Below are 57,671 nucleotides of genomic sequence, written 5' to 3' on the forward strand. Positions count from 1 at the left end.
GATCGACTGAATGAGGGGGGTCAATTTTGGACGCCGATCCTCCCTGCTAAGGGGTCAAAATTGCACGCCGATTCACACGAAGTTTCTCGCGACCAGTTCAATCTTGGAATATGCGCCGGCTTGAGCCGCGTTGACGGCCGTCGCGGTCTGGCCCTGTAGAGCGTTGAGATCGAGCGCCATCGTGTTTTTGGAAACGCCTGTGCGCTTCTCGATCACCTCGTCCATGTACGCCAAGCCGGTCAGAGCTTCCTTCGCTACGAATGGAACGAATGAGGTTGTAACGGCTGCGTTCGGATCGCCAGTTGTGCGGATGACGTTGCCAATCTGACGGTCATAGACGGAATCCATGTTGACGATGGAATCTTCGTTCACGACCCTGTCAGGGATATTGGACGCATAGAGGTTGTCCAGCAGCTGACGGGTGAGAGTGGTTTTGACGCGTTGCACGTCTTCCACTTCATTGAAGATCGAATTGCCCAACCAGCGGTGTGGAACACGTTCCGCTACGAAATCGGTGAATGGGTAATCCTCTTCCCACTCTTCCCAATCCAATACGTCTGATGAACCGGAACCACCCATCACCACCTTGAGTGTTTCGGCGATCCCGTCACCATTGTAGTCACAGCGAATGTAGCATTCGATGGTCTCCACGATGTCCATGGACTCATCCAAACCGGATGAGGTGTAGACGGAACCAATCTGTTCCCTTCTCGCGACCTGAACGCGGTCAAATGACATTGTTCCGCCAAACGCTGGCAGCTTGGCTACCAAGTCAGGGTCATATCCTTCTTCAATGAGTGATGAGCGAGTGTTTAGTGCTCTATGACCGCAGAAGGATGAGGTGCGAATTGATGTCGCTTTCGCGTCAATCAAGAATTCTTCTGGTGGAACTGCGCAAATTTTGACGCGGCCAAGCTTCTCGGTTCTCTTGATTTTGACATCATGAACCGCAACCACCATCGGTGGCATCATTGGCAATTGACCACCGCCAAGTGGGTTTTCGGGAGTTTGAGGCTGCTCGACAAGCTCTCTGGTTTGGTGCTCCAGAACATCAATGTCAGGTTCGCTCAGAAGGAGCGCCAATTGGCCTTCGGTGAGGTTATGGAAGACGCTGACCGAGGTTCTTTCGTATGGCTCCCACCAGTGCTTCACCACTCCGTTGGCGTGGAGCAGAGCGTCCTGGAACACGTCCCAAAAGACTTCGTATGCGTCCAACTCATTGAGAATGAAATTGATGTAGTCGGTAGCCTGTTCGGCGGTTTGCTCGTCCTCCGGTCCAACCGGCTCGTAACAGACGATATTGTCCCCGGAGAAAAACACCCTCATCAAGCCGGGCATCATGAATGAGATCGTATCGGACACGTCACGTGACGTTACGGATGATCTCCCTTCCTCGGCTGGAAGGTCGCGGACTTCACCGCGCATATACTCAATCGCGCGAACACGGTCCTTGCGGAACTCGGATCGGTCGTAGTCAATGCTTCTTGCGATTTCGGCTTGGCACAGTGCTCCTATTTCACTTTCCGAAAGTCTAATTCCCTTTGCCATCTATTTCCTTTGATTATTATTTTTTGAAAAGCGTTCATCAAAAGCTCCATTGTAAACATTCTCGCTTGGTTGGATTTCGTTCTGACTCATTATTTATTTAACAGTGCTAGCTTAGCCAAACTTCTGGAAAGCTCCTTCTCCGCTGCCTCTTTGGTGTAGAACATACCTAAGTGCGCGCGAACCTCGTTCACCTTTATGAATGCAACATATTTGTTTGCTGCCTCATCCTTGTACACGTCACCATATTTGAAACCGCCATCTAGCTTCAGATTGCTCCATCTGTTGTCGGTCACATCACCGTTGAGATGGATGACTTTGTTAACGGCTGGGTATCGGCCTGTCTGATAGTAGAAGGCCAATTTATCAGGCTCGAAAACAAGGCTGTTGACCTCGATCACCTTCTTGCCGAGTGCCGATCTAACTGGCTTGGATTCGACCCACTTCATTTCCGGTTCGGTTAGTTCGTTCGTGACCTGTCGCCACTCATAGAACTTCCCTGTTTCCGGCACATATTTGATTAGCTGTTTTAGAACGTCGTATTCGATCAATTCGTACTCCTTTCACGCGGACCATCACATTGATTTAGCTCTCCGTTTTATGGCATGTTCATGTTTTGTTCTTAGACCAATCCAGACACAAATCGCTTGGTGTATTCCTTCTGCTTCGGTCTCTCATCCATACCGATGATCATGTAGCGGAAGGAGTCAGCCGAGTTTGATGTCCAGTCGTGGAGTGGCTTGCGTTTCAAAATCTGGTTCTTGTGGTCGTATTCGGCTTTGTAGTTTCTGAGACAATCAACCCCACGTGCGCAGCTGGTGGCGTCAAACCAGAACCTGTTGAACTTGGAGCGAACGAGATCGATGTCGCCCATAAGGTCATTGGTTCGTGGAAGCACTCGACATTTGAAACCGCGTTCTCTCAGGAATTGCGCTCTGCTCTTTCCGGTCTGGAGTTCGCGAGCGTCAGCGTCATGGGGAAGGATAAGCTGGTGGATCGGATAGCTTCTGGACTTCAGCCAATCGACATAGTGACCCAAATCCTCGCCTGAGTTTTCGTAGTGGTCGATGAAGTGGAACTCTCTTCCGACCAGCTGACCGACCCAGATCGCGGTGGAGTCATTGATACCAAGGTCCATTGACGCAAAGACATCGGCGCTGCGGTCATATGGGACGCTGGTGAGGTGGTTGCCTTGCTCAAGCTCCTCGATGCCCTTCGCGTAGAAGGCACCCATTATCCCGGCTGTGAAGCTACATTCGAACTCCTGCTGGTACTGCTCCTTACTCATCGCTCGCTTAGCGTCAGCGAGTTCGCTGTAGTCGATTAGAGCGGTCTCAGAGGCTTTCAGGATGAGTGAGAACCAAGCAGGATCGGTCAGCGAGTTCTGGTAGATGTCGTAGAACTGGTTCTTGCCCTTCGGTGTCCCGATGAAGACAGCCCAGCCTTTGCGGTCGGACAGAGCGGGACGGATGACCTCGGACCAGGCTCTTGGATCTTGGTCCCCTGCCTCGTCGATGATGCAGCCATCCAGATAGATGCCTCTCATACGGTCGTAGTTGTCGGAACCGTAGAGACGGATACGTGCGTTGTTATGGGGAAAGGTGACCGAGAGTTCGGCCTCTTTGACAACCACACCGGGAATGGTGGCCGTCATGTCTTTGAGGTAGCTCCAGACGACGTCCTTCGCTTGGGCGTATGTTGGAGCAATGTACGCGAAGCGAGGGTTCTTTTTGGTTTCCCTCAGTGCCCAATCAACTAGGTCAGCGATGCAAGCGACTGTCTTGCCGGCACGTCTATGGGCAACTACGCATGCCCATCTTTGTTTTCGTGTATGAAATCCTAGAAATTGCGCTCTTGGTTGATAGTCAATATGTACGTCCATTAAGTTGTAGTTCTTTCAGTTCCTTGTTCTCCTTCTCATGGCAAATGATTCAATGTTTCAGTCGTCTGCTGGTTAATGATTACTGCGTTTCGCGTATTCCTGTCCGTCCATCATTATGTTGAGGCATATGATGGCCATTTCAGCGGCCCGATCAAAGGATTCGAATAGTTCCACCATCTCCTCATCCCAGACTCCATTCTCATACATCTTCACGGAGAACTTTCCGTTCTCAACCTTCTGAACGTGGTAGTAGATATCCTCGTCCAGTTCATCGCATGAGATAGATGTGATACCGCACCCAAGGTCCTCTATTGTGATATCGTATTGATTGCTCATCCTTATTCCTCCAGCAGCCTATCGATCTCATCGTCGGTGGTGTCCTTGATGATTCGATTGGTTATGTCATGCATTGGCTGATATTCCAGCTGTTCAGCCGCCCTAGGAACGCCAGTGAAGACATTCAGGCTCATGCTGCCCTGCACCGTACTCTCGATTTGTGCGTGAGCTAGGTCAGGCAATACCTTCTTCAGCAATATGTTAGCTGCCTCAACCTGCGTCTTTGTCATCTCTCGTTTGCCTTCAACGAAATCGATGAGGTTGTTGAGAATGCGAGAGTTAGCAATTTTCTCTCTGTGCTCAGCACTCAGTTTGGTTTTGTATTTTGAACCGTTTGTTGACATTCCGCTTCCTCTAGTTCGCCCCCGGTGAAGGTAGTATCTTTTCCAACATCGCGATATGCTCATCCACCTGCTGCGCCGTTATATTAACTTTTCCCTTCACGAACTCAGTTAGCTCAACGAACCTTCTGTACATGTCCGCAGCTAGCTCTGGTGTATCGAACACACCTATTGTCTTGAATGAACCGTTCACGTGGATTCTGGCCTTCCACTGGTCACGACCGTACTTCGTCACTCCCTTGTAAGGACGCTTGTTGCGTGGACTCATTCGTCTCTTTTCAGAGATCGTCACCAGCTTGAGGTTGGACCATCTGTCGTCAGCTGAATCCGCGTTGATGTGGACGACCTCATATCCTTCGGGCAAAACACCCGTCATCCAGTACCAAATGGCTCTAGAGCGGGGGATTTGCTTGCTATCCCCTGTTGAGACATACCAGCGATTGAGATGAGGATTGTAATAGCCAGCTGGCTTTCCGTTTAGCTCTGACTCCTTGGACTTCACCCAAATGAATTCGCCAGTCTCCGGATTGTAGTCATACTTCTGTATAAATTTGTCGTGCGCAATCATGGATAGTTCTTCTTCTCATTAGCTCCTTTATGATCACGTGAACATTCGTGGATGATGCAATCACTTGACCGATTACAGCTATTTAGTTGTTTTCGGTTTTGGACATAAAAAAGGGCTGACCACGTGAGGAGAAGTGGTCAGCCCGAGGAGTTTGTAGTTTGAAGGCCAATTAGAGGGAGGGAACTGGCCTTTTAGTGGTCAAATGTCATCACGACTTTCAACATAGTTATTTATTCTTTCATCAACGTCCTTCTGTCGCATTCTTCGTTCATGTGCAGTCCAAATTGCTGACGACACTATGTCCTCAAGACGATCGATGGTATGGCGTAATCTGTCCAACTCATCAAATGTCTCCATGTCGGGTGGCGACTCCATTTTGGTGATGAGTTGCTCTGCTCTCTTAATGAAGAAGGGATCAGCAGAGAACTGAAACTCATCCTCTAGAATCCCCACTGCTTCTTCCATTAGCCCTTCGAAATTGTCACCCTTTCGGTATGTGTCTATTCCGAGTTCACCAAAAAGTTGGAACTCTTTTTGATATACCAACTCTCTGAATCCAATTATTTTGTTAAATGACACCATTTCACCTCCTTTTGTTTCGATGCAGCTATTTAGTTATTTTGTATCGGCAGGAGCGTGTGGAGGAGGAACGGGTTGGGAGAGGCTATCGAACAGCCGAAAACTACCCGCTGAGAGGCTGAAAACCGGGCGTTTTACGTGCGTTTTGAAAATTGCCGTGGAAAATCAATGCTCAGCAGTTAACGCCCGTTTAACCACGGGATTTCGCGAGGCTATGTTCCCCTATGACACGAAGAATGAGAGAGCGGCTTCACGACGATTGCGACCGGCGAAGAGAGAAACGTCGCCATCGCAAACAATGGCCGGAACACCCGATCAGCGATGCCCATTGGAGGGGTCTCTTCAGCGCAGCTGCCGGGAAGCCATACCGAAACCGATATCCACCCGGAGTTCGCCACGACGCCTATGATAGAGCTTACCGGCTGGAGCAAAAGAAACGTGCTTCAGGCGCGTTGCCAGTTCGTTCCCCTCCCCTTCCCCTTACGGAAACCAAATAACCGAAACAGGAGGGTGACCGGCCGATCTCGACCACGATCAACATCATGGACCAGGACGAGCATCGACACGTGTATGGCAACGCATTTTACGGCAAGATTGGAGGATTTCAGGGGAATGGCGAGGGAGCGGACGATTTCCGGGATTCAGCTGCGGAGTGGCGAGGGATTCAGATTTGCGCGAACTCTGGAGGACACAGGCCGGATCGGGTATCATCGGGAGGTCAGCGAGTTTCCCTAACGTAAGCACCTGATGCCATTATCGTCCCCATGAGCAAAATTCTGGAGACGAGGGTTCAGGCTCGAAATCCGTGAAGACCCGTGAAAAACGGAATTTCAGATTTCCGTCACTATTAGTAGTGGTTTTCAGACCACAATCTTGAGGTTCAGGCACTAGCTGTAGTGGGTCATTCAGCTTGTGTAGGAATACCTATAGAAAACGCGTGAAATCCGGAATTCATGGACATCGTATGTAGGGGAGAATTGTCACCCTATGGATATCCTGAATGACAGGAGTTTGCGGAGCTTCGCGATGCGGAATGAGCGAATGCGAATGACGCGAGCGAATCCACGTATGCTGATAGAGATATTGTAGTAGCACTGTCAACAATTGGTGAATAACAAATTTGCTATATCTCTTCATAGTATGGATGCGGAGCAATTCACGAGCGTCAGCGAGTGAATCCAACTCTGGGTAAATTCCAGTACTCATGAATCTGGTACAAACCGACTTAGTTGACACCGTCAACTTTTGTTAACGATCAGAGAGTGAGCGATAGCGAACAGCTACTCTGTTAAAGAGAGACTTCTAGACTTAGAAGTATAAGGCTTTTTCTCCTCCTGGCACGCGGTTATTTCAACCCTGTTCCGAGCGGTTTCACGCGTACTGATTTCACGCTGAAACCCTTGATTTCATTAGTGTTCAGCTGAAATCGAACAAGCCGGTTGACTTGTTGGGAGAGCAAGCCGGCTGACTTGTTGGAGCCTAGCGAAATCGATCAATCGAACAAGCCGGCTGACTTGTTCGCGAAGGCAGATTTTTCCGTTTTTCTTGCCTTCATCAGCCGTTTTCATGGGAGAGCGCGTATAAATAAAAGCGAATTTAAAAAGGAGAGCACAATGATTCACTTTAAAGAACTCGATGGTCACTATGACACAAAGCAATCAGCGGAAAAGTTGGGAGTGCATGTAGCGCGATTGCCACAGCTGGTGAAGGAAGGAAGGCTACCATCACCAACAAAGGTGAAGGGCAGCTCATTCTATCCGGTTGATGCGGTCGAAAGGCTAATTGAACACAGAAAGCAGGTTCAAGCGTTGATCGACAATTTTCAGGCTTCTACAGCTAACGAATCAACAAAATAAAAAAGGCTCCACCTACTGCTAATAGATGAAGCCTTTGGTTCCGTCCTAACGGGAACTAACAATCATAAGAAAAATGGGAATACTCTAATGACTGATAACCATATTTATACTCCGTTCGATGACCAGCCAATTTGGCTTACCCACATGACCAAAGCGCAAGCTGCGGATTTCCTCGGGATTCACATCAACAACCTAACGAAGATGACGGATAAGGGGATTATCCCTCCTCCTGTCACCTACAAGGGACGCTCCTATTATTCCTGCGAGGAGATGCAGGCTTCTTCGGACAAAATCGCGGCGGACCTTAAGAACGAGCTTGAGGAGAAGCTTCGCATCATTCGTACCCGTACCAAGCCAGCTTCCATTACCTCGGTCAGACAGATCGTTCTCAAGGCCCATGGCTACAAGTGCGATAAGTGCGGGCAGAAGCACAATGAGCCTTCAGTTCGTTCCGAGAGCGGGAAGACCGCTTATCTCCAGATTCACTGGCCTGATTATCTCCGTCCGCTGATCACAGCGAAGAAGCTTCCATATGGCTGGGATAGCAGCATCAACATGGTGGAGGACGTTGGTCTATTTTGCACCAGCTGCGCACCTTACACCAGAGCGCCACGAAAGGAGTCAGCGAAGGTCGAACCAGCTGTAGAGGTCAATCAGCCTCAGAAAGAATTTTGCGAAGAATTTGAGGCGGAAGAGGTCACAGCTATAACGGTTGATATCCCACACATAGAGGAACTTCCAGTGACCATTGATGACAAAGAACTTTTAGCTGACCACGGCTATGGCGAGTTGATCGAGAAAATTCAGGAACAGGAAGCTGTCCTTCCCGATGCCAACCGCTCATTCAAAGACAAATATGGATTGGGCATTCGTCAGGAAGCGATAATCCGCACATGGATGAGAGACCTTCGCATGACGGAGGAACAGGCGGTTCGCAAATTCCGAAGCGAGAATAGCTAATGTCTACACGCGACCGACCGCTGTTCGTTCTCTCAACGTTCTACCTTCGATCTACGTATTTTACTGTAGGGAAGCTTTCGGAGATTCTGGGAGAGCGGTCCAAGTCGTAGCCTTTGCCGGTTCGGCTAGTACCACCCTCCCAGTCTCGTGCGCTGAGACAGAGTTATCACGCCATAATCCTGCCTCATTTGCTTTGAGCCAAATCAAATCCTTCTGCTCTTGGATTCCTTCTCACCCCTCCCCAACTGACTCAGCGTGAGTCCGCGTCTCGAGTTCATCCCGCCGTTGAAGCCCTGCCCTCTGTCATCACCACCAGAGGGTGACGATTGGATTCGCGAGATCAAATGGGATGGCTACCGAACCCAGCTAATCGTCCAGGACGGCAAAGCGAGGCTCCACACCAGCAGTGGTCTCGACTGGACGGACAAATACCGATCTCTCGCAACGGCTGCGGAAAAGCTGAACGTCAAGTCAGCCATCATCGATGGCGAGGTGATCCTTTGCGACGATGAGGGAAAGCCGGACTTCAAACGCCTCAAGTCCGCGATCCACTCCAAATCCGATTGCCTCCTCTTCATGGCGTTCGATCTCCTCCACCTCAATGGCAAAGACGTTCGCCGGCTCCCCATCGAAGAACGCCGAAAGCTTCTTCAAGACCTCATAGGACCAGAGAACGATCCAATCCGCTTCAGCGAGAGCTTCGAAGAGGACGCGAAGACCGTCTTCGCAGCGATCGATCGTCTTGGGCTTGAGGGGATGGTCTCTAAGCGAAAGGGAAGCCGCTATCGCAGCGGGGACTCACGCGATTGGGTCAAGACGAAGTGCTATGCCGAGGCGACACTCAATATAATTGGCGTCCAGCGGGAGAAGGGGAAACCGGCGATGGTCCTTTGTGCGGATCGTTCTGGTGCTTACGTTGGCGCAGCGGTCGTAACTTTTCCTAAGCTGATCCGCGAACGCCTCTGGGAGCGAGTCCAAGCCCGAAAGACAGCGCGTCCACCAAAGGGCATGGCGAAAGAGAACGCCGAATGGATCAAGCCCGGTCTCATTGGCCGAGTGCGTTTTCTGAAAGGTGAAGAGAAGCTTCGCCACGCCACGCTGAAGGACTTCGAAGAGCAATAGCTGGACCAGTGATACTTTCTGCTGTGGCCTTATGATTTCGGCCCCACTTGGGTTATAAACTAGGTCTGTCTTGATCTGGCGGTCACGAAACTGAGTTCGCCCCGCCAGGGATGACAGCTTCCGACATCTGAAAATGACGGTCGCCGAGCGATTTTCGCTCGACCGCTGGGCGTTTGTTTTTCGTCAACCGAGTGCTTGTCGCTCGGCCGCCGATCTATTGCCGCTCGACGATTTTTGAAACAAAAATCTTTAAGGAGAAACCATATGCCAATCGTTAACGCATCGCCAGCCGAAGAAGGCCATTCCCTACCAGAGTACAGCGAAGAACGCGGTCAAGGTCAGTATCTGCGCTACCGGAACCTGAGCTTCAACACCATCGACGCGAAGCAGCTGTTTCGGCGCATAGATGAGTCTATCTTCAGGTACTGGAATACGACCCTGTTCCTTTATCCGGGGGATATCGATCTTGACGAGCCTCTGCTTACCTTCAGTTTGAAGATGCTGACGGCGTTTAAGAAAATTTATCCTGAGTACAACATCGCCCTTCATTTTCCCGAGCGCGACAAGGAAATGCTTGGGGACAGATATGTTGAGCTGACGCAGGCGTTGACGGAGGAGGTCCGTAATCCCGATGCCAAAGATTCGTGTGGTAACGTGATGCTCACCGTGAAAACGTCGGAGTATGCAGACGCAGACCGAGCCGATTACGACATCATGATTGCCGGTGATTGGCCCTTCCACTTTCCTACCCAAGGATATTTTTGCCTAGTTCCGCTGGGTGAGGAAGCCGAAGAAATCGAAGAGGACGTAGAAGCCGGAGAGCACAGCAAACGCGAGATCGTTTGGACCGACTGCCGGAGCGGCACGGTCACTTACGAAGCCGTATAAGCGAGCCTGAGCGAAGCCGCATAAGCGGACCAGGTAAAAATCATTGGGCACTAAATACCTGAAACAAGGGAAGGAGTGCCCAATGAAAGATTTTCAAATTCTTATCAGACTTTACGGACCAGACATTATCATGGGCTCGCTGATGTTCGCGGGCGTCATCTGGGTTCTCGGCCAGTTTCTCGGCTGACCATCGGCTAATCAGGAATAGTTCAATCGGCAGAACGCAGCCCTCTGAAGGCTGATGTTGGAGGTTCGACCCCTCCTTCCTGATCCATTTACGCTAAGTCCTTGTTTTTCAAGGATTTCGTTTTAGAAAATAACAAAATTAGTTTATTGATTTGACGGGGAACTCACGTTTCCCGTCCACACGCATTTGGGAGTTTCGTATGAGTGGTAACATAGAGAAAATTAGTGGCCATGGCCTACAATATCGGAAGCGAAAGGACTCTTGGTCCGTCTATTGGGTAGCACCGGCTGGGAGCAATTTTCGGCCTCGTACCGTCAACCTCACAAAGTATATTGAGTTCCCCGAGGATCTACTGAAGAAGGCCAAGGAACTAGCAAACCTCGCCAAAAAGCAGAAACTCGGCCTTGGCGTCGATCACGACTACGGAAAGGTCTCATATATCCTGAGACGCTATGAGTTGGACGAGGAATCCCCGTTCCACGAATTGAGCGACGGAAGCCGCCACGTCTACCTCGTCTACCTTCAACGCCTCTGGAAAGACGCGGGCGCAACGAGCCTCAACTCGATCACCTCCAAGGAATTGATCCGGTGGTTCAACGATTGGAGCGGAGACCGAACCAAGCTCGGTGCGGGCAAGACCTGTTTGGCCGTTCTGAAGTCGGCGGTCACTTACGGTGTCTCCTGCCGCGTTGATGGGTGCGCCGAACTCTCCGAGGTTATCAGAGCCACCTCAAGACGGTTCCCCTCCCTCAAGAAGCGTTCGCAATATATTACGGCTGAGGAAGTCGTGGCCTTACGGAAGGCGGCTCATGCGGATGGCCGACCGTATATGGCGCTGACTTACGCTCTTGTTTTCGAGACGTTTCTCAGGCTGTATGACGTGCATCAGGGGTTGGATTGGAGCCACATCGATAGTGACCTGATCCTTCGCTACGTGCCGACGAAAACCGCGCGACGAACTGGCCTGAAAGTGACGTTCGACCTCAAACACGCTCCGATGGTGATGGAGGAATTGGAGGCTATCCTGAAGGATGGGCAGCCACTCTCCGGTCCTGTCATTAAGCATGATCGGCATGATCGCCGTTACCTTGAGCGTGAATTTACCGAAACTTTCCGGCGCGACAAAAGTGCAGCTGGTCTGCCCAAAGATGTATGGGCAAGAGACTTGCGTGCGTCAGGTATTACTGAGGCGAGACTCCACGGTTCTGATATCTCAGACCTTGGAAAAATGGCCGGTCACTCGACTGTAGTCACGACTTCGACAGTATATGACCGAGCGACACTTGCAGCAGCTGAGCGCGTTGCTAAGAATCGCGCCGCGAACCGTCTTATCAATACTTGACTATACTTAGAACGCCATAAACGTTTCTCTGAAAAATCAGCTGCTTAGCGTTAACGGGTTATTTACCACACCGGGCGAAATGTGCGCGTGTCGGGCTCTCGTGATTATCCTGTAGCGAATTCTTCACGAACTTCGAGGCGGGCGGGTCGCCGGAGAGGATCTCCAAGGCTCGCCGGAACGATCGCCTCGATCCCGCAGGAGAGTGAGCAGCCGGCTCGACCGGTACAGGCGGATAGGCGGTTCGATGAACAACAGACGTTCGTATCTCGACACCCTCAACGCAGGGCGGCAACGCAGGCCCAGCGCCACGCTCGAACAGATCACCCAGTCGCTGCAGAACCTCGAGAGCCGGCTTGACCGCTCCCGCGGCTCGCTCGACGACTTCGGAGGGCGCGGCCGTGAAGGCGCGTCGTGGGATCGGGCCCAGCCGGACAGGCGACCGGCCACGAACCTGGCCTCGGCACGGCCCCAAACGCCTCCGACGGGCCGGGCGTGGGAACCCGACCGCTCCTACCACACACTCGCCCGCGATCTCGATCAGGTCCGCGGACAGGAGGAAGGCGTCGCCTCGGTCAGCCGAATCGCCGGCGAACTCAAGGCCCTGCGCGACGAACTGCGCCAGCAGATGACGACCGATATCCGCCAGGAATTTGAAGAACTGCGCAGGGAGGTCACACGAATCGCCGCTGCCGAACACGTTCCCGGAATCGATCGCGGGCTGGCCGCCGAGATCGAGCGCGTCTCGCGCTCCATCCAGGAGCTTTCCGAACGCACCGATGAAGGCACCATGAACGCGCTGCGCAGGGACATCGAGCAGGTGAAGGGCGAACTCGCCAAGCTCGCGCGCGAGGAAACGGTCCGTTCGTCGGAGCGTCATTGGGACGAATTTGACCGGCGCTGGACGGCCCTGGAGGATCGCCAGAAGGCGATCGATCCCGAGATCTCGGCCCTTTCCGAACGGCTTGAAATGATCAGCGAAGCGGTCGGCAATCTGCCCGAATCGCTGTCGCTGCGTTCGCTCGAAGAGAAGGTGCGCATGCTCGCCGGCGCAGTCGACCATTTCCTGCGCCAGCAGGAACGGCAGGCGCCGGAGATCGCACGTCTGATCGAGGAGCGCCTCGACGAGATCTCGCGCGCCATTGCGGCCTCGAGTCTTGGCGCCCAGGGTCCGAGCCTCGACCCGGAGCCCCTCCATCGCATCGAGGCGCGGATCGCCGCACTGGCCAAGCAGATCGACGAGGTGATCGAAGACAGGCCGACTGCCGAGGTGATCGAACGGCTGAATGCCCTGACGCATCGAGTCGACCAACTCGCCGCGCATGGAAGCCTTCCGGAAGAGGCAATCGAACGCCTTTCGCAACACGTGCTCGCCGTTGCAGCAAGAATAGAGCAGACGCCTTCGGAAGCGGACCGGCGGTCGCTCCTGGACAGCATAGACCAGCGCTTCGATATGCTCGCGGCATTGATCGAGCGCCGGCAGGGCGACGCCATCGAGCGGGGCGACATGATGTTCCGCGAGCTCGAGCGTCGCCTCGATGAAGTCGCGGAGCGGATCGATCTGCGTGGGTCGGAGACGCTCGACACCGCGCAAGTCATGCAGGCGCTGGACGCGCACTTCGGCCATCTGGCCCAGCAGCTTGCTGCTACACCCGCGATGGACGCTGCCTCGCCGGCCATCCGCGGCATTGAGCAGCGGCTCGAGAGCATTTCAGCGCGGCTCGACGAGTCGGCGGCGAAGGTCGCAAGCATCGACCCCGATCTCATCCGCAATCTGGAAAGCCAGGTGGCTGCGCTGTCGGAGCATCTCAGCCGGCCGGCTGCGCCCTTGCCAGAGCTCGAGGATATCGGGCCGAGGCTGGATCATCTGGAGAGGGCGATCGCCGAAAGCCGGGAGTCGTTGCTGGAAGCCGCCCGCCAGGCAGCCGAGCACGCCATGCGCGATCTCACTGGGTCCGATGTCCACACCAGCGCCGTGAGCGGGCTGGGTGAGGACCTTCGCGCCCTGGAGAACCTCACGCGGCGCTCCGACGAGCGCAATGCGAGGACGTTCGAGGCCATCCACGACACGCTGATCAAGATCGTCGACCGGCTGGGCACGATCGAAACCGGAGAGGCAGCGCTTTCCCACCCCGACACCCAGCAGCCGGACCTCGATCCCGACCCACTCGCGAAGAGGTTCAACGCCAGCAAGATCGATATCGACAGCACTCCTCCCCTGCATTCCGAGCACGTGGAGGACAGTCTTCCCTCCCGGCCACAGAGCTCGGCTCCGGAACTGCCCGACGAAAATCCGCGCAGCCCGGCCGAGGCAGCCGCGGAAGCGGCCCTGGCTGCTCTGGGTTCAGAGGTGGTGGAGCCGCGGGCGACGGCGCCCAAGGCTAAGTCGCTGCTCAGCGGCCTCTCGCGCGTGCTGGGCAGGAAGGAGAGCTCCAGCAATTCGGCGAAGGTCGCCGATGGCGAAGAACTCGACGGGCCCTCGCCTTCTGTTGCAGCGAAAGCAGAATTGGCGCCGGAGGCCGGGCTGGACGAGCCACTCGACCCGACGATCGCCGACCGCCCGCTCGAACCCGGATCGGGTGCGCCGGACCTGAATGCGATCATGAAGCGGGTTCGCGAGGAGCGCGGACAAACCGCCAAGGCCGGGCCGACGGACGCCGCGAAGGCGGATTTCATCGCCGCAGCCCGCCGTGCGGCACAGGCAGCGGCAGCTGAAGCCGGAACCAGTGGGCGCGGCAACTCGCGCCTTCCCGGTCCGAAGCGCGCAGGCGTTGGCGACATCTTCAGGAAGCGTCGCAAGGCCATGTTGATGGGCGCCACTGCCGTGCTCGTCGTACTGGCGGGCGCTCAGTTGGTGAACGGCTTCATCGGTGATGATCGCGTGCCGGCACCTCTCGTTGCCGACCAGGCCGATCAGCCGGCCGACACCTTGGGGGTCGACGCTACCGGAGAAACTGCGACGGACGAGGTGGTCGCTGAGGCCGCTTCCAACGCCCGGGCTGCAACTCCCGTCAGGCAAGAACCTGCCGCTGCGGAGGCCGAGACTCCGGAAGCTGCCCAGCCAGCAGTCAAGACTGCTCCGGCCCAGGCGACGACAGTTGATGCGAATCCGGTCGCAGTTGCGAGCGCCGCGGCGTCTGTCGTGGACTCCGACGCCCAGGACCTGGCAGAAGCGTCCGACGGCGCTGCGCCAGCGGCCCAAGCGGCCGGTACCGCCGAGGTCCACTCCGATTCGCCTGCGACTGCGTCGGCCGCAGCGGCGCCAGCCCAACAGCCCACTGCCCACCCCATCAGCATTCCGGTCGAGGCGGGTCCCGTGGGGCTGCGCGAAGCAGCCGAAGCCGGCGATGCCAAGGCGCTATTCGAGGTCGGTGCCCGCTATGCCGATGGCCGCGGCGTCAAGGCGGACATGAAACAGGCCGCGCACTGGTACGAGAAGTCGGCGGAACTCGGCTTTGCGCCGGCACAGTACCGCATCGGCAATCTTTACGAGAAGGCGCTGGGTATCCAACGCGATGTGGAGAAGGCCAAGACCTGGTACCAGCTCGCAGCTCAGCAGGGCAACGTCAGCGCGATGCACAACCTTGCCGTGCTGTACGCGATGGGGGCGGATGGGACCGCCGACAACGAGTCGGCAGCGCGGTGGTTCAAGCGTGCGGCCGATCTCGGCGTGAAGGACAGCCAGTTCAACCTCGGCATCCTCGCGGCAAAAGGCGTCGGCATGCCTCAGAACCTGGAAGACTCCTACAAGTGGTTCGCCCTTGCCGCCAATGCCGGTGACCGCGACGCCGCGGCAAAGCGCGACGAGATCGCAAATTCGCTCCGCCCCGAGCAACTCGAACGGGCGCGCGGCCAGGTCGATCTCTGGAAGTCTCAGCCGATCGAGGCCGAAGCCAACTCCGTCGAAATACCGGAATCCTGGCAGGAAAGCCCCGGCACGACGGCCTCAATCGACATGACGAAGGCCATCGGCAACATCCAGAATATCCTCAACAAGAACGGCTACGACGCCGGCGCCGCCGATGGCGTCATGGGCCAGAAGACGAAGAACGCCATCATGGCCTTCCAGAAGGACAACCAGATGGAGCCGACCGGCGGGATCGACGAGAAGCTGGTGCGCGCGCTGCTCGCCCGAAAGTGAGGGGGCGGCAGTTCGCTCGCGGTAAGTAAACCGTTGAGATGTTTTTTGTTTCGGCTTTCCAGCGAAGTTTGACTTCGCCGCAATGTCGGCGCATGAGCTTCCTACAGCAAATCGCGTTTCGACGCCTTTAACGCTTCAGCACTTGCAGTCGAGAGTGACGGGTGGGCATCTATCTCCCGATCGCGGAAATGTCGGTCAATGTCCTGGTCCTGCTCGCCATGGGCGCGGCAGTCGGATTTCTGTCGGGCATGTTCGGCGTGGGTGGCGGCTTCCTGATCACGCCGCTGCTGATCTTCTACAACATCCCGCCCGGGATCGCGGTGGCGACCGGCGCGAACCAGGTCATCGCATCGTCCTTTTCCGGAGCATTGGCGCACTTCAAGCGCGGCACGATTGATTTCAAGCTGGGCACCGTCCTGCTGATTGGCGGCGTGGCCGGCTCCACGGTCGGCATCTTCCTGTTCTCGCTACTGAGAAGCATCGGACAACTCGATCTGATCATCTCGCTGATGTACGTGGTTTTCCTCGGAGCGGTGGGCGGTCTCATGCTGGTCGAGAGCGTCAATGCTCTCAGGCGCAACAAGGAGGGCGTGCCGCAGTCGCTGAAGAAGCCCGGCCAACACGGCTGGATCCATCGCCTGCCACTTAAGATGCGCTTCCGCGCGTCGAAGCTCTACGTCAGCGTGATCCCCGTGCTTGGCCTTGGGGCAGGCATCGGCCTGCTTTCGTCGATCATGGGCGTCGGCGGCGGCTTCATCATGGTGCCCGCCTTGATCTACCTGCTCAAGGTGCCGACCAACGTCGTCGTCGGCACGTCGCTCTTCCAGATCATCTTCGTGGCGGCCTACACCACGATCGTGCATGCCGAAGCCAATCAGACCGTCGACGTGGTGCTCGCCTTCATCCTCATGGTGGGCGGGGTCGCGGGAGCGCAGTACGGCGCCAAGGCCGGACAGAGGCTGCGTGGCGAGCAGTTGCGGGCGCTGCTCGGGCTGCTGGTGGTCGCGGTGGCGATCAGGCTTGCCTTCGATCTGTTCCTGCCTCCGCCGGCGATCTATTCCCTTACGCCGGGACTGTGATCGATGAGTTGGAGGCGCCGCACCGTCGCACTCACCTTCGCCGCGGCGCTCCTTCCGTGCTCCTTGCTTGCCCAGGAACCCGCGCCGGAGAGGATCCAGATCGGCCTCTCCACAGACGTGATCCGGATCGGCGCAGATTTCGGCGGCGCCGACCTGACCATCTTCGGCTCCATCGAGAACATCGATCCCACGGTGGTGCGGCAGGGGCGCTACGATGTGATCGTGGTGCTCGAAGGACCCGCCCGCCCGATCACGGTAAGGCGCAAGGACCGGGTACTGGGCATCTGGATGAACACGGACTCCGAATCCTTCGTCAATGTACCGGAGTCATACTCCATCGCCACCACGCGCCCTCTGCAGGACATCACCGGCCAGAACAGTTACCGACGGCTCGCGCTCGGCATCGACTACGTCCATACGGAGCCGTACGAAGAAGATGTAAGTCCCGCCACACTGCAGGAATTCAGGGCGGCGCTGCGCGACCGGAAGAAGGCGAACGGCCTCTACAACCAGCGCATTGGAGGCGTTCAGTTCCTCTCGTCGAACCTGTTCCGCGCGACCGTCACGCTGGCGCCCGACGTTCCCGTCGGAACCCATAAGGCGCGCGCTTTCCTTTTTCGCAACGGCGTCTTCATCGACGAAACATATGCGAACCTCGCCATCCTCAAATCCGGCTTCGAGCAGATGCTGTTCCGGCTCTCCCGCAACCACAGCCTGTTCTACGGATTTGTGGCAGTCGGACTGGCGATGGTCACCGGCTGGGTCGGCCGGCTCGTATTCAAGCGGGACTGATCAGCCCGGCCGGAGCATCGTGCCGGCGATGGGATAAGTCCGGTCGGTGCCGAGCATATGGGCGATCAGGCCATCGCTCCGGAAAAGCCCGGCGAAGGCGCGATCCAGGACATTCAAGCTCCCTGTATAGCTGCCGAAGGCCGGCATGATCATGCGGCTGCCGTCGGTGGCGAAGCAGCGGCGCCGGATCGAGCGGCCGCGCTGGACGATCCGGGCGCCGGGATGAAGATGACCGGCGATCTCGCCTTTAGCCTCGCTCTTGGACGGCTCGTGACGGAACCGGATCGACCCCAACGAGATCTCGCGAACACTTTCCCCGCCTACTCCCTCGGGAGGGTCGGGATCATGGTTGCCGCTCACCCAGAACCAGTCGCGGCCGGCCATCATTGCCGCGAGCGCAGCGCGGAAAAGCTCGGGCATCCGCGCCGAGGCCTGTCCGTCATGGAAACTGTCGCCGAGACTGACCACGACCTTCGGGGAAAAATCGTCGAGCACGGAGCGCAGGCAGGAGAGCGTCACGGCCGTGTCGTAGGGCGGCAGCATCGAGCCGCGCCGTGCGGCCGACGAACCTTTTTCGAGGTGCAGGTCCGAGACGGCGAGCAGGCTCAGTTCGGGGAAGAACAGGGCTCCCCGGCGATCACATATTGCGGCTTCGCCGGCGATCTCGATCACGCCGTCCAAGCCACCTGTCCTGTTGGTCCGACTAGTCCGAGCGGTGGTCACTCGCTGCCCATTGCCTCTTCAACGAGAGACGCTTCCTCCAGAAGCGTCTCGTTGGCTTCTCCTGCCACTCTTTCCCTGCCGATCTCAAGCATGATCGGCACAGCCAGCGGCGATATGTGGTCGAGGTGCTTATGCACGATTCGGCCGCGGATCCGGGAGAGCATGTCGGCAACCCTGCTGACATCGAGCAGCCCAGCCGCGGCATCGGCGCGGGTCGCCTGGAGCAGCAGATGGTCGGGCTCGTGCGTGCGCAATACGTCGTAAATGAGGTCGGCCGAGACGGTGACCTGCCGGCCGGTCTTCTCCTGTCCCGGATGACGTTTTTCGATCAGCCCTGAAATCAGCGCGCAGTTGCGGAAGGTGCGCTTCAAGAGCCAGCTCTCGGCCATCCAGGCCTCGAGATCGTCGCCCAGCATGTCCTCATCGAACAGCTTCGATAGAGGCAGTTCGCCGCCCTCGAACATCGCGCCCATGTCGTCTAGCGCCCACACCGCGATCGAATAATCGGTGGCGACATAGCCGAGCGGTCGTGCGCCGGCACGGTCGAGCCGCCTTGTCAGCAGCATTCCCAGGGTCTGGTGGGCGAGCCGGCCCTCGAAGGGATAGCAGACCATGTAGTGACGGTTCCCGCGCGGAAACGTCTCCACCAAAAGGTCCTCGCTATGCGGTAGCACCGACTTGTCCGCCTGGATGCGCAGCCAGTCCGCGACCTGATCGGGCAGCGCCTTCCACCGCTCCGGGTCGGCCAGCATGGCGCGGACTTCGCTCGCGAGATAGGTCGAGAGCGGGAACTTGCCGCCATTGTATACGGGTATACGCGGATCGTTGCCGGCGGCGTTGGAGACGAATGCCTCCATCTCGCGGATGCCCTCGAGCCGCAGCACCTTGCCTGCAAACAGGAAGGTGTCGCCCGGCGAGATGGTCTCCATGAAGCTTTCTTCTATCTTGCCTAGGACCGGCCCGCCTCTCGTGGCGAGGCCTTTGCCCGAGCGCGCATAGCGTAGCGTCAGGTACGGCGCTTCGACGATCGTACCGACGTTGAGCCGATACTGCTGCGCGAAGCGCGGATGCGACACGCGCCACCTGCCGTCCTTCGTCCTCCTGATCTTGGCGTAGCGCTCATAAGTCCTCAGCGCATAGCCGCCGGTCGCGACGAAATCGATGGCGCGGTCGAAGATCTCGCGAGGCAGGCTCGCATAGGGCGCGGCGCTCCTCACCTCCTGATAAAGATCGTCCGCATCGAAGGGCTCGGCGCAAGCCATGCCGAGGATGTGTTGAGCAAGCACGTCGAGCCCGCCATTCACCAGCGGCGGCGTGTCCTGCGCGCCCAGATAGTTCGCTTCCAGTGCCGCCTCGCATTCGAGCACTTCGAAGCGGTTGGCAGGGATCAGGATCGCCTTACTCGGCTCGTCGAGCCGGTGGTTCGCACGGCCGATGCGCTGGGCAAGCCGGCTGGCGCCCTTTGGCGCGCCGACATGCACGACCAGGTCGACGTCGCCCCAGTCGATGCCGAGATCGAGCGTCGAGGTGGCGACGATCGCGCGCAGGCTGCCGGTCTCCATCGCCTTCTCCACGCGCCGGCGCTGACTGACGTCGAGCGAACCGTGATGAAGCGCGATCGGCAGCGTGTCATCGTTCACCCGCCAGAGCTCCTGGAACAGCATCTCGGCCTGGCTGCGCGTGTTGACGAAGAGCAGCGTGGTTTGATGCTCTCTGATCGCCTCGTAGATTTCGGGAATGGCATAACGCGAGGAATGCCCGGCCCAGGGCACCCGCTCCTCGGAGTCGAGGATGGTGATCTCGGGCTTGGCTCCGCCCGTCACGGTGATGATGTCGGCCAGGGGAGAGTTACCCTCCCCCCCTAAGGGGGAGGTGCCGCCGAAGGCGGCGGTGGGGGTCATAACGACCGCGCTCGACATGCTGGCAGAGCCTTCGGAGACTACTCCCTCTGGCCGCTGCGCGGCCATCTCCCCCTCAAGGGAGAAGAAACCGCCCTGCGGCACGAGCCAGCGGCGCAGTTCGTCGGGCTGCGCGACGGTCGCCGAGAGCCCGATCGCCTGAAGCGACGGCACGTAACGGCGCAGACGCGCCAGCCCAAGCGCGAGCAGGTGTCCGCGCTTCGACGTCACCAGCGAATGTAGTTCGTCCAGGACCACATAGCGCAGGCCGGAGAAGAACCGCTTTGCGTCGGGCGAGGCGATCAGCAGCGCGAGTTGCTCCGGCGTGGTGAGCAGTATGTCCGGCGGCGCGTGCTTCTGGCGCTGGCGCTTGTGGGCCGGCGTGTCGCCCGTGCGCGTCTCCAGCGTGATCGGCAGGCCCATCTCGTCGACCGGCTTGCCGAGATTGCGCTCGATATCGACCGCCAGTGCCTTCAGCGGCGAGATGTAGAGCGTGTGGATGCCGCGCTGCGGCTCGCCGGGCTTGCGCTTGGGGCGGCTTGCCAGATCGACCAACGACGGCAGGAAGCCGGCGAGCGTCTTGCCGGCGCCCGTCGGCGCGATCAGCAGCACCGAGCGCCCGGCCTGCGCGCGGGCAAGCAGGTCGATCTGATGGGCGCGCGGAGACCAGCCGCGCCGCGCGAACCAGTTCAGGAACGGCTCGGGCAGGTACGCGGCACCGTCCTGCGGCTCGACGCGGCTTTGTTCTGTCACGCGCTAAGAGGTATAGCGCCGCGCGTGGCGCGCCAACAGGAATTTGGAACAAAAGGGGATCGATTCCCTCGTTCAATACCGGACCCATATCCTGCGCAGTTGCGTTCCTAGCAGATCGACCAGCCTTGACATGGCTGCGGGCGGGATATCCTGCAGGTTCGGATTCCATGCAGAGAGGATGAAGCTCGCAAATCCGTTCGGAGGCTCGTAGTTCAAGTCGTTCAGCGATACAGTCGCCCCGCAACAGGGCGCAGCGACCTCCAAGTCGCGGAAAGAACTCTCGGCGGCGCCATCCATAGCGTCGGCCCACCATGTCGATGCGTCGCGAGAACAGGAGGGACAACTCACGCCCTCCCAGTTCTCTCCGGAGTCGACGAATGCTACCTCTTTAAGGAACTCGACAGTCACCTCTTCGGCGTCAGGAGCCAATTCGGCCAACAGTGTTCGCTCCGCTTCCGCGGCATCCGCGGAGGGCAAGAAATTCTGATCCGTCGGGATGAGTTTGATCCAATTGTCCGACATGATGCCCCACTTAAATGACCTGCAACGACGATCAGGTCTTGCACCGCCATGCCCCTGTCGTACCGGATTTTCCCCTCTTCTACATATTACAGTTGAAGGTGTTCTTGGCTAGAATCCCCACGTGCGTGTGCTTCCAAATGCGCGAAGCGGTTTCATAAGTTGTGCGGGTGCCAGAACGCAGCGGATCAGGTTCTTCAAAGCAAGTGTCAGGAGGCATTTCCAAAACTCTTTGAAGATTGCGGCCACGCCTTATCTTAGGCTCGATGCGCCCAAGCGAACTGCTCTGCCCCCGCCCGGAGGGTCTCTATTGCGGCCCCGGCGATTTCTTCATCGATCCGATCAGGCCCGTGAACCGGGCGCTGATTACGCATGGCCATTCCGATCACGCCCGCTCGGGTCACGGTTCGGTGCTGGCCACGCAAGAGACGCTCGACATCATGGGGCTGCGTTATGGCGACGACTTCGCCGGGACGACGCAGGCCGCCACACTCGGTGAGACCATTGCAATCAAGGATGCGTCTGTCACCTTCCACCCGGCCGGCCACGTGCTCGGCTCGGCTCAGATCGCGGTGGAGCATGCCGGGCTGCGCATCGTCGTCTCCGGTGATTACAAGCGCCAGCCCGACCCGACCTGCGCGCCCTTCGAGCCGATCGCCTGCGACGTCTTCATCACCGAGGCCACTTTCGGCCTGCCGGTCTTCCGCCATCCTCCCGACAGCGAAGAGATCGGTCGGCTCCTGAAATCCGTCTCGCAGTTTCCGGAGAGCACGCATCTGGTCGGGGCCTATGCACTGGGCAAGGCGCAGCGCGTCATGCGGTTGTTGCGCGATGCCGGCTTCGACCGGCCGATCTACATCCACGGCGCCCTGGCAAAGCTCTCCGACTATTACCAGAGCCGCGGCATCGACCTCGGCGACCTGCGGCCCGCCACGATCGAGGGCGGCAGGAAGGACGATTTTGCCGGTTCGATCGTGATCGGTCCGCCCTCGGCCTTCGCCGACCGCTGGGCCCGCCGCTTCCCCGAGCCAATCGCCTGCTTCGCCTCGGGCTGGATGCGGATCCGCCAGCGCGCCAAGCAGCGGGGGGTGGAACTGCCGCTGATCATCTCCGACCACTCGGACTGGGACGAACTCACCGAGACGATCCAGGAGACAGGCGCCGGCGAGGTTTGGGTGACCCACGGCCGAGAGGAGGCGCTGGTGCGCTGGTGCGAGCTTTCCCGGCTCACCGCCCGGCCGCTGCATCTCGTCGGCTACGAGGACGAGGCGGAGTAGATGCCCGGCTCGCGGTCACGGATACAGCTTGCGCGCTCTCGCTACCGCCAGTTTCTTGCCATTGGCGTCGAGGGCCGTGGCCGTCCACTCGTAGGTGTGCCGCCCGCTGGGGGGACAGGGGCTCAAATAAGTGAAGGCTCCGGGCCTGATGGTGCCCTCGCCCGCATACCTCACCGTGCCTCCGCCATGCCGAAAGCTCGGCACATTGAGATCAGTCATCTCGAAGCGTATGTTGGCGGTCCCGTTCGGCACGTTGCGCAGATGGAAAATAGGGTTGGGGACGGTATTGGGCCTGCCGCTGGTGCACCGCTTGATCCCACCCCATTCGAAATCGAACGAGAAATCCGCGGCCATAGCCATGCTTGAGATCGACGAAGCGATGCCGAGCACCGTTAGCGAGGACAGGACAAGCTTCCACATCCCGACTACCCGCGTCTGCTTGGACGGTAGAGTATCAGTCCCGCACTTCCGGAAGTCAATTTGACGATGGAGGGGTTTTCCGAACTTCTGGACCGTCTGGTGCTGACGCCGTCGCGAAACGGCAAGATCCGGCTCTTGGTCGACTACTTCTCCACCACTCCGGATCCCGACCGCGGGCTGGCACTGGCTGCGATCACCGGCGATCTCAACATCCCAGCCATCAAGCCGGCCATGCTGCGGACGCTGGTCATGGAGCGGATGGACCCGGTCCTGTTCGGCTATTCCTATGATTATGTCGGCGATCTCGCCGAAACGGTGTCGCTTGTCTGGCCGGAGCCCGACCAGGCCCATGCCCCAAATCAGCGTCCGACGCTCGCGGATGTAGTAGACGCTCTGCAGTCGGCCAGTCGCTCGGACGGCCCGGCCGTGCTGGCGCGGCTGCTCGACACGGCGGGCATTTCGGGGCGCTATGCCATCATCAAGCTCGTCACCGGCGGCCTGCGCATCGGCGTCTCGGCGCGGCTGGCCAAGCAGGCGTTGGCCGAACTCGGCTCGGTCGACATCGCCGAAATCGAGGAGGTGTGGCACGGGCTCGAGCCGCCCTACCTTTCCCTGTTCGCCTGGCTCGAAGGCGGGGCTCCCAAACCCGAGAAGGCGGCGCGCGCCCTGTTCCGTCCGGTCATGCTGTCGCACGCCGTAGAGGACAGCGATCTCGCCAAGATGGACCCCTCAGACTACGCGGCGGAGTGGAAGTGGGACGGCATTCGCGTGCAGGCTGTGTCGGAGGGCGGGCTGTGCCGGCTCTACTCGCGCACCGGCGACGAGATCTCCGGCGCCTTCCCCGATTTGCTGGACGCGATGGATTTCACCGGCGCGCTCGACGGCGAACTGCTCGTCGGTCATCCGCCCGAATACACCGGCAGCTTCTCGGAACTCCAGCAGCGGCTCAATCGCAAGAGCGTGTCGCCGAAGATGCGCGAGCGCTATCCCGTGTTCATCCGCTGCTACGACATCCTTCAGGATGGAAAGGAGGATGTGCGCCCCCTGCCCTTCCTCGAGCGCCGTGCGCGCCTGGTGGCCTTCGTGGCCCAACTGGAACCCAGCCGCTTCGATCTTTCGCCGATCATCAGCTTCTCGAACTGGGAAGATCTGGACGACATGCGCCGGCATCCGCCCCATCCGGTCATCGAAGGCGTGATGCTGAAGCAGAAGACCTCGCCCTATCTCGCGGGTCGCCCCAAAGGCCCCTGGTTCAAGTGGAAGCGCGACCCGCACACGATCGACGCAGTGCTGATGTATGCGCAGCGCGGTCACGGCAAGCGGTCGAGCTTCTATTCCGACTACACGTTCGGCGTCTGGTCAGGCCCGGAAGGCGTCGAGGAACTGGTGCCGGTCGGAAAAGCCTATTTCGGCTTCACCGACGAGGAACTGCGGCAGATCGACAAATATGTGCGCGACAACACGGTCGAGCGCTTCGGGCCTGTCCGGTCCGTGAGGGCCGACAAACGCAGCGGCCTCGTGCTGGAGATCGCCTTCGAGGGGCTCAACCGCTCCACCCGCCACCGATCCGGGGTGGCCATGCGCTTCCCGCGGATCTCACGCCTGCGCTGGGACAAGCCTTCCGCCGAGGCAGACCGCATCGAGACCCTGCAGGCACTGCTGCACGAACCGAATGTCGCGCACCATGCTCAAGGCGAGACCGACACCTTGATCTCGTAGATGTCGAGGCTCTTGCCTTCGCCGGCGAAATCCGGGTCGATCGCGATCGTGCCGCCAGCGCCCGGATCGACCTCCGGCAGGCCCAGTTCGAACAGGAAATCCGCCTTCTCGTAGCCGACCGCGTAGCGCTTGCGGCCGCAATCGCCGAGTTCGCCGAAGTTGCAGTCGACCGCCATCTCGACCTGTTCGCCATCGCTGCCGCGCGCCACGATATCGAAAGTCGCCTTCCGCCCGGCGATCCGCTGCAGCACGCCCTGGCCGACATCGAACAGGACGGCGGCGCCGGAACCCGAGGAACGGATGCGCAGGAAGCTTCCCGAATCATCGTCCATCGACTCGGCTTTGATGCCGGCGGGGGCGCTGACGGCGGTCGCGTCGGCGGCCGTGAAGATGCTGATCCAGTCGCGCTGTTCCGCAGGCTGGCTCGTCAGCGCCGGGGGTTGGCCATCGCTCTCGGGATTGAAGTCCTCGGCCTCGATCGTCGCCTGCGGATTCGGCATCGAGGTCTCGCCTTCCTGCCGCGGCGGGAAGAGGCCGGCCTGCTGTGCGAACAGGATGCCGATGCCGACGAGGGCCACGAGGCACAGAGCCACGAACATGAGAACGAGAGGCTTGCGGCTGCGGCGGCGCGAGCGTTTGGGATCGGAGGCCGAAAGGGGTGGCGCTGCCCTGGAGCGCGAGGCGCGGTCGGAGAACTCCTCCCGGACATCGAGTTCGCCGATCCCGCCCAGGGCTCCGGCATCCCTGTCCACGCGGTCCGCCGTCAGTTCCGGCATGACGATGGGCGGCGCCTCCCCGGGCTCCATCCGGATTTCGAAGGAGCCGGCAAGCGGGTCAGCGGCCGGCACCGCCGGGATGAACTCGGTCTCGATCTCGGCTATGCGCGCCTGCAGCACCTTGCGCCGGTTGATCGCTGCTTCCACGGTAAGGTTCTGATTGGCCTGGAGGGCACGGTCGAGCGCTTCGAACGCCTTGCGGTAAACGCTCTCGCGAAACGCCCTGTCCTCGGCGTTGCCCTTTTCGAAGGCGCTCCGGATCGCCTTTTCGATCGGGTCCATTCATTTTCCCCGCCAAAACCCAAAAATCGATCGTTAACCGTAGCCGCAACAGCAATCAACGCGGGATTGCTCCTGCGACGCGATCGAATCGCCACAGCCAAAAACAGCGTTCGTATTCAGAAGCGGCCTGCCCCGCTCATTCGATCGGCCGCACCTCGATTCGAGGTCTTACCCGCCGACGTGCAAGGAGGCCACCGTAAAGACAGCCTCCAGCATCCAGGCAACAGTTGGAGAACAGTCGGAGGAGCAGGGCCAATCCTCCTCATCTCGCGCTTGAAATTACCGGCCAATGAGGTTATCAGGCGCTCGTTCGGTCGGGCCGCAGCGCCCGAGCCCGGTCGCCGCTTTAGCTCAGTTGGTAGAGCACATCATTCGTAATGATGGGGTCGCGTGTTCGAGTCACGCAAGCGGCACCAAATCCCGCCTAACCCCTTGACGGGTTGGGAAGAACAACAAATCCAACCGCTTGACCGTAGTCGCTGCTGCACATTTGTGGTACACAGCGGGGTATGGACGCGGTGCCTGATCGTCATCATCTCCATAATCGCAACGGCGTCTGGTACTATCGGCGCCGGGTTCCCGACACCCTGATCAAGAGCTTCGGCAAGAGCCTCATTCAGCATTCGTTGAACACGACCTCGCTGCAGGACGCCAAACGCCTGCGGAACGCATTGGACATCCAATACGACCTGGAATTCGAGGCGCTGCGCACATCGTCACAGACCCTCTCCGACTCAGCGTCCGACCCCAGCGCAAACACGCCCGCCAGGCTGTCGATCGACGAGGTCCGCCGGCGTGTCGCCGCCTACGTCGATGAGCAGGTGCAGAAATTCGACCAGCGCTACCTCAATGATCCCGCCGGCAGCTTAGGCGAATTAAGGGAGATCCGTTCCGACAAGCAAGCGCAGCTGCAGGATTTGAGCGATCCCGAGCATCCAGACCAGCACCTTTGGGTGCATCAGGCGTACTCCCGCGTTTTTCCAGAGGGGCACTCTTTCGACGGGATCACGGAAACGGGCGTGGCGGAGATGATCCGCCGCAGCCTTGTTTCCATCATTAGCAGAGAGCTCGCAATCTTGCGGGACGATTTCGGGACTAGCAGTGGTCCTGCTACCTCCCCGTCCAAGCTGCGAACCGAGGTGACGTTCGGCCGTCTCGCTTCGGAGTACGTCGAGAATGTGCGCGAGACGGCCAAACTCAACCGACGCCGGCCACAATGGGCCGAGAAGGTGGCGGCACAGGCCAAGCTCCTCGTCGAAGTAATCGGTGCCGATACGCCGATCCAAGCGGTCGATTACGACGCCGGGCGGAAGTTACAACGGGTTCTAGCGCGCCTACCTGCGCATCGGGAGAAACGCTATCCCGGTGAACCCTATGAACGAGCCATTGAGCTTGCCGCCAAGGACAACCGGCACGTCCTCACCCCGACCAGCCAAGCAGCCTATCTCGATGATTTTCGCAACATCATGCAGCTGGCTCTCAAAAAGCAGCTCATTGCCAGCAATCCCGCCGAAGACCTGCGGCCGCTGACACGCGACCCTCGAAGCCCAGCCGACAAGCGCCGCCCGTTCACGCCGGACCAGATCAGGCAGTTTTTTTCCTCGAGTTTCTACGCCCGTTGGCATCCGGAGAGTAAGGAGCCCTATCTCGCAAAAGATCGCGACTGGCGGTTCTGGCTTCCGCTGCTCATGGCGCTGACCGGCATGCGCCCCGGCGAAATCTGCCAGATGCAGGCCGGGGATATCAGACGCTCCTCCACCGGCGTCTGGTATGCCTATGTCGAGCCGACGGACGACGATGCGTTCGGGCCGGTAAAGAAGATCAAGACTAGCCATAGCCGGCGAAGCTTCCCGATCCACCCGCAACTGATCGAGGTCGGGTTTCTCGATTTCGTCGAAGGCCGCAGAAAGGACGGGGACAAGGCGCTGCTGTTCGCCGGTTTGAAGCCGAGCAGACGAGGCTACTACTCCGACTATCCGTGCAGGCGTTTTCGCGAGACCTTCCTGAAACAGGGACTGGAGTTGGAGCCTGGACAGACGCTCTACAGCTTCAGACACTCCTTCCGTGACGCGCTGCGGCGCATCGATGCCCCATCGGATGTCCTCTCCGCACTAGGGGGTTGGAGCGAAGGAACCAAGGTCAGCGACGGGTATGGTGACCCGAAGGACGCGGACTATCTGGCGAAGTTCGTCGCGAAAATCCACTATCCGGGCCTAAAGCTTGGTTTCCGCTACTCTCAACCGGCACCGACGCTGGCCTGAACCAGTCGGCTACCCGCCTCGCGACGCGCTCCACAAGCGAAAGAACAGGTGCCCTTGGGGTGACCTCCTGGCCTGCCGAAGATGATCACCATTGAAGCTGGACCTTGTGCTTTCGAACTATCGCTATTCCAACCCGTGGTTAACTGGTTTCAGTGGTGAAGGCTTGTACTTGGGGTGAAGGCCGTTCAGAAATTCGAGCTGTCGGCACGCGGCGATGGCATGGGCAAGTTCGCGTGAATGGCCAGGGACCAGTGTCCAGCCCGGAGTTCCGGCGATCCATTGGTCGGTAAACTTGGCTGTCACGGCGTCGAGATCATCCCCGACCATTTCAGCTTCACTGAGGCGCTTCGGTAGCCGATCCCCATAGCGGCGCGTTCTCTTCCTTCCGGGCCAGACGTGGACGGGATGGTCGCCATGACCGCGGCTCGGATCGAACCGGTATCCGAGCTCTTCCACACGTCCGCTCGAGGCTTTCCGTATTTCGTCGATCTTCAAGCAAACCTTTCCGGCGGGCAGTGCCAAAAGGCGCTGACGCAGGCGCTCCTGGAATGCCTTGACCCCAGACTGCGACTTGGAGCCAACAGCGATGTCGTCGACGAACGACGCCACGCACTGTTCTTCGCGGCATGCACGAAGCTCCCTTCCCAAGAAGGCCCTGGCAATCTGCGGCGACAAGACGGAGCCCTGCGGTAACCCCCGCCGGACAAGTTTGTGGGAGGCTTCCACTACATCATTGTATGTGAAGGCGTGTGGTATGATATCTTGCTGCGCAAGAAATTCTCCAACACTGTTGAGCTTCTTACTCAGATCGATATCCACCCAAGTGGACTTCGGCAGGAAGACAATGCCCCGCAATGCCTTGCGGCTTATTGGCAGCCATCCGAAATGTCCTGGTCGTAGGGAAGGGAAGCAGTTTACGACGTCCAGTTTTCCCCACCACTGAACGCCGTTTTCCATTTGCCGCGAGATCTCCCGCGTGAATTCGCGCTCCCCACCGGCACCCGGCCGGGTATAGTCGAATTCGCTCTCGACCCCCGCAATGGACAGCCAGTCACGCAGCAGCAGTTGATGCGCTATCCGATGGGGACCGAACTGCACGATGAGGCGATACCCTCCACTATCCTTGCGTTTCCAGTATGCTCTGACGGGTTCTTCCAAGCCCTCGAACGAGGTGATCGAGCTCGCGATTTCAATAAAATGAAGAGGAGAAGAGGAATTCTGGGCAGCCGAGGCTGCCCGGATGCCGGCACATAGTCTCGCGCTCTCAGACAGCAGCACCGCTTCGGCTTGAGGCCAGGCCTCCTGATCGAGGCTGCTGATGAGGGCCAGTGCCTTCAAGGTCTCGAGATAGGTCTCTCTTGCCCACTCGAGGCGTTGAACGTCCGTCTCAAATGTAGGCGATAAACCGCCCGCCGCTGAGAACCACCTGATCGCCCTTTTGATCTCCTTGTCTATGCGGCCGAGGGCATTTTGCAGAGCCTTCTCGTCGTGGATGGTGTTCGGCAACATCAGAGCTTGCCTCTTAGCGACAGGACGTCTTCACGCAGGTAGGTCAGTTGCCGACTACGCCGGAACCGCTTGGGCATCCTGCCGGCCGCTTGCCAGCGTCGGACGGTGCGGGTCGAGACGCCCAGCATTGAGGCGGCCTCTGCGATCGTCACCCAGGGGGCTCTGCGCAGGTTCTCGTAGGTCAGCATGTCTTGTGTCGAGCGTAGTGTCACAGTTGTGCACTCAATTGCTGGGAGCAGCGCCATATTCAGATGTTGAATGATGCTCGCGTTTCCGCAGCCATTCATCGAGATGCGCCCGGTCGTAAACGATGATCCTGCTCCCCGACTTCGAAAATGTGGGGCCGCTGCCGCTGATGCGCATCTTCTGCAAAGTGCTGGCAGAGAGGCGCAGATACTCCGCGGCTTCGGAGGTCCTCAGTTTGGACGTGGGGTAACCCGCCACCGTTTGTACCAGCGAATCCGGGAGGCGGAGGCCAACCCCAGCCTATTAGACCCAGTTGTCCAGCCGACTGCTGACGGCTGGCGACAGCGCGGGCGAATATGGTCGAGGCAACGATCTTTTTTATCTGAGGGCGATCTCAAGATAGAGGTGAGCTCTACTCCCCCACATCCTTCAGCGTAGCGTGCCGGAGCTTCTCCTCACCCTTCAGGAACTGCACCCGGCCGACCAGGCCGGGCTCGACCCACTCGGCGTTCTGCTTCGAGAGCCCCTTTGGTGCTCGGGCGGTCTTCTTCCCCTGAACCCGTTCGCACAAACGCTCGCGGATGAGCTTGGAGACGGTCACGCCGCGCGGCTCCGACATAGTTGCCGGCCTGGTCTGAGCAGAGCAACATCGCCGGTTTGCCCCTCTCCCGCTCCACCCCGATGATGTTGAGCGTCGCCTCGGCGTAGCACTTGGTCTTGAACCAGTCGCGCGAGTCGCCGCTGCGGTCCCGGCTGCCCCTACGCTTCGACACCATTCCCTCGAGGTCAAGTGTCGATCGCGTTGAACACGACCTCCGCACCGCCTTCCAGGCTCTCGCTGAAGCGGATCGGCTCATGCTCGAGTCCCGATCAGGTCCTGCAGCAACTGGCGCCGCTCCTCTATGCCAAATCATACGGAGATCCTGCCCGTCTAGGTGCAGCAGGTCGAACGCCAATTGGTGTAGGCTTATCTGAGCAACGGTTGCGTCCGGTGTGATCGCCTGTTCGGGGACTTTTTTCGAGATTTTCGAACGGTATGATGAGCGAGTGAATTGCACCATTCCAGTTAGAGCAACCCCACAGTGGCGAAGGCTGCACGGCGGCAGCCGAACCTGGGAGCCTTCAAACCGGAGGAGCTAGGACGGCCTAACCTCCGATAATACCCTTATCGCGACTTAAACGACGTGTTTCGCACTGGGTGCAACCACCTGCAGCTGGCTTCCAATGATCGATCTGTTTGACGACCCAGCTGTGGCTGGCGCTATAAGTTGGCGCGAGGGCAGCGCATTGGAGGGGGAACCTTTGGAACTGCTACTAAATGGCATCAACGGAACATATCTTCGAAGCATCCTTCTGAACGCCGAGAAGAGGACGCACCGCGTCGATGCTGCGGTCGCCTATGCGACGGAGAACGATTTGCTCTTCGATTGGTGTTGGGATCAGAAGCTGCCGCTTCGATTTTGGGGCCGTTTCGACGAGAGTGTGCCAGTAGCGATCCCGGTCCTGAAGAAGTTCCTAGATAAGCGTTCTGGCCGTTATGTTTGCAAGCTCGTTAGGAACTTCCATCCGAAAGTGATCTGGTGGCGTGGTTACGGAGCTTACATCGGTTCGGCCAAAGCGATGTCAATGGTACGACGGCTGCCTGGAATCGCACGATAGTGAATCCGGAATCTATATCCTAAGCGGTGCAATCCGCTCCTAAATCGTTTCTCGTTTTGGTTGTCCTTCGAACGTGTATTTCGCATACGCCTGCTGGTAGTTGGCGAGACTGGATCTTTGGGCTCCATCTTCCGGCCAACCTTCTCGTCATCCTCAACAGTATCGGTCACCGCAAGATCTCAGCAGGTCTCTTGGGTGCTTCGGCGTGGCTGCAGCTTCCAGTCTGACACTCTCAAGCCCTCCAACTGAGCGAAAACTACTCCTAGCAGGCAAATTCAAAAACTCTATGTCTCGCCGGCCGGACAACTTCTGGAAGGATTCACCAAGTCTGCAGTGCGCCGCCTCGGCCATATGGCTTCGAACCATGGCAGTGCGAGCCAGATTGGGTGAGGTGGAGCCCCCGCAGTTAATTGCAAATTTCGCCGCGACTGCGATCTTGGGGATCCTCATCGCAGCCGCGACACTTCTGTGATACACTTAAGCATGACGGCCAAACGGCTAAGTAACTGAATTTTTTGCGCGCGCCTGAGGCACTTTTCACCTCACGCAAGCGGCACCAATCTCCGGCCCGGAGATTGATCCTTTGCCTGTAAGCCGGTTTTAGTTGAACGTGTGCACCCTGAGCTTCAGGCTGCCGTCCGCCTGCCGCTCGAAGATGTGGGTCGCGACGCCGCCCCATGGCTGATCCTTTCCGGCCTTGTCCTTGCCGGCGGCGGACCATTTGGCGGCACCGAACACCACCTTGTCATTTCCGGACGCCTGGATCAGTTCCAGCTTGTGGTCCTTGACGCCCATGGCGAACAGGGAAGCAAAGAACTTCTCGATGCCTGGTCGGCCGGTGATCACATCGTGGGTAGCCGGCAGGAACAGCGCATCCTCTGCGTAGAGGGCCGCGAGCGCCTTGGCGTCTCCCTTGTTGAAGGCTTGATCCCAGGCCGCATAACTGGCCTTCACCTCTGCGGCTGGATCTGCGTGGGAAAGAAGCGAAGACATTCCTAAGAACAGCGCCATGACAAATGGCATGAAGAGCTTAGTCATCGATGCCTCCGTGGTGGTGTCTCGGTCAAAGCCTCCCGCACGTAAGCTACAAGCTCCAGGTACTATGCTCCCGGACAGTCAGGCTGTCACATCAACAGGCTGTCACACTGCTTGGCCGTTCCTCTCTGTCGGCCGAGCGCAAAATGGCCTGCCCGCAGCGGGTGCGGGCAGGCTCAAGAGGCTATCAACGCCTCTGTGACGTTATCATCAGACGATGTCGAAATCCGCCGCCTTCGAATGCTTGATCAGTTCGGCAAGGCCGGCGGCGTATTCGGCACCAGCGCCATCGGCATCGTTTTGGAACGTGCCCGTGTCGGTGGCGTAAGCCTTGCTGCGGCCGGGCTCTTCCGCAGGGGCCTGGATGTCGGCCGCGAAGTCGGAAGCGCCCTGCGGGCCCGCCTTCGTCAACGACTTGAAGTGCCCATTGCCCCAGTCGATCGTGTCGTGCTTCGCGCTGAAGTCTATGAACTTGTCGGCGTGCTTGGCACCCAGCGCTTGGAAGAACGCATAGGCGTCCGCGCCGGCAATTCCCTTGTGCCAGTCGCCGCTGGCGTTCTCGGCCGTCGCATCCCCGGACTGGTGCCACTTTTCATGTCCGCGGCCGCCGCTCATCCAGTGCCCGATCCCCTTCCAGCCGTGGCCGTTGTCGCCGGTGTTGCCGGTGACCTCCGGCGCCGGCTCGTTGCCTGACGTGTCGGTCGGCGCTGCGTCCACTGCATCGTCGGTCGGCGCCGCGTCCACCGCATCGTCGGTCGGTGCCGCGTCCACCGCATCGTCGGTCGGCGCTGCGTCCACCGCATCGTCGGTCGGTGCCGCGTCCACCGCATCGTCGGTCGGTGCCGCGTCCACCGCATCGTCGGTCGGTGCCGCGTCCACCGCATCGTTGGTCGCCGGCGCCTCCGCTTCGGAGCCCGGGTCGAGATCGTGGCTGCCTGACATCGACGCCTCATCGCCGCCATCTTCGGTGGCGTCGGCCACCTGATCGCCGGGCTGATCGTCGGCGGCATCGGCCACCTGATCGTCGGCGCCGTCGTCGTCCGGATCAATCGTCACGTCGGCGTCGTCCATGCCGACTACCGCGTCGGTGCCGTCGGTGACAGCGGAGGTGTCTGGGGCAGCGCTGGCGCTATTCCGCTCAAGGAACAAATTCTGCAGTTCCTGCGAGTCGGCGATCGTAGTCGTGCCGAGTTGTGAGCCCCATGCATAAGCATAGTCGAAGGCGGGCGATGGAACATTCTCGTCCCAGTGCTCCATCATGACCTGCATCTGCTCGGCGGTCGGGAGAGCGTACTTGCTGTCGGTGTCGGTCACGTATTCTCCGCCACCGAAGGTCTGGTAGACCGGCACGATCTGGTCGACCGGAATGCCGGCTTCGACCGCTGCGGCCACCGTCCTGTCGATCATCTCGAAATCGACCGGACCCGACTCCGAGCGAACGGGGTAAGGATCCAGCCCGTAATAGTCGATGCCGGTATTTTCCGGATTGAAGTTGCCCTCAAAGCTCGGTTCGGCCGAGGAACCCGTGTTCATCATCGTGATGAAGGTCTTGGCGCCGAGTACGTTGTCATGGATGTAGTCCGACTCCGCCTTTAGGTTTTCGGCGGTGGCGTAGGTGCCCCACTGTCCCGTCGGATCGGGCTCGTCGGCTAGGAAGAAGCCGAACAGCTGGTCATTTCCTTTGAAGGCGTCGACCTTGTCCCTGAAGGAGGACGTAGCGCCGTCGACCTCGTCCAGCCAGACCAGACCCATCATGCCGTCAGGCAGCGCGTTGAGCTCCTCGACGGATTGCACGTCGACCAGATTGAACCCTGCGGTCCCGATTTCCGCGGCAGAGCCACCCGATGTGTAGTGTAGAGTCGCCATCAAAATTCCTTTGCAGCTTCACCCACCCGCAGCCTGCGACCATAGGGATGCTGAGGCTCTCAACAAGCAAAACATCGACATACCCGAATGCAACCGGCGGTTTATCTTAGTTTTCACAACCATCCATTGCGAATTCGAAAATGTTATTTTGACTAACTCCCTAGGTTTGAAGTGATTTTTGGCTGTATTGATTTTGGCCATTTTCCGCCTTTCCCACGGCATGGAGATCAATTCTGTCCGTCAGCTTCAATTACTCCCGCCCTCGAGCGCCATATCTTTGGATCCGACCTGGGGACGGCACGTCCGGCAAAGTCAGCCTCTACCCGAGAAGATCAGCGGCGACGTTCGTGAAGATGCGCCCAGCGAGGCGTCGCCAGCGACCCGAGGCGGGGGCGCCGTGGGTCCTTCGTCAGGATTCAACGCGAGGTGGCGAAATCAGCTGTGGATAACTTCAGCTCGAGCCACTTTCCAAGAAGCCTGTGACGCTTGCAACACGTGCGCCCGACCTGAGGAGGCGGAGGGGGACCCGCCAGCCGACCCGCTCTGGCGACTGCGTTTATTTCAGTACTTCCTTCACCGTTCGAAGTACTGGGACCAGGCAACGAAATCGCCGAACATCGTCATCCTCGATCAAGGATACCTGCAGACAATTGGCTCTCTGGCGATCTTCAACGGCTCGGCCGACACCGCCGCACTGTCAAGGCTCGCGGCCTGGCGCGGGAAGCCGACATCGCGATCAGGGTGGCAATGCCGGCGTCCTGCCCGCCCGTCGCGCCTGCGGCCGGCTTGATCTCGCGCGGAGCGTGCTCCATTTCGCGCTGAGCAAGCCGCTGACGGCGGCGGCGAGAGTGGCGGCAGTGGGAAGCGCTCTCATCATCTTCCATACGGAGCCGTGGAGCGAACACAAGATCAGCCTCGCGCGGCAGCCGGCATACTCTGGCCATGGCGGTGTGGAATGTCGCAATGGCGACACACACATACGGAGGAGCCTCGGCATACTGCCAGGCCTCATGCACGCAGGCTCGACACTTGGTTTGCATGCCTTGGGGGGACGACGACAGCCCCATGGCGGCAGCGCAAAGTAGAGAAGGGGAAGTTCCATGCGTATTGCAGTCATAGGCAGCGGCTATGTCGGGCTCGTCTCCGGCGCCTGCCTTTCCGATTTCGGCCACGACGTCACCTGCATCGACAAGGATGAGCGAAAGATCGAGGCGCTGCGGCGCGGGGAGATGCCAATCTACGAACCTGGGCTCGACTCGATCGTCGCCGGCAACGTCAAGATGGGCCGGCTGGCTTTCTCGACCGAGCTGGGGCCGGCCGTCGAGGTCGCCGACGTGGTATTCATTGCGGTCGGGACGCCGTCGCGAAGGGGGGACGGCCATGCCGACCTGTCCTATGTCTATGCCGCGGCGCGCGAACTGGCGCAGTCGCTCCGAGGCTTCACCGTTGTGGCGACCAAGTCGACCGTGCCGGTCGGCACCGGCGACGAGATCGACCGGATCATACGCGAGACCAATCCCGCGGCCGACGTTGCGGTGGTCTCCAACCCGGAATTTCTGCGCGAAGGAAATGCCATCGACGATTTCCGCCGCCCAGACCGGATCGTCGTCGGAATAGCCGACGAGCGTGCCCGCCAGGTGATGACCGAAGTCTATCGCCCTCTTTACCTGAACCAGGCACCGCTGGTCTTCACCACGCGGCGGACCTCCGAGCTGATCAAATATGCGGGCAACGCTTTCCTCGCCATGAAGATCACGTTCATGAACGAGATCGCCGATCTTTGCGAGGAAGCCGGCGCCAACGTCCAGGATGTGGCCCGCGGCATCGGGCTCGACCAGCGGATCGGTTCAAAGTTCCTGCACGCAGGTCCGGGCTACGGTGGTTCGTGCTTCCCCAAGGACACGCTGGCGCTCATCAAGTCGGCACAGGATCTCGGCAAGCCTCTGCGCCTGGTCGAGACGACCGTTGCCGTCAACGACACCCGCAAGCGCGCGATGGCGCGCAAGGTGATCGCTGCCTGCGGCGGAGACGTGCGCGGCCGCAAGATCTCGATACTGGGCCTGACCTTCAAGCCGAACACCGACGACATGCGGGAGTCGCCGGCGCTGACCATCATCCAGGCCCTGCAGGATGCGGGCGCGCGGGTTGCCGCCTACGATCCCGAGGGGATGGAGCAAGCGCGATCGCTGCTCGAGAATGTGACGTTCGGCTCTGATCCCTATGACGCCGCCGAAGGCGCCGAGGCGCTGGTCATCGTCACCGAGTGGAACGCCTTCCGCGCCATGGACTTCCAACGGCTGAAGTCGATCATGGCCACGCCGCTGCTGGTCGACCTGCGCAACATCTACCGCAAGGAAGAGATCCGGCCGCACGGTTTCGCCTATGTCAGCGTCGGCCGTCCCGCGGAGGACTATCTCAGCCCGCTGCACATAGCGCGGGATGCCGCGCAGGCTTGAGGTGCAAAGGGCCTCTACTCCGCGCTCGTGAGATTGCCGACGAGCCGACGCTCGACCGTCTGCTGAGCAAATGCCGCAGCAGGCGACGGCCATGTCGGTGGACGACAGCCTCTTTCATAAGTGAGACTTACTCCTCCGCGGCACGGCTCTCGATCTGCTTGCCGCCGCCATCGAATAGATGGACCCGCTGCGGATCGAAGCGAAGGCCGACCGTCTCGTGTCTTGCAAAAGCCGTCTTCCCGCGCAACTCGACTGTTACGAGTTCCTCCAGCCCGTCGACCTGGACATAGAGCAGGCTGGAGCCGCCCAGATGCTCGACAACCACCACATGGGCAGGAAGGGCGGTTTCCAGCATCGGGTCGACGATCGATATGCTGTCGGGGCGAACGCCCAACTCCACGATCGTGCCGCCGGCCGCGGCGACGACATTGGCAAACTGCAGCACCCGCCTGGCCGGAACGCCGACCGCAAGCTCGGTCGCTCCACCCGAGCTTACAAGCTGCGCGGGGATGAAGTTCATCTGCGGCTGCCCCAGAAAACCGCCGACGAAGCGGTTCACAGGCTTCTCGTAGAGATCAAGCGGCGAGCCCTGCTGCTCGATCCTGCCCTTGTTGAGGATCACGATGCGGTCGGCGAGCGTCATCGCCTCGACCTGGTCGTGCGTCACGTAGATCATGGTGGTGCCGAGGCGCTCGTGCAGCCGCGCGATCTCCACGCGCATCTGGGCCCTCAGCCCGGCATCCAGATTGGAAAGCGGCTCGTCGAAGAGGAAGACCTCGGGCTCCCGCACGATCGCGCGACCAATCGCGACGCGCTGGCGCTGGCCGCCCGAAAGCTCCTTCGGCTTGCGGCCGAGCAGTTCTTCGATCTGAAGGATTGCGGCAGCTTCGGCAACCTTGCGCTCGGTCTCGGCCCTGGGTTTACCCAGCATCTTGAGCGCGAAGCCCATGTTTTCGGCAACAGTCATGTGCGGATAGAGCGCATAGGACTGAAAGACCATGGCAATGCCGCGGTCCGCGGCGGCCACTTCATTCATCCGCTGGCCGCCGATCAGCAGATCACCGGAGGTGATCTCCTCCAGCCCGGCCACCATGCGCAGCAGCGTGGATTTCCCGCAGCCCGATGGACCGAGGAAAACCACCAGTTCGCCATCCCCGATCGACAGCGACACGTCGCGGACGGCTTCGACACTGCCGAAGGATTTGGCGATGTTCCTGAGTTCGACGGATGCCACTTCCTCAATCCTTTGGCTTAACGGCCCACATCTCGATTTCCAGCAGGAAACCTGGCAGCAGCACAGCCTGGACCGCGGTGCGGACCGGCAACGGCTCCTGCATCAGTTCCTGATAGACCGAGTTGAAGCGGGCCCAGTCGCCGAGGTCGGCCACGTAGACGTTGACCTTGAATACGTCGGCGAAAGTGCAGCCGGCGCTGGCGAGTTGCATGGCACAGTTCTCAAGCGTTGCGCGCGCCTGCTCCTCCATGGTGCTGCCGATGATGTTGCCGTCCATGTCGATGGCAACCTGGCCGGAAATGACGACCAGCCGTGAGGCGTCGACCTCGAGGACGGGCGAATACGGCCCGGCGGTCGCGTGCTGCCGCGCGCCTTGCGGGCGGCCGATCAGCGGATGATGGCCTGTTACGCTGGTGAAATCTGTCATGCCTTATCCTTTAACTGCGCCGCTCAGCAGGCCCTCGACGACAAAGCGCCAGACGAGGACGACCAGCACGAGCGTCGGAACGATCGCAATGAAGATCGCGGTATTGAGTAGACTCCAAGAAACGTCGGTGTTGCGGGCCAGCGCCGCCATCACGACGGAGACCGGCCGGGTAGCGGCGTCGCCGGAAAGCACCATCGAGAACATGTACTCCGAATAGGAGAGCATGAACGCGAACAGGCCGGTGGCGCCGATCGACGGCAGCGACAGCGGCAGGGCAATGCGGAAGAAGGTCTGGAATCGGCTGCAATGGTCGAGCACCGCCGCTTCGAACAACTCGTTCGGCATCTTTCGGAAGAAGACGGAGAGGATCAGGATCGTAAAAGGCAGCGCCTTGGCCGTGTGGACGAGAATGATGCCGGCCTGCGTTCCTGTCAGGCCCAGCGACTGGAGCATGATGTAGACGGGCGTGACGAGCGCCACGGACGGCACCAGCGGGGACAGGATCAGGAACATGAAGGTCAGTCCCTTGCCTGGAAAGAAATAGCGGGCGAAGGCGAAGGCGGCCGGGGCCCCAAACAGGATGTTCAGGGCCATCGACGACAGGGCGACGATGCTGCTGTTGAGCAGGCTGCGGGGAACCTGCCGCGCGGCGTCCGAGATCATCGCTGGATTGGCGTTCTCGGCGCTATAGGAATCCGGAAGCTGACCGGTGAAGATGTAGCGGTAGGTCTCGAAGTTCAGCCCTTCCGAGAAGAGGCCCTTGCCGTCGTCGAAGAGGACGCGGTCGGGAACCATGCTGCCGATCAACGACAAGATGACCGGACCGCCCGTGAACAGCAGGATCAGGGCGGCGAAGAAAAAGGTCAGCAAGCGGCTGGGGCGCCCTGGCATCTCATTCCCTCTCGAAAAGATCGGAAGGCAGCGCCCGCGTGATCGCAACGATCAGGACGGCCGAGATGGAAACGACGATGAAAGCGACCGCGGAGCCTGCGCCGAAGTCGTACATGGAAAAGCTCTCCCGCCAGATCTGGAAGGACAGCAGCGTGGTCGCAGTGCCTGGCCCGCCGCCGGTCATGGCGTAGACGAGGTCGTAGCTCGTGAAGGCGGTGAGCGCGTTGTAGACGGTAAGCACCACGATCATCGCTTTGATCTCGGGAAAGACGATGTGGCGGAAACGCTTGAAGCGGCTGCGGCAGTCGATCGCGGCCGCCTCCAGCGTTTCAGGATTGATGGCCGCCAGTGCCGCCATGATCAGCACGACGGCGAATGGAACCTGGGTCCAGACATGGGCCACGACGACCGCCACAAGGGCGAGCCGCGGCGAGGTCAGCCAAGGGATCGAACCGTCGATCAGGTTGAGCTCCCGGAGGATGCCGTTGAGCACGCCAAAGCTCGGGTGGAAGACCCAGATCCATAGGACCGCGCTGATCGCCCCGGGTAATACCCAGGGCAGAAGCACGACCGAGCGCACAAGTTGGGAACCGAAGAAGCGGCGCTGCAGGAAGAGAGCGACCAGCGTGCCAATGACGACCACAGAGGGCGCGGCCAGCAACGTGAAGACGAGGGAATTGCGAATGGCGTCCCAGAAGTAGTTGCTGGTGACAACACGCTGGTAGTTGTCGAGGCCGACGAAGGGCTCCCCCGGGAAGAGGAGCGTCACCGAATGGAGGCTCGTCCACAGGGCATGGGCGACCGGATAGATCGTCATGACCGCGACCGGTAGGAGTGCCGGAAGCAGCCAGGGCGCCGGGAAGCGTTTCAGGGACCACATCGGAAAGTCGGCCGCGCTTTCATGAAGGAGGAAGGACGGCGCCGGAGCGCCGCCCGCCGACTCTGCCTACCGGTTTGCGAACTGCTCCTTGAGCTGGCTCCAGCGCTCGGCGCCATCCTTCGTGGTCTGCTCGACGCTGGCTTCGCCGACCATGGCCTTTGCGAGCAACGGCCGGAAATAAGCCGACCAGACGGAACTGTATTCGGTGTAGGTGCCAGCCTTGGCGATGGCCGCCTGCGCGCCCAGGGCCTTCACGTCCGTCCATTTGCCCCAGGCGTCGATCACGTCCTTGTCCTCGAAGAGCGGCAACTGACCGAAGCCCAATCCCTTCTCGACTGCCCAGCGCTTCGCCACCGTGTATGGCTTGCCGGCCATGAAGTTCACGAACTTCCAGGCCGCTTCGGCCCGTGCCGGATCGCCGGCTGCCTGCGCGGTCACTACGTAGGATTTAGCGAAGCCGAGCGTCGAATGCGTCGCCCCCGGCATCGGAGCGAGTGCGAATTCGCCGGCGCGCGGCTGGTCGGCGGCGTTGTTCAGGGCGGCCAGCACATAGGTGAAGACGATGGTGAAAGCGTGCTTGCCCGTGTTCATCGCCGGGATGATCTTGGACTCGTGCGTCTCCGACTGAACGAGGCCCTTGGCGTAGGCGTCGGCGATCCACTGCAACTGCTTGTAGGCTTCGTTGTTCGGGTCGGCGAACAGAGGGTCGAGATCCTTGTCGAACAGTTCGGCCCCGCGCCCATAGGCCTGCGCGACGAAGGCATCGTAGAAGTTGGGGAGTTCCTGATTGTACTCGTAGACGATCGGGTGCTCCATGCCGCCGGCCTTGAGCTTCTCCGCGGCTGCAGTCACCTCTTCCCAGGTCGCCGGAACGGGGATGCCGGCGTCGGCCAGGATCTTCTTGTTGTAGATGAAGGAGATCGTGTCCGAGTAATAGGGCAGGCCATAGACCTTGTCCTTGTAGGTCACGTCGGTCAGGGCAAAGCCGGCAATGTCCTTCGTCAGCCCTTCCACTGCGCCGGCAGGCGCCACCGAATCCAGCGGCGCAATGAAACCGGCAGCGGCCCATGCCGGCAACCAATCCTGACCGCCATAGATCACATCGGTCTTGGTGTCGCCGCGGAAGCGCAGCACGATGCTGTCCTGGTAGTCCGGCCAGGTGTAGTCGGTGACCTTGACCTTGATCCCGGGGTTCGCTTCCTCGAATTTCTTCACATTGTCCTGGATCGTCTCCAGGGAATAGTTCCACACGACGAAGTCGAGCGTGACGTCCTCCGCCCACGCTGGATGAGCCGTCAGAACGGCTGAAGTCAGCGCGCCCGCGGCAAGCAATGCCGTTATCTTCAAGTGCTCCTCCTCTCCATTCGCGGCCGACGCCAGTCGCTTCCTTGGCCTGCGGTTCCCCATTTGATCGTTGACATTGGGCGTCAGGGTCGGACTATAGAGACCAATTCAGATCAATAGCAACTATTTCCCGCAACTCGGCCTTTCTTGCGGTCGCCCGATCTGCCGGGTGGATGCAGGACCATTCCTTTCAGTCGGCCGCAGCGACAATAGTCCCAAGCGTGCCCTTGCGTAAGCCTGATCATCACGGCAATCAGAAAGCGGCAATATTCCAGAGCAAAACGATGCGCTTCGAAGAACTCACGTCACCGGAAGTGGCAAGACTCGACCGCGACAAGACGGTGCTCGTCCTGCCGCTCGGCTCCGTGGAGCAGCATGGCAACCATATGCCGATCGGCACTGACACGCTGCTGGCTCATGCCGTGGCCCTCGCGGCAGCCGAACGATCCGCCGACAAAGTCGCCGTGCTCCCGCCGCCCTGGTACGGCTTCTCCGCCCATCACCTGCGCTTTGCAGGCAGCATTACGCTGAAGGCGCAGACCCTGATGGCGCTCACCGAGGACATCGTCGGCTCACTGGTCGGCCACGGCTTCCGCCGCATCCTGATCGTCAACGGGCATGGCGGAAACGGCGGCGTGATCGACGTGCTGGCCTCCACGCTCGGCCACAAGCATTACGGCCAAGCGCGGATCGCCGCCCTCACCTATTTCCAGTTGGCACGCGAGCAAATCGCCGCGCTGCGCCGCTCGGCGGCGGGCGGAATGGGCCATGCCTGCGAGTTCGAGACGGCCATGGTGCAGCATATCCGGCCCGATCTGGTAAAGATGGAGCTTGCCGAAACGACCTATCCGGACCCCGGCTCGCGGTACCTGACGACGGACCTGCTCGGCGGATCGGCGGTACGGACCTACCTCGACTTCGCCGATCTTTCGCCCAGCGGCACGCTGGGCGACCCGTCGCTCGCAACCCCGGAAATGGGCGCGAAATTCTTCGACACTGCGGCCGGCGCCCTGGCCGCCTTCATCGATGATTTTCGCAGATGGGCGATTGCGAAGGACGCCCAGCCAAGCCAAGGCTAACGATTGGCGTCATCTGTCTCGGCTAGTTTAGCGCCGGGCGGCTGGCGATCCGCATTGCTCCGCAATGGTTGACAATAGAAGCACAACTCTGCTGATAGATGGTCTCTCGCCGGGGAGACCGTAAATGCCCTCCGATACAGCTCCGCCGCAGTTGGCCGCCATCGCCACCAACGAGCGGGCTACGCCCTCGCTGGTCTATCGTGCTCTGCTGCGCAGCATCCGCGAAAGGCTCCTGGTTCCGGGAGCCAAGCTGCCCAACGAGCGCGATCTCGCGCAGCAGATGAACACCAGCCGCACCGCCGTCCGCAGCGCGCTGGCCATGATGGAGCGTCAGGGCCTCGTCTTGAGGCGCGTGGGTAGCGGGACCTATCTCACCGAGGACGCCGACCTCGTCTTCGATCGGATGGACCAGACCAGCATCGGTAATCATGAGGCGGTACCCTCCTTCGCCGAGATCGTCGAGGGTAGGCTGCTATTCGAGCCGGCAATGATGCACCTCGTGGTCGGCCGCGTGCAGGAGGAAGACATCCTGGAGATGCGGCGTATCCTGGAGCTGATTCTCGAGTCACCCAACTGGGAGGACTTCAAGGAGCAGATCTACGCGCTGCACCGCCAGATCTTTGCGGCTACTAAGAACAAGTTCCTGGTGCAGATCATGGCGAGCATCCTCGACGACCGCCGCGCGGTGATGTTCGACGGCCGCGACACGGACAAGCCGGCGCCGGAACCCGTGCGGCAGCAGACGCACAAGGACCTGAAGGCCATTGTCGACGCCATCGCGGTGGGCAACGCAAGGCAGGCGGAAGAACTGGTCTCTGACCACCTCATGCGTACACTGGCGACGATCAATATCTGGCAGTGACGGTAGGGGTGTCTGTCGGACATGCAGGCAGCGGAAGATGAGGTCCTGGCTGGCCTGTCCGCCCTCGGACTGCTGCAGCTTGGGGAGCGACCCGTGCTCGAGCCGCTCGGCGGCGGCGTGTCGTCCGAGATCTGGAAGGTTTCGACCGCCGCGGGCGATCTTTGCGTGAAGCGCGCGCTCGCGCGCCTGAAGGTCGCCGCCGTCTGGGAGGCGCCGCTGGAGCGAAGCCATTTCGAAGCCGAGTGGATGCGGGTTGCGGGGGAGATCCGGCCGGACAATGTTCCCGAACTGATCGCCGAGGACGTGAAGCGTCACCTCGTCGTGATGCGCTACCTGCCGCCCAAGCAGTATCGCTTGTGGAAATCGATGCTGCGCGACGGCGAAGCGGACGTCGCCTGCGCCGTCGAAGTCGGTCGGGTGCTGGCCGCGATCCATGCGGCGACCGCCGACGATCCGGCGATCGCCAGGCGCTTCCCCACCGACGCTGCGTTCCATGCAATCCGGCTGGAGCCCTATCTGGAGGCGACGGCGCGCGTCCATGCGGAAGCCGCGCCGCGCCTGATGCAGCTTTCCGCCGCAACGGCGGCGACGCGCCGCTGCCTCGTCCACGGCGACGTCAGCCCGAAGAACATGCTGGTCGGGCCGCACGGGCCTGTCATTCTCGACGCGGAATGCGCCTGGTTCGGCGAACCGGCCTTCGACCTCGCCTTCGTACTCAATCACCTGCTGCTGAAATGTCTGTGGACACCGTCCGCCAGCGCCGGCTTCCTGGCCTGCTTCGAGGCGCTGTGGCAAGCCTATGCGGCGGGGGTGACATGGGAGCCGCCCGCGTCGATCGACGCGCGGGTGGCGGCCCTGCTCCCCGGCCTGATGCTGGCGCGGATCGACGGCAAGTCGCCGGTCGAATACATCACGGCGAGCGCGCAGAAGGACAAGGTGCGCGGCTTCACCATTCCGCTCCTGAGGGAACCGGTTGGTCGCCCGATCGAGATCGCGGAGCGCTGGCGAGAGGAACTAGCATGAAGACCAGGATCGCACGCGTATCGGCCCGGCGCGTCTGGGATTCGCGAGGCCGTCCCACCATCGAGGTCGAGATCGGGCTCACAGGCGGTGCCTGTGGCCGGGCCATTGCCCCGGCGGGTGCTTCCACCGGCACAGGCGAGGCGATCGACCTGCGTGACGGCGGGCCGAGCTTTGGCGGCATGGACGTCAAACGTGCGCTTGCCGGGATAGATCGCGAGATCGCGCCTGCGCTGGTCGGCATGGATGCCATTGATCAAGGTGGCATAGACCTGCGGCTGATCGCGCTCGACGGCACGCCGAACAAGGCTAGACTTGGCGGGAACGCATTGATCGCCACCTCGATGGCGGCTGCGCATGCCGCAGCGGCCGGACTAGGCCTGCCGCTCTGGAAGTATCTCAGTGGCGGCGCCGAGCCAGGGTGGATTCCACTTCCCGAGATCCAGATCTTCGGCGGCGGCGCCCATGCCGGGCGGCGGATCGACATACAGGACCTGATGGTGGTCGCCGTCGGGGCGCAGGACTTCGCCACCGCGCTCGACTGGACGGCGGAGGTGTACCGGTGCGCCGGAAGACTGCTTGCGAACAAGGGCCGACTCGCCGGGGTTGCCGACGAGGGCGGCTACTGGCCGATGTTGGACTCCAACGAGGAAGCGCTTTCGCTACTGCTGCACGCAATCGAGGTTGCGGGCTTCCGGCCGGGCGAGGATGTAGCCATCTCGCTCGACATCGCGGCGAGCGAATTCGGCCGGGAGGGCCTATATCGGCTGGATCGGGAAGGCCGGATCTTCTCGCGAGACGAGATGATCGAGATGCTGATCGACTGGATAAACAAGTATCCGATCGTCTCCATCGAGGATCCGCTGGCCGAGGACGACGAGGCGGGGCTGGTCGCCTTTACCCGCGCGGTGGGCGACCGGTTGCAGGTGATCGGCGACGACTTTCTGGTCACGAATGCGCAACGGGTTCGTCGCGCGGCCGCAGTGGGAGCGTGCAATTCCGTGCTGATCAAGCCGAACCAGGCAGGCACGCTCACGGAGACGCGGGCCGCATTGGATGCGGCGCGCGACAGCGGCTATTCCGCGGTCGTGTCGGCGCGGTCAGGCGAGACCGAGGACGTCACCATCGTCCACCTCGCGGTCGGCTGGGGTGTCCCGCAGCTCAAGGTCGGCTCCTTCACCCGCTCCGAGCGGATGGCGAAGTGGAACGAGGGCCTACGCATTTCCGAGTCGCTCCCCACCGGCGGCGCCTTGCCGCCGCGGGCATCGCTGCCGTGGGGATGACTGTTAACTTGGCCGGCAGGCCCCGTTACGCCGCGCTGGCGGGATAGCCCGCGGCTTCAAGAGCCTGGCTCACCCTCGCAAGTTCCGCAGTGGTTTCGACCTCCACCGTGCGGGAAGAGACATCGACATTCACCGAGGCCGCAGCGTCGATGCTCTGGACGGCCTTGGTCACCGACGCCACGCAATGGCCGCAGCTCATATCCGGTACTTTCAGCTTCAGCACTCTTGGTTCTCCTGAGTTGGTTTGGCTTGCACTCACATGGGGTTTCCCCCTGCTGGAAGGTCAAGGCCTTTTCGACGAGTCTGGAAAAGACGCTGAAACTTCTCAATTGAGGCATTGACCTTCCAGCGACTGGAAACCCTACCTCGAAGGCACTGGTCGTTTCGGAAAAAGGAGTGAGCGCCATGAACGCTCCGGTAAAGTTAGAGAGTGGAGGCTTGAGCCAGAGTTTTCCCATCGAGGGAATGACCTGCGCCTCCTGCGTGCGGCGGGTTGAGCAAGCCATCGGCAAGGTTCCCGGCGTGGCCTCCGCATCGGTCAATCTCGCGACCGAACGCGCCGACGTCACCTATGAGGGCAGCCCGCAGACCAACGCCGTGGTCAAGGCGATCCAGGCGGCGGGCTACGAAGTGCCGGCCGAAGCATCCGAATTCGAGATCGAAGGGATGACCTGCGCCTCCTGTGTGCGACGAGTGGAGCAGGCCATCAGGGCGGTGCCGGGCGTGCTCGACGCATCGGTGAATCTCGCGACGGAACGCGCCACCGTAACTGTCGCCGGCGCCATCCCTGTCACTGCGGTGGAAGCTGCCGTGCGGAACGCCGGCTACGAAGCAAGGCTCGCAAGCGCCGCCTCCGATGCAGCCCAGCGGCGCGAGGAAGCGAAGGAGGCAGAGCTCGGACAGCTCCGGCGCGACCTGTCGATCGCCGCGGTCCTGACGCTGCCGATCTTCCTGATCGACATGGGGATACACCTCTTCCCCGGTTTTCATCACTGGCTGGGCATGACCGTGGGCGACAGGGCCGTCTATGTGCTCTTCTTCGTACTTGCGACCATCGTCCAGTTCGGTCCCGGCCTGCGCTTCTATCGCAAGGGTGTTCCGGCGCTGCTGCGACTTGCCCCCGACATGAACTCGCTGGTCGTAATCGGCACCAGCGCCGCGTGGACCTACTCCGTGGTGGCGACCTTCCTGCCGTCCATACTGCCTGCGGGAACGGTGAACGTCTATTTCGAGGCATCCGCCGTTATCGTCACCCTCATACTGCTCGGCCGGTATCTGGAGGCGAAGGCGAAGGGGCGCACCAGCGAGGCCATCAAGCGCCTCATGGGCCTGCAGGCGAAGTCGGCGCGCGTGGAGCGTGACGGTGCATTTGTCGACGTGCCGCTCGAAGACGTTCGGGTGGGCGACGTCGTCCAGGTGCGCCCGGGCGACAAGGTGCCGGTCGACGGCATCGTGCTGCGGGGCGCTTCCTTCGTCGACGAAGCCATGATCTCCGGCGAGCCCGTGCCGGTCTCCAAGGGCGAAGGCGCGGAGGTGATCGGCGGCACCATCAACAAGACGGGGAGCTTCGTCTTCCGCGCCGCCAAGGTCGGGGCCGACACTCTGCTGGCGCAGATCATCCGCATGGTGGAAGCGGCGCAGGGCTCCAAGCTACCCATCCAGGCGATGGTGGACCGGGTCACCGCGTGGTTCGTGCCGGCGGTCATGGTGGCGGCCGCCCTCACCTTCGTGGTCTGGCTGGTGTTCGGGCCCGAGCCGGCGCTCACCTTCGGCCTCGCCAACGCCGTCGCCGTCCTTATCATCGCCTGCCCTTGCGCAATGGGCCTGGCCACCCCGACCTCGATCATGGTCGGCACCGGGCGAGCCGCGGAGCTCGGCATCCTGTTCCGCAACGGCGAGGCGCTGCAAACGCTGCGCAGCTCCCAGGTTGTCGCGGTGGACAAGACAGGGACGCTGACGCTCGGCCGACCCGAACTGACGGATTTCATCGTCGCGGAAGGTTTTCACCCGGACGAGGCGCTGTCGCTGATCGCATCCGTGGAAGCGCAGTCGGAACACCCGATCGCCGCGGCAATCACGAATGGGGCGAAGAACCGCGAGCTTCAGCTTGAGGAGGCGCAGGATTTTGAAGCGGTGCCCGGTTTCGGAGCTACGGCGATCGTCGCGGGCCGGCAGGTCGCGGTGGGGGCGGACCGCTACATGGAGAGGCTAGGCGTGGATGTCGGCGCGTTCCGCGACCAAGCCAGCGAGTTCGGCCGCAAGGCGAAAACGCCGCTCTATGCAGCGATCAACGGGCAACTTGCAGCGGTGCTCGCCGTGGCCGATCCGATGAAACCGACGACGCCTCAGGCGATCCGGGCGCTGCACGAACTCGGCCTCAAGGTGGCGATGATCACCGGCGACAATCGGCGCACCGCTGAGGCGATCGCCGCCGAGTTGGGGATCGACGAGGTCGTCGCGGAGGTGCTCCCAGACGGCAAGGTCGAGGCCATACGGCGGCTGCGCGCCGGAAACCGCGTAGTTACCTTCGTCGGTGACGGCATCAATGACGCGCCGGCGCTCGCCGAGGCCGATGTCGGCATCGCCATCGGAACGGGAACGGACATCGCCATCGAGAGCGCCGACGTCGTGCTGATGTCGGGCGACCTCAACGGGGTGGCCAATGCGATCGGGCTATCCAAGGCGACGATCGAGAACATCCGGCAGAACCTGTTCTGGGCCTTCGCCTACAACACAGTGCTCATCCCGGTCGCGGCCGGCGCGCTCTATCCGTTGTGGGGGATCCTGCTCTCGCCGCAACTGGCGGCCGGCGCCATGGCGCTGTCCAGCGTCTTCGTGGTCGGCAACGCGATGCGGCTGAAGCGCTACAAGGCGCCGCTCCAGTCGCCGGATGCCGGATCGGGAGAGGCCTCGGCGACGGCCCGTAGCTTGGGAACTAAAGGCGTCAGCCCGGCCGCATCGAGCGGAAGGTGATGGAGTAGCGCAGCGTCTCCACCGGCGGGATGCTGTGCTGCCATTCGGTGCGGGACGGCCCGCGCAGAAGGTAGGCGGAGCCGGGATCGACCGTCATCGAGGCGCGCTCCCAGCCTGCCCCCTTGCGGCGGCGGAAGCGAAAATTGCAGGGCGAGCCCAGCGATATGCCGATCACGTCGTCGAACACGGCCTTGTCCTTGTGCCAGCCGATGCCGGCGCCCGGCTCGTATTCGGTCACGAGCACATGCTGGACCAGCGCCTCGTCTATCCCGGCGAAATCGGCAGCGCGCCGGCGAAGCGGATCGAGGAAATCCGGCATCGGCTCGCCGCGCTGCAGCGCCTCCCTGGAAAAATCGTAGCGCCAGCCGAAGGAGATCGTCCGCCGCTTGCCCAAAAAGCCCTTGAACTCGAAGTTCTTGAACGGAAGGTCCTGGATCCTGTCGATCAGACCGGACTGCTCTGCAGGGGAAAGCAGGTCAGGCTGATACTTCAGCCCTGCAGGTATAGGAGGAGAAGGACGTTCGAAGAAATCGAGTTGCGCGCTCATCGTGACAGGTTGAGATGGCTATCTTCGCTCACACCTGAACTGTCTGACTGCGGCGCGGTTCCTGCAAGTACCGCGCCGTCTGCATGACCTCTCATTTATGCGCAGGACGGCCCCTCATGCAGCCCGGCGGCGCGCGAGCCTCGCCCGGATGCTCTCCACGTCGGCCCGGGGCGTCGCTGCGAACAGGGTCTTGGTGTAGCTGTGCTGCGGATTGGAGAAGACCTCGTCGCGGCTGCCATATTCCACCGCCTCGCCGAAATACATCACCATCACCTCGTCGGCGATGTAGCGGACCACCGACAGGTCGTGGCTGATGAACACGTAGGTCAGCCCGAACTCCTCCTGCAGGTCGGCCAGCAGATTGAGCACCTGCGCCTGCACCGAGAGGTCGAGGGCCGACACCGGCTCGTCGAGCACCAGAAGGCTCGGGTTGAGCATCAGCGCGCGAGCGATCGCGATGCGCTGACGCTGGCCGCCCGAGAACATGTGCGGATAGCGGTTGAAGTGCTCGTGACCGAGCCCGACTTTCTTGAGCATGCGCATGGCAAGCTCGCGCCGTTCCTCCGCGCCCTTGTCGGTATTGATGATCAGCGGCTCCTGCAGGACGTCGCCGATCTTCTGGCGCGGATTGAGCGAACCGTAGGGGTTCTGGAATACGATCTGCACCTTGCGCCTCAGTTCGGGCGTCAGCCGCTGGCGGGCGATGTCCACTTTCTGGCCCTCAATGAGAAGCTCGCCGGCCGTCGCCTCGTCGATCAGCGTGATGATGCGGGCCAGCGTGGATTTTCCGCAGCCGCTCTCGCCGACGATCGCCAGCGTCTTGCCCTTCTCCACCTTGAAGCTCACGCCCTTCACAGCGTGGATGGTGCGGGCCTTGCCGAACACGCCACCACGGACGTGATAGTCGCGGACGATATTCCTTCCCTCGACAATGATCTCGCTCATACGGGCGGCTCCATGATCGGGGTCTTTACGGCGGTCGCGGCCTCGGCTTCGATCATGAAGTCGCCGATGGTGGGCAGCCGATCGCCGGTGGCGTTCTCCGGCAGCGCCGAAAGCAGCGCCCTCGTGTAATTGCTCTTCGGATTCTCGAAGAGCGACAGTACGTCCGCCTCCTCCATCTTGCGTCCTTTGTACTGGACGATCACCCGGTCGGCGGTCTCGGCGACCACGCCCATATTGTGGGTGATCATGATCAGCGCCATGCCGTGCTCCGCCTGGAGCCGCATGAGCAGGTCGAGGATCTGCTTCTGGATGGTAACGTCGAGCGCCGTGGTGGGCTCGTCGGCGATCAGCAGCTTCGGGTTGCAGGCGAGCGCAACCGCGATCATCACGCGCTGGCACTGGCCGCCGGACATCTGGTGCGGATAGGAAGAGAGCCTCTGTTCCGGGTCGGGGATGCCGACCAACCTCAAGAGCTCGTTGGCGCGGGCACGGCGCGCCTTGCGGTCCAGTCCGAGATGCTCCTTCAAGACCTCCTCGATCTGGAAGCCGACCGTGAAGCAGGGATTGAGGCTCGCCATCGGCTCCTGGAAGATCATCGCCATGTCCTTGCCGATGATCTCGCGGCGCTGGGCCGGAGAAAGCGCGAGCAGATCGCGGCCCTGGAAGGTCATTTTGTCGGCGCTCACCTTCGCGGTCCAGGGCAAGAGCCCCATCACCGCGAGCATCGACACTGACTTGCCCGAGCCGGACTCGCCGACGATGGCCAGCACTTCCCGCTCGCTGACGGCAAGCGAGACGCCGTCCACGGCGCGGAACGGGCCGGAGGCCGTCTGGAATTCCACAACCAGGTTTTCGATTTCGAGAAGGGGCATTGCGCTCAGCTCCGCTTCAGCTTCGGATCGAGCGCATCCCTGAGCCCGTCGCCCATGAGGTTGATGGCCAGCACCGTGATCAGGATCGCGAGGCCTGGGAAGGTCACCACCCACCAGGCGCGCAGGATGAACTCCCGCGCCTCCGCCAGCATCGTGCCCCATTCCGGCGTCGGCGGCTGCGCGCCCATGCCGAGAAAGCCGAGCGCGGCCGCATCGAGGATCGCGTTCGAGAACGACAGCGTCGCCTGGACGATCAGAGGCGCCATGCAGTTGGGCAGGATGGTGCGGAACATCAGTCGCATCGGACCTGCGCCGGCGACGCGCGCTGCGACCACATATTCCCGGTTCTTTTCGGACATCACTGCGGCACGCGTGAGGCGCACGAAATGCGGCTGCAGCACCAGCGCGATGGCGATCATCGCATTGGTGAGCCCCGGGCCGAGCACGGCCACGAGCACCAGCGCCAGCAGCAGCGACGGGAAAGCCAGGATGATGTCCATGACGCGCATGATCGCCGTGTCGATCCAGCCGCCGACATAGCCGGCGATCACGCCGACCACGATGCCTCCTGTCAGAGCGAGCGTGGTGACCACGATACCGATAAAGAGCGAGAACCGCGCGCCGTAAAGCAGGCGCGAGAGCATGTCGCGCCCAACCGCATCCGTGCCGAGCGCGTAGGCCGCCCTGCCACCCTCCGCCCAGAATGGCGGGAGTAGAACCGCGTCGCGGTACTGCGCATTCGGCGCGTGCGGGGCAATCACCGGCGCCAGGATCGCCAACGCGACCAGGATCAGGAACACCGCCAGGCCGATCACGGCGCCGCGGTTCTCGGAGAAATAATACCAGAACTCGGCCAGGCGGGCGCGGCGGGAGGGGTCGAGCGATACAGGCTCGGCGCTTACGGTTTGCGTGGCCATTCCCGTCCCCCTAGTGCCGGATGCGCGGGTTGATGAGGCCGTAGAGCAGATCGACGGCAAGGTTCACCAGCATGATGATGCCGGCGATGATGAGCAGCCCGCCCTGGATGACGGGATAGTCGCGCTTGAACACCGAATCCACCATCCATTTGCCGATCCCGGGCCACGAGAAGATGGTCTCGGTCAGGATCGCACCGGCCATCAGGACGCCGACCTGCAGGCCGATCGTGGTGATCACCGGGATCATGGCGTTGCGCAGGGCATGGATCCCGACGACGCGGAAGGGCGACAGTCCCTTGGCGCGAGCGGTACGGACATAGTCCTCGCTCAGCACCTCGAGCATGGCCGAGCGCGTCTGGCGGGCGATCACCGCGAGCGGAATGGTGGCGAGCACGATAGCCGGGAGGATCAGATGGCTCGCCGCTGACTTGAACGCACCCTGCTGCCCGGACAGAAGCGAGTCGATCAGCATGAAGCCGGTCACCGAGGGAAAGAAGAACATCAGCGAGATGCGCCCCGACACCGGCGTCCACTGCAGGATGCCGGAGAACAGGATGATGAGAAGCAGGCCCCACCAGAAGATCGGCATGGAATAGCCGACCAGTGCCGCCCCCATGATCGTCTGGTCGAAGAAGGAACCGCGCTTGATCGCCGCGAATATCCCGGCGGGAATGCCGAGGATGATCGCAATCAGGATCGCGCAGAGGGAAAGCTCGAGTGTGGCCGGGAACAGCTGGAAGAACTGGTCGAGAACCGAACTCTTGTTCGCGATAGAAGTGCCGAAGTCGCCGCGCAGGATGCCCCAGAGGTAGTCGAGATACTGGATGACGATCGGCCGGTCGAAACCGAGCTGATGCGAAATCTGGGCGTGACGCTCCGGCGACATCACCCGCTCACCGGACAGCAGTGCAACGGGATCCCCGGGCAGCATGCGGATGAATGAGAAGGCGATGACCGAGACCCCAATGAAGGTCGGGATCAAGACAGCCAACCGTTTGAGAAGAAAGCGAAGCATGTGGACTCCAGTGTCCGATGCGGCGCGCGGTCAGATCCGACCGCCCAGTCCGAAAACGCGGGCGATTGAGTGACCCGCGAGGCCAACTCATCTGCCGTCGTCGGCGACCAACCTGTGCAGGAAGAGCGGCATCGCCCACTATGCCCCATCGCCATCAAGTGGAAATGGCGAATGCCGCGATTGGTCAAATATTGAGCGGCCATTTAGCAGAAGGGCGCCCGCATCGCGAGCGCCCATTTGTCACGGTCTTGGTGCAACTACTCGACGAGATCGACGCCGTCGAAGGTGAAGTCGCCCAGCGGGCTCTGGACGAAGCCCTGGACTTCCTTGCGCATCGGCACGATCGCCAGCGAGTGGTCGAGCGTCGCCCACGGCGCCTCGCGCTTGAAGACCACCTGCGCCTGCTTGTAGAGCTCGGTGCGCTTGGCCTGATCGGTCTCCTGCTTGGCCTTCACAACCAGATCGTTGAACTCCTGGTTGCACCACTGCGCGCGATTGTTGCCGCCGACGGCGTCGCAGCCGAGCAGGGTGTGCATGAAGTTGTCCGGGTCGCCGTTGTCGCCGGTCCAGCCGAGCATGACGGCGCCGTCACGGTCCTTGGCCTTCGACTTGTCGAGATACTCGGCCCATTCGTAGGAGACGATCTCGGCCTTCACGCCGATCTTGTCGAAGTCGGCCTGGATCAGCTCGGCGGCGCGGCGCGCGTTGAGCATGTAGGGACGCGCCACCGGCATGGCCCAGAGCTTCATCGACAGGTTGCTGACGCCGGCATCTTCGAGCATCTTCTTGGCGGCGTCCGGATCATACGGATCGTCCTGGGTCTCCTCGTTGTAGGACCACATGGTCGGCGGGATCGGGTTCTTGGCCGGCGTAGCCGCTCCCTGGAACACTGCGTCGACGATCGCCTGCTTGTTGATCGCCATGTTCAGCGCCTTGCGCACCTCGACCTTGTCGAACGGCGCCTGGGTGGTGTTGTAGGCGACATAGGCTACGTTGAGGCCTTCCTGCTCGGACACCTTGAGCGCCGGATCGGACTTCATCGACGCCACGTCGGCAGCGTTCGGATACGGCATCAGGTGGCACTCGCCGGCCTTCAGCTTCTGGTAGCGGACAGCCGCGTCGGTGGTGATGGCGAACACCAGATCATCGATCGGCTGCTTCCCGCCCCAGTAGTCCGTATTGGCCTTGTAGCGGATGACCGCATCCTGCTGATAGCCGACGAAGGTGAACGGACCAGTGCCAAGAGGCTTCTGGTTCAGCTGGTTCATGTTGCCGTCGGCCTGCAGCTTGTCGGCATATTCCTTCGACATGATCGATGCGAACGGCATCGCGACGTTGGCAAGGAATGGCGCTTCCTTGGCCTTCAACGTGAACTTGACGGTGTGGTCGTCGATCTTCTCGATGTTCTGGATCAGTTCAGGCATGCCCATGCCGGCGAAGTATTCCCAGGACGCGCCCTCGACATACTTGTTCCAGGGGTGATCCGCCTTCCACTGCCGCTCGTACGAGAAGACCACGTCGTCGGCATTGAACTCGCGGGTGGGGGTGAAGAAATCGGTCGTCTGGAACTTCACGCCCTTGCGCAGCTTGAAGGTGTACTGCAGACCGTCGTCGGAAACCTCATAGCTCTCGGCCAAGCCCGGTTCGGTCTCGGTGGTGCCCTTCTTGAACTCGAGCAGGCGATTGTAGACGGGGTGCGCCGAAGCGTCGAAAGTGTTGCCGCCCGTGTAAAGCCCCGGATCGAAGCCCTCTGGCGAGGCCTCGGAGCAGAATACGAACGTCTTGGCCTGCGCTACGCCCGTCAGCGCCGTCGCTGCGAGCAGCGCCGCCGCGAACGTCAATTTCTTCAACATTGGATACTCCCCTGATATGTGAGCCAAGCCCCTCTAGCAGGCTCGAGAAGGCGGCATATAAGCAGTATTTCCTTGGGTTTGGAACACCCCGCTTGATTTACCTTCGGAAAAGGAATTTTTGTTCGCAAGAGAACCTAGACTTGGTCGATTTTTTCTTCGCGTCAAGTTTTTCCATGCCGACTCGGAAATGGCCGTCCCGATATCGTGTGAGCCGGGCCCCGCATGGCGAGTGATCTTGCCGTCTATGCCGGGCTGTTCCTGGCAGCACTTGCAGCCGCGACGATCCTGCCGATGCAGTCGGAGGCAGCGCTCGTCGCACTTCTACTCAGCGACCGCTACCCGGCCTGGGCGCTCGTCACCATCGCCAGCCTGGGCAATGTAGGCGGATCAGTGATCAACTGGCTGCTAGGCCGGAGCATCCTGCACTACCAGGACCGCAAGTGGTTCCCCGCCAGTGCTTCGTCGCTGGAACGGGCGCAGCGATGGTACCGGCGTTACGGAAAGTGGTCGCTGCTCCTGTCATGGGCTCCGATCATCGGCGATCCGCTCACTGTGGTTGCGGGAATCCTGCGCGAGTCGTTCCCAGTGTTCCTTCTGCTTGTAACGATCGCCAAGATCGGACGATATCTCGTCCTGACCGCAGCAACTTTGGGCCTGTCATAAGACAGGCGTTGCCGGCCGGCAGCTTGTCCAAATGCGGAGCCAGCACCAGGTACTCCAGACTTCGAGACTTGCATGCGGCGAAGATCAGGCACTACACATGTTAGAGAAGAGATGCGGTCGGCTGGCTGGATTGGGCGAGACCGCCGGGAGGGAGAAAGCAATTGTCTGATGTTGCGAGCGGGGCGGCCACTCAAATCTCGAAACCCTGGCTAAAGAGCTATCCCAATTCGGTACCGGCCGAAATCGGCCCGCTCACGGATACTTCCATAGGCGAGTTCCTGGTCAAGGCCTGCCAGCGCCACGCTGCGCGCCCTGCCTTCTCGTGCATGGGCAAGACGATGACCTACGGCGAACTCGACAAAAGGTCGGCCGCCTTCGCCGCCTGGCTGCAGTCGAGGGGGATCGGCAAGGGGACGCGCGTGGCTCTGATGATGCCCAACGTGCTTCAGTACCCCGTGGCTATGATGGGCACCTTGCGCGCCGGCTGCACGGTGGTGAACGTCAATCCGCTCTACACAACACGCGAACTCGAACACCAGTTGAAGGATTCCGGGGCCGAGGTCATCGTGATCCTGGAGAACTTCGCGTCCAAGCTGCAGGCCTGCATCGAACGCACCTCCGTGCGCCACGTTGTCGTCACCAGCCTCGGCGAGTTGCTCGGAACGAAGGGCTTCATCGTCGACTTCGTCGTCCGCCACATCAAGAAGATGGTTCCCGCCTGGTCATTGCCGGGCCACACGCCGTTCAAGAGTAATCTATCCGCAGCGGATCGGCCGAAGCCGGTTGAAGTCGGGCCGGACGATGTGGCATTTCTCCAGTATACCGGAGGAACCACGGGCGTCGCCAAGGGCGCCACGCTGCTTCACAGCAACGTTCTCGCAAATGTCGAACAGCTCAGAGTCTGGCTGGACGCCGCCTACGTGGTGCGGCCTCGGCCCGAGAACCTGACCTTCGTCTGTGCGCTGCCGCTCTATCACATATTCGCGCTCACGGTGGCCGGGCTGATGGGCATGCAGCAGGGTGCACTCAACCTGCTCATCACCAACCCCCGCGACATTCCGGGTTTCGTGAAGGAGCTCAGGAAGCAGCCGTTCCACTTCTTCCCGGGCCTGAACACGCTTTTCAACGCGCTACTCAACAATGAGGAGTTCCGTAAGCTCGACTTCCGTCCGCTCGTGCTGACGATGGGCGGCGGAATGGCCGTCCATCACGCCGTCGCCAAGCGCTGGCAGGAGATAACCGGGGTCGCCGTCACGGAGGGCTATGGGCTGTCGGAGACCTCGCCCGTTGCTACAGCCAATCGCGTCGACCGCGCGGAGTTCACCGGTACGATCGGCCTGCCGGTGCCGTCGACCGAGATTGCGATCCGGGATGAGGAGGGTCGCGACCTGCCCATCGGCGAGGTCGGCGAGATCTGCATCCGCGGGCCGCAGGTGATGGCGGGCTACTGGAACCGGCCTGACGAGACGGCCAAGGTCATGACAGAGGACGGGTTCTTCAAGTCGGGCGACATGGGTTTCATGAACGAAGACGGTTACGTGAAGATCGTCGACCGCAAGAAGGACATGATCCTGGTCTCTGGCTTCAACGTCTATCCGAACGAGTTGGAGGACGTCGTGGCACAGATGCCCGGCGTGCTGGAGGTCGCTGCGATCGGCGTGCCCGACGAGCACTCGGGCGAGGTACCAAAGCTCTTCATCGTCAAGAAGGACCCTGAACTCACCGAAGAGGCCGTGCGCGACTACTGCCGGCAGAACCTGACCGCCTACAAGCGCCCGCGGCATATCGAGTTCCGTTCCGAACTGCCGAAGACGCCGGTGGGTAAGATTCTGAGAAGAGCGCTGAGGGAGTAGCGCGGCTTACCGATAGCCGGTCGCGTCGGCGGGCTTGCCGGCTTCCTCGACCTCCACGA

Annotated in this window: 50 protein-coding genes and 2 tRNA genes (1 of these 52 running past the window's edge); 22 read left to right on the forward strand and 30 right to left on the reverse strand. The window is 60.8% G+C overall.

Annotated features, from left to right (window positions below; genetic code table 11):
* Positions 1 to 72 precede the first annotated feature (72 nt).
* From HUI96_RS15485 to HUI96_RS15515, 7 genes are all read right to left on the reverse strand, one after another.
* Positions 73 to 1,548 carry a portal protein gene (locus tag HUI96_RS15485; RefSeq protein WP_188255583.1) on the reverse strand — a complete coding sequence of 492 codons (1,476 nt, stop codon included), beginning with the start codon at positions 1,546 to 1,548 and terminating at the stop codon, positions 73 to 75.
* 89 nt (positions 1,549 to 1,637) lie between these two features.
* Complete coding sequence (locus HUI96_RS15490; protein WP_188255584.1) at positions 1,638 to 2,096, reverse strand: HNH endonuclease; 459 nt, start codon at positions 2,094 to 2,096, stop codon at positions 1,638 to 1,640.
* A gap of 71 nt (positions 2,097 to 2,167) precedes the next feature.
* Positions 2,168 to 3,427 (reverse strand): terminase large subunit domain-containing protein, encoded by a 1,260-nt coding sequence (locus HUI96_RS15495; RefSeq protein WP_188255585.1) that lies wholly within the window; start codon positions 3,425 to 3,427, stop codon positions 2,168 to 2,170.
* A 72-nt stretch (positions 3,428 to 3,499) separates the two neighbouring features.
* Positions 3,500 to 3,763 carry a hypothetical protein gene (locus HUI96_RS15500; protein WP_188255586.1) on the reverse strand — a complete coding sequence of 88 codons (264 nt, stop codon included), beginning with the start codon at positions 3,761 to 3,763 and terminating at the stop codon, positions 3,500 to 3,502.
* 2 nt (positions 3,764 to 3,765) lie between these two features.
* Positions 3,766 to 4,107, reverse strand: a complete 342-nt coding sequence (locus HUI96_RS15505) for a hypothetical protein (RefSeq protein ID WP_188255587.1) — start codon at positions 4,105 to 4,107, stop codon at positions 3,766 to 3,768.
* A 10-nt stretch (positions 4,108 to 4,117) separates the two neighbouring features.
* Positions 4,118 to 4,672 carry an HNH endonuclease gene (locus HUI96_RS15510; protein WP_188255588.1) on the reverse strand — a complete coding sequence of 185 codons (555 nt, stop codon included), beginning with the start codon at positions 4,670 to 4,672 and terminating at the stop codon, positions 4,118 to 4,120.
* A gap of 198 nt (positions 4,673 to 4,870) precedes the next feature.
* The gene (locus HUI96_RS15515; RefSeq protein WP_188255589.1) at positions 4,871 to 5,254 is read right to left on the reverse strand and encodes a hypothetical protein; all 384 of its coding nucleotides are present in this window, start codon (positions 5,252 to 5,254) and stop codon (positions 4,871 to 4,873) included.
* A gap of 1,466 nt (positions 5,255 to 6,720) precedes the next feature.
* On the opposite strand from HUI96_RS15515, the gene HUI96_RS29095 reads away from it, so the two are divergent.
* From HUI96_RS29095 to HUI96_RS15560, 9 genes are all read left to right on the forward strand, one after another.
* On the forward strand, positions 6,721 to 7,107 hold the full coding sequence (locus HUI96_RS29095) for a helix-turn-helix domain-containing protein (RefSeq protein WP_210320193.1): 387 nt from the start codon (positions 6,721 to 6,723) through the stop codon (positions 7,105 to 7,107).
* Positions 7,108 to 7,194: 87 nt separating this feature from the next.
* The gene (locus tag HUI96_RS15525) at positions 7,195 to 8,067 is read left to right on the forward strand and encodes a hypothetical protein (protein ID WP_188255591.1); all 873 of its coding nucleotides are present in this window, start codon (positions 7,195 to 7,197) and stop codon (positions 8,065 to 8,067) included.
* 255 nt (positions 8,068 to 8,322) lie between these two features.
* On the forward strand, positions 8,323 to 9,189 hold the full coding sequence (locus tag HUI96_RS15530; RefSeq protein ID WP_337918387.1) for an RNA ligase family protein: 867 nt from the start codon (positions 8,323 to 8,325) through the stop codon (positions 9,187 to 9,189).
* A 264-nt stretch (positions 9,190 to 9,453) separates the two neighbouring features.
* Complete coding sequence (locus tag HUI96_RS15535; protein ID WP_188255592.1) at positions 9,454 to 10,077, forward strand: hypothetical protein; 624 nt, start codon at positions 9,454 to 9,456, stop codon at positions 10,075 to 10,077.
* Positions 10,078 to 10,275: 198 nt separating this feature from the next.
* A tRNA-Gln gene (locus tag HUI96_RS15540) sits at positions 10,276 to 10,351 on the forward strand.
* Between the two features lie 112 nt (positions 10,352 to 10,463).
* Positions 10,464 to 11,606: a tyrosine-type recombinase/integrase gene (locus HUI96_RS15545; protein ID WP_188255593.1), complete on the forward strand. Its 1,143-nt coding sequence runs from the start codon at positions 10,464 to 10,466 to the stop codon at positions 11,604 to 11,606.
* A 244-nt stretch (positions 11,607 to 11,850) separates the two neighbouring features.
* The gene (locus tag HUI96_RS15550) at positions 11,851 to 15,744 is read left to right on the forward strand and encodes a peptidoglycan-binding protein (protein ID WP_188255594.1); all 3,894 of its coding nucleotides are present in this window, start codon (positions 11,851 to 11,853) and stop codon (positions 15,742 to 15,744) included.
* A 161-nt stretch (positions 15,745 to 15,905) separates the two neighbouring features.
* Positions 15,906 to 16,823 (forward strand): TSUP family transporter, encoded by a 918-nt coding sequence (locus HUI96_RS15555; RefSeq protein ID WP_188255595.1) that lies wholly within the window; start codon positions 15,906 to 15,908, stop codon positions 16,821 to 16,823.
* A 3-nt stretch (positions 16,824 to 16,826) separates the two neighbouring features.
* Positions 16,827 to 17,615, forward strand: a complete 789-nt coding sequence (locus HUI96_RS15560; protein WP_188255596.1) for a TIGR02186 family protein — start codon at positions 16,827 to 16,829, stop codon at positions 17,613 to 17,615.
* On the opposite strand, the gene pdeM is transcribed toward HUI96_RS15560, so the two are convergent.
* Both pdeM and HUI96_RS15570 read right to left on the reverse strand, forming a co-directional pair.
* Entirely contained in the window at positions 17,616 to 18,296 is a 681-nt protein-coding gene (gene pdeM, locus HUI96_RS15565; RefSeq protein WP_188255597.1) for a ligase-associated DNA damage response endonuclease PdeM, read from the reverse strand.
* 38 nt (positions 18,297 to 18,334) lie between these two features.
* A complete protein-coding gene (locus HUI96_RS15570) occupies positions 18,335 to 20,989 on the reverse strand; it encodes a DEAD/DEAH box helicase (protein ID WP_188255598.1) in 2,655 nt (884 codons plus the stop codon).
* Between the two features lie 785 nt (positions 20,990 to 21,774).
* Between HUI96_RS15570 and HUI96_RS15575 the strand changes: the two genes are divergently transcribed.
* Positions 21,775 to 22,785 (forward strand): ligase-associated DNA damage response exonuclease, encoded by a 1,011-nt coding sequence (locus tag HUI96_RS15575; protein WP_188255599.1) that lies wholly within the window; start codon positions 21,775 to 21,777, stop codon positions 22,783 to 22,785.
* 15 nt (positions 22,786 to 22,800) lie between these two features.
* Here the strand turns inward: HUI96_RS15575 and HUI96_RS15580 are convergent, their stop codons facing one another.
* A complete protein-coding gene (locus tag HUI96_RS15580; RefSeq protein ID WP_237684152.1) occupies positions 22,801 to 23,205 on the reverse strand; it encodes a YbhB/YbcL family Raf kinase inhibitor-like protein in 405 nt (134 codons plus the stop codon).
* A gap of 66 nt (positions 23,206 to 23,271) precedes the next feature.
* Here HUI96_RS15580 and HUI96_RS15585 point away from each other — a divergent pair, with 66 nt between their 5' ends.
* Entirely contained in the window at positions 23,272 to 24,924 is a 1,653-nt protein-coding gene (locus HUI96_RS15585; RefSeq protein WP_188255600.1) for a cisplatin damage response ATP-dependent DNA ligase, read from the forward strand.
* On the opposite strand, the gene HUI96_RS15590 is transcribed toward HUI96_RS15585, so the two are convergent.
* Complete coding sequence (locus HUI96_RS15590) at positions 24,894 to 25,982, reverse strand: hypothetical protein (protein WP_188255601.1); 1,089 nt, start codon at positions 25,980 to 25,982, stop codon at positions 24,894 to 24,896. The genes HUI96_RS15585 and HUI96_RS15590 overlap by 31 nt on opposite strands.
* A 340-nt stretch (positions 25,983 to 26,322) precedes the next feature.
* Between HUI96_RS15590 and HUI96_RS15595 the strand changes: the two genes are divergently transcribed.
* Positions 26,323 to 26,398, forward strand: a tRNA-Thr gene (locus tag HUI96_RS15595).
* Between the two features lie 102 nt (positions 26,399 to 26,500).
* Positions 26,501 to 28,243 (forward strand): site-specific integrase, encoded by a 1,743-nt coding sequence (locus tag HUI96_RS15600; protein ID WP_188255602.1) that lies wholly within the window; start codon positions 26,501 to 26,503, stop codon positions 28,241 to 28,243.
* Between the two features lie 123 nt (positions 28,244 to 28,366).
* Here HUI96_RS15600 and HUI96_RS15605 read toward each other — a convergent pair whose 3' ends face one another.
* From HUI96_RS15605 to HUI96_RS15620, 4 genes are all read right to left on the reverse strand, one after another.
* Positions 28,367 to 29,752: a reverse transcriptase domain-containing protein gene (locus HUI96_RS15605; protein ID WP_188255603.1), complete on the reverse strand. Its 1,386-nt coding sequence runs from the start codon at positions 29,750 to 29,752 to the stop codon at positions 28,367 to 28,369.
* Positions 29,752 to 29,940, reverse strand: coding sequence for a helix-turn-helix domain-containing protein (locus tag HUI96_RS15610; RefSeq protein WP_188255604.1), 189 nt, complete (start codon positions 29,938 to 29,940; stop codon positions 29,752 to 29,754). The genes HUI96_RS15605 and HUI96_RS15610 overlap by 1 nt, the downstream gene beginning before the upstream one ends.
* A 34-nt stretch (positions 29,941 to 29,974) precedes the next feature.
* Positions 29,975 to 30,196, reverse strand: a complete 222-nt coding sequence (locus HUI96_RS15615) for a helix-turn-helix transcriptional regulator (RefSeq protein WP_337918388.1) — start codon at positions 30,194 to 30,196, stop codon at positions 29,975 to 29,977.
* Between the two features lie 154 nt (positions 30,197 to 30,350).
* Complete coding sequence (locus tag HUI96_RS15620; protein WP_188255605.1) at positions 30,351 to 30,557, reverse strand: hypothetical protein; 207 nt, start codon at positions 30,555 to 30,557, stop codon at positions 30,351 to 30,353.
* Positions 30,558 to 31,162: 605 nt separating this feature from the next.
* Between HUI96_RS15620 and HUI96_RS15625 the strand changes: the two genes are divergently transcribed.
* The gene (locus HUI96_RS15625) at positions 31,163 to 31,597 is read left to right on the forward strand and encodes a hypothetical protein (RefSeq protein WP_188255848.1); all 435 of its coding nucleotides are present in this window, start codon (positions 31,163 to 31,165) and stop codon (positions 31,595 to 31,597) included.
* A gap of 600 nt (positions 31,598 to 32,197) precedes the next feature.
* Here the strand turns inward: HUI96_RS15625 and HUI96_RS15635 are convergent.
* Positions 32,198 to 32,635, reverse strand: coding sequence for a YybH family protein (locus HUI96_RS15635; RefSeq protein ID WP_188255606.1), 438 nt, complete (start codon positions 32,633 to 32,635; stop codon positions 32,198 to 32,200).
* A 207-nt stretch (positions 32,636 to 32,842) separates the two neighbouring features.
* Positions 32,843 to 34,498, reverse strand: coding sequence for a calcium-binding protein (locus HUI96_RS15640; RefSeq protein WP_188255607.1), 1,656 nt, complete (start codon positions 34,496 to 34,498; stop codon positions 32,843 to 32,845).
* Between the two features lie 1,100 nt (positions 34,499 to 35,598).
* On the opposite strand from HUI96_RS15640, the gene HUI96_RS15645 reads away from it, so the two are divergent.
* Complete coding sequence (locus HUI96_RS15645) at positions 35,599 to 36,954, forward strand: UDP-glucose dehydrogenase family protein (RefSeq protein WP_188255608.1); 1,356 nt, start codon at positions 35,599 to 35,601, stop codon at positions 36,952 to 36,954.
* A 127-nt stretch (positions 36,955 to 37,081) separates the two neighbouring features.
* Here the strand turns inward: HUI96_RS15645 and HUI96_RS15650 are convergent, their stop codons facing one another.
* The 5 genes from HUI96_RS15650 to HUI96_RS15670 all read right to left on the reverse strand — a co-directional run bounded on the left by HUI96_RS15650 (position 37,082) and on the right by HUI96_RS15670 (position 41,733).
* On the reverse strand, positions 37,082 to 38,188 hold the full coding sequence (locus HUI96_RS15650) for a sn-glycerol-3-phosphate ABC transporter ATP-binding protein UgpC (protein WP_188255609.1): 1,107 nt from the start codon (positions 38,186 to 38,188) through the stop codon (positions 37,082 to 37,084).
* A gap of 4 nt (positions 38,189 to 38,192) precedes the next feature.
* Positions 38,193 to 38,615, reverse strand: coding sequence for a RidA family protein (locus HUI96_RS15655; protein ID WP_188255610.1), 423 nt, complete (start codon positions 38,613 to 38,615; stop codon positions 38,193 to 38,195).
* A 3-nt stretch (positions 38,616 to 38,618) separates the two neighbouring features.
* Positions 38,619 to 39,485, reverse strand: coding sequence for a carbohydrate ABC transporter permease (locus HUI96_RS15660; RefSeq protein WP_188255611.1), 867 nt, complete (start codon positions 39,483 to 39,485; stop codon positions 38,619 to 38,621).
* Positions 39,486 to 39,507: 22 nt separating this feature from the next.
* A complete protein-coding gene (locus HUI96_RS15665; RefSeq protein WP_188255612.1) occupies positions 39,508 to 40,386 on the reverse strand; it encodes a carbohydrate ABC transporter permease in 879 nt (292 codons plus the stop codon).
* A 66-nt stretch (positions 40,387 to 40,452) separates the two neighbouring features.
* The gene (locus HUI96_RS15670; RefSeq protein ID WP_188255613.1) at positions 40,453 to 41,733 is read right to left on the reverse strand and encodes an ABC transporter substrate-binding protein; all 1,281 of its coding nucleotides are present in this window, start codon (positions 41,731 to 41,733) and stop codon (positions 40,453 to 40,455) included.
* Between the two features lie 281 nt (positions 41,734 to 42,014).
* On the opposite strand from HUI96_RS15670, the gene HUI96_RS15675 reads away from it, so the two are divergent.
* From HUI96_RS15675 to eno, 4 genes are all read left to right on the forward strand, one after another.
* A complete protein-coding gene (locus tag HUI96_RS15675; RefSeq protein WP_188255614.1) occupies positions 42,015 to 42,809 on the forward strand; it encodes a creatininase family protein in 795 nt (264 codons plus the stop codon).
* A 124-nt stretch (positions 42,810 to 42,933) separates the two neighbouring features.
* A complete protein-coding gene (locus HUI96_RS15680) occupies positions 42,934 to 43,671 on the forward strand; it encodes a FadR/GntR family transcriptional regulator (protein WP_188255615.1) in 738 nt (245 codons plus the stop codon).
* 21 nt (positions 43,672 to 43,692) lie between these two features.
* Positions 43,693 to 44,694 carry a phosphotransferase family protein gene (locus HUI96_RS15685; RefSeq protein WP_188255616.1) on the forward strand — a complete coding sequence of 334 codons (1,002 nt, stop codon included), beginning with the start codon at positions 43,693 to 43,695 and terminating at the stop codon, positions 44,692 to 44,694.
* On the forward strand, positions 44,691 to 45,974 hold the full coding sequence (gene eno, locus HUI96_RS15690) for a phosphopyruvate hydratase (protein ID WP_188255617.1): 1,284 nt from the start codon (positions 44,691 to 44,693) through the stop codon (positions 45,972 to 45,974). The genes HUI96_RS15685 and eno overlap by 4 nt, the downstream gene beginning before the upstream one ends.
* A 25-nt stretch (positions 45,975 to 45,999) precedes the next feature.
* Here eno and HUI96_RS15695 read toward each other — a convergent pair whose 3' ends face one another.
* Entirely contained in the window at positions 46,000 to 46,197 is a 198-nt protein-coding gene (locus HUI96_RS15695; RefSeq protein WP_188255618.1) for a cation transporter, read from the reverse strand.
* Positions 46,198 to 46,379: 182 nt separating this feature from the next.
* Here HUI96_RS15695 and HUI96_RS15700 point away from each other — a divergent pair, with 182 nt between their 5' ends.
* A complete protein-coding gene (locus tag HUI96_RS15700) occupies positions 46,380 to 48,947 on the forward strand; it encodes a heavy metal translocating P-type ATPase (protein WP_188255619.1) in 2,568 nt (855 codons plus the stop codon).
* On the opposite strand, the gene HUI96_RS15705 is transcribed toward HUI96_RS15700, so the two are convergent.
* The 6 genes from HUI96_RS15705 to HUI96_RS15730 all read right to left on the reverse strand — a co-directional run bounded on the left by HUI96_RS15705 (position 48,919) and on the right by HUI96_RS15730 (position 55,096).
* Positions 48,919 to 49,494 carry an alpha-ketoglutarate-dependent dioxygenase AlkB gene (locus HUI96_RS15705; protein ID WP_188255620.1) on the reverse strand — a complete coding sequence of 192 codons (576 nt, stop codon included), beginning with the start codon at positions 49,492 to 49,494 and terminating at the stop codon, positions 48,919 to 48,921. The genes HUI96_RS15700 and HUI96_RS15705 overlap by 29 nt on opposite strands.
* Before the next feature lie 114 nt (positions 49,495 to 49,608).
* Entirely contained in the window at positions 49,609 to 50,439 is an 831-nt protein-coding gene (locus HUI96_RS15710) for a dipeptide ABC transporter ATP-binding protein (RefSeq protein ID WP_188255621.1), read from the reverse strand.
* A complete protein-coding gene (locus HUI96_RS15715; protein ID WP_188255622.1) occupies positions 50,436 to 51,311 on the reverse strand; it encodes an ABC transporter ATP-binding protein in 876 nt (291 codons plus the stop codon). Before HUI96_RS15715 ends, HUI96_RS15710 begins: the two co-directional genes overlap by 4 nt.
* Before the next feature lie 5 nt (positions 51,312 to 51,316).
* Complete coding sequence (locus HUI96_RS15720; RefSeq protein ID WP_188255623.1) at positions 51,317 to 52,228, reverse strand: ABC transporter permease subunit; 912 nt, start codon at positions 52,226 to 52,228, stop codon at positions 51,317 to 51,319.
* Between the two features lie 10 nt (positions 52,229 to 52,238).
* Entirely contained in the window at positions 52,239 to 53,243 is a 1,005-nt protein-coding gene (locus HUI96_RS15725) for an ABC transporter permease subunit (RefSeq protein ID WP_188255624.1), read from the reverse strand.
* A gap of 257 nt (positions 53,244 to 53,500) precedes the next feature.
* Positions 53,501 to 55,096, reverse strand: a complete 1,596-nt coding sequence (locus HUI96_RS15730; RefSeq protein WP_188255625.1) for an ABC transporter substrate-binding protein — start codon at positions 55,094 to 55,096, stop codon at positions 53,501 to 53,503.
* A gap of 222 nt (positions 55,097 to 55,318) precedes the next feature.
* Here HUI96_RS15730 and HUI96_RS15735 point away from each other — a divergent pair, with 222 nt between their 5' ends.
* Both HUI96_RS15735 and HUI96_RS15740 read left to right on the forward strand, forming a co-directional pair.
* A complete protein-coding gene (locus HUI96_RS15735) occupies positions 55,319 to 55,759 on the forward strand; it encodes a YqaA family protein (RefSeq protein WP_188255626.1) in 441 nt (146 codons plus the stop codon).
* A 161-nt stretch (positions 55,760 to 55,920) separates the two neighbouring features.
* The gene (locus tag HUI96_RS15740) at positions 55,921 to 57,612 is read left to right on the forward strand and encodes a long-chain-fatty-acid--CoA ligase (protein ID WP_237684154.1); all 1,692 of its coding nucleotides are present in this window, start codon (positions 55,921 to 55,923) and stop codon (positions 57,610 to 57,612) included.
* 6 nt (positions 57,613 to 57,618) lie between these two features.
* Here HUI96_RS15740 and HUI96_RS15745 read toward each other — a convergent pair whose 3' ends face one another.
* Positions 57,619 to 57,671: the 3' portion of an SDR family oxidoreductase gene (locus HUI96_RS15745; RefSeq protein WP_188255627.1), read on the reverse strand. Its footprint extends 856 nt past the window's final position; only the last 53 of its 909 coding nucleotides appear in the window; its start codon lies off the right edge, out of view; it ends in the stop codon at positions 57,619 to 57,621.

Source organism: Pseudaminobacter soli (ex Zhang et al. 2022) (assembly GCF_014595955.1).
Classification (GTDB): Bacteria; Pseudomonadota; Alphaproteobacteria; order Rhizobiales; family Rhizobiaceae; genus Kumtagia; species Kumtagia pseudosoli.

Bases quoted from the DNA above. Each gene is read 5' to 3' on its own strand.
- HUI96_RS15485 (WP_188255583.1), bottom strand. From the start codon at position 1,548: ATGGCAAAGGGAATTAGACTTTCGGAAAGTGAAATAGGAGCACTGTGC.
- HUI96_RS15495 (WP_188255585.1), bottom strand. From the start codon at position 3,427: ATGGACGTACATATTGACTATCAACCAAGAGCGCAATTTCTAGGATTT.
- HUI96_RS15500 (WP_188255586.1), bottom strand. From the start codon at position 3,763: ATGAGCAATCAATACGATATCACAATAGAGGACCTTGGGTGCGGTATC.
- HUI96_RS15505 (WP_188255587.1), bottom strand. From the start codon at position 4,107: ATGTCAACAAACGGTTCAAAATACAAAACCAAACTGAGTGCTGAGCAC.
- HUI96_RS15510 (WP_188255588.1), bottom strand. From the start codon at position 4,672: ATGATTGCGCACGACAAATTTATACAGAAGTATGACTACAATCCGGAG.
- HUI96_RS15515 (WP_188255589.1), bottom strand. From the start codon at position 5,254: ATGGTGTCATTTAACAAAATAATTGGATTCAGAGAGTTGGTATATCAA.
- HUI96_RS15525 (WP_188255591.1), top strand. From the start codon at position 7,195: ATGACTGATAACCATATTTATACTCCGTTCGATGACCAGCCAATTTGG.
- HUI96_RS15535 (WP_188255592.1), top strand. From the start codon at position 9,454: ATGCCAATCGTTAACGCATCGCCAGCCGAAGAAGGCCATTCCCTACCA.
- HUI96_RS15545 (WP_188255593.1), top strand. From the start codon at position 10,464: ATGAGTGGTAACATAGAGAAAATTAGTGGCCATGGCCTACAATATCGG.
- HUI96_RS15550 (WP_188255594.1), top strand. From the start codon at position 11,851: ATGAACAACAGACGTTCGTATCTCGACACCCTCAACGCAGGGCGGCAA.
- HUI96_RS15560 (WP_188255596.1), top strand. From the start codon at position 16,827: ATGAGTTGGAGGCGCCGCACCGTCGCACTCACCTTCGCCGCGGCGCTC.
- HUI96_RS15575 (WP_188255599.1), top strand. From the start codon at position 21,775: ATGCGCCCAAGCGAACTGCTCTGCCCCCGCCCGGAGGGTCTCTATTGC.
- HUI96_RS15580 (WP_237684152.1), bottom strand. From the start codon at position 23,205: ATGTGGAAGCTTGTCCTGTCCTCGCTAACGGTGCTCGGCATCGCTTCG.
- HUI96_RS15585 (WP_188255600.1), top strand. From the start codon at position 23,272: ATGGAGGGGTTTTCCGAACTTCTGGACCGTCTGGTGCTGACGCCGTCG.
- HUI96_RS15590 (WP_188255601.1), bottom strand. From the start codon at position 25,982: ATGGACCCGATCGAAAAGGCGATCCGGAGCGCCTTCGAAAAGGGCAAC.
- HUI96_RS15605 (WP_188255603.1), bottom strand. From the start codon at position 29,752: ATGTTGCCGAACACCATCCACGACGAGAAGGCTCTGCAAAATGCCCTC.
- HUI96_RS15610 (WP_188255604.1), bottom strand. From the start codon at position 29,940: ATGCTGACCTACGAGAACCTGCGCAGAGCCCCCTGGGTGACGATCGCA.
- HUI96_RS15620 (WP_188255605.1), bottom strand. From the start codon at position 30,557: ATGTCGGAGCCGCGCGGCGTGACCGTCTCCAAGCTCATCCGCGAGCGT.
- HUI96_RS15625 (WP_188255848.1), top strand. From the start codon at position 31,163: ATGATCGATCTGTTTGACGACCCAGCTGTGGCTGGCGCTATAAGTTGG.
- HUI96_RS15635 (WP_188255606.1), bottom strand. From the start codon at position 32,635: ATGACTAAGCTCTTCATGCCATTTGTCATGGCGCTGTTCTTAGGAATG.
- HUI96_RS15640 (WP_188255607.1), bottom strand. From the start codon at position 34,498: ATGGCGACTCTACACTACACATCGGGTGGCTCTGCCGCGGAAATCGGG.
- HUI96_RS15645 (WP_188255608.1), top strand. From the start codon at position 35,599: ATGCGTATTGCAGTCATAGGCAGCGGCTATGTCGGGCTCGTCTCCGGC.
- HUI96_RS15655 (WP_188255610.1), bottom strand. From the start codon at position 38,615: ATGACAGATTTCACCAGCGTAACAGGCCATCATCCGCTGATCGGCCGC.
- HUI96_RS15665 (WP_188255612.1), bottom strand. From the start codon at position 40,386: ATGTGGTCCCTGAAACGCTTCCCGGCGCCCTGGCTGCTTCCGGCACTC.
- HUI96_RS15675 (WP_188255614.1), top strand. From the start codon at position 42,015: ATGCGCTTCGAAGAACTCACGTCACCGGAAGTGGCAAGACTCGACCGC.
- HUI96_RS15680 (WP_188255615.1), top strand. From the start codon at position 42,934: ATGCCCTCCGATACAGCTCCGCCGCAGTTGGCCGCCATCGCCACCAAC.
- HUI96_RS15685 (WP_188255616.1), top strand. From the start codon at position 43,693: ATGCAGGCAGCGGAAGATGAGGTCCTGGCTGGCCTGTCCGCCCTCGGA.
- eno (WP_188255617.1), top strand. From the start codon at position 44,691: ATGAAGACCAGGATCGCACGCGTATCGGCCCGGCGCGTCTGGGATTCG.
- HUI96_RS15700 (WP_188255619.1), top strand. From the start codon at position 46,380: ATGAACGCTCCGGTAAAGTTAGAGAGTGGAGGCTTGAGCCAGAGTTTT.
- HUI96_RS15705 (WP_188255620.1), bottom strand. From the start codon at position 49,494: ATGAGCGCGCAACTCGATTTCTTCGAACGTCCTTCTCCTCCTATACCT.
- HUI96_RS15710 (WP_188255621.1), bottom strand. From the start codon at position 50,439: ATGAGCGAGATCATTGTCGAGGGAAGGAATATCGTCCGCGACTATCAC.
- HUI96_RS15715 (WP_188255622.1), bottom strand. From the start codon at position 51,311: ATGCCCCTTCTCGAAATCGAAAACCTGGTTGTGGAATTCCAGACGGCC.
- HUI96_RS15720 (WP_188255623.1), bottom strand. From the start codon at position 52,228: ATGGCCACGCAAACCGTAAGCGCCGAGCCTGTATCGCTCGACCCCTCC.
- HUI96_RS15725 (WP_188255624.1), bottom strand. From the start codon at position 53,243: ATGCTTCGCTTTCTTCTCAAACGGTTGGCTGTCTTGATCCCGACCTTC.
- HUI96_RS15730 (WP_188255625.1), bottom strand. From the start codon at position 55,096: ATGTTGAAGAAATTGACGTTCGCGGCGGCGCTGCTCGCAGCGACGGCG.
- HUI96_RS15735 (WP_188255626.1), top strand. From the start codon at position 55,319: ATGGCGAGTGATCTTGCCGTCTATGCCGGGCTGTTCCTGGCAGCACTT.